General features: G+C 64.7%; 57 protein-coding genes and 1 tRNA gene (2 of these 58 only partly in view). 25 read left to right on the top strand and 33 right to left on the bottom strand.

Features of this window, described 5'->3' with window-relative positions; translation table 11 throughout:
- Positions 1–967: the 3' portion of a tryptophan halogenase family protein gene (locus KUV82_RS03165; RefSeq protein WP_219955456.1), read on the top strand. It extends 560 nt beyond the left edge of the window; only the last 967 of its 1,527 coding nucleotides appear in the window; its start codon lies beyond the left edge, outside the window; the stop codon is at positions 965–967.
- 135 nt (positions 968–1,102) lie between these two features.
- Positions 1,103–4,249 (top strand): TonB-dependent receptor, encoded by a 3,147-nt coding sequence (locus KUV82_RS03160; RefSeq protein ID WP_219955455.1) that lies wholly within the window; start codon positions 1,103–1,105, stop codon positions 4,247–4,249.
- 79 nt (positions 4,250–4,328) lie between these two features.
- On the opposite strand, the gene KUV82_RS03155 is transcribed toward KUV82_RS03160, so the two are convergent.
- The 5 genes from KUV82_RS03155 to KUV82_RS03135 all read right to left on the bottom strand — a co-directional run bounded on the left by KUV82_RS03155 (position 4,329) and on the right by KUV82_RS03135 (position 9,744).
- Positions 4,329–5,288 carry a winged helix-turn-helix transcriptional regulator gene (locus tag KUV82_RS03155; protein WP_219955454.1) on the bottom strand — a complete coding sequence of 320 codons (960 nt, stop codon included), beginning with the start codon at positions 5,286–5,288 and terminating at the stop codon, positions 4,329–4,331.
- 19 nt (positions 5,289–5,307) lie between these two features.
- Entirely contained in the window at positions 5,308–6,543 is a 1,236-nt protein-coding gene (locus tag KUV82_RS03150; protein ID WP_219955453.1) for an acetyl-CoA acetyltransferase, read from the bottom strand.
- Between the two features lie 31 nt (positions 6,544–6,574).
- A complete protein-coding gene (locus tag KUV82_RS03145; protein ID WP_219955452.1) occupies positions 6,575–8,029 on the bottom strand; it encodes a carotenoid oxygenase family protein in 1,455 nt (484 codons plus the stop codon).
- 150 nt (positions 8,030–8,179) lie between these two features.
- Positions 8,180–8,863, bottom strand: coding sequence for a hypothetical protein (locus KUV82_RS03140; RefSeq protein WP_219955451.1), 684 nt, complete (start codon positions 8,861–8,863; stop codon positions 8,180–8,182).
- Positions 8,860–9,744, bottom strand: a complete 885-nt coding sequence (locus KUV82_RS03135; RefSeq protein WP_219955450.1) for a hypothetical protein — start codon at positions 9,742–9,744, stop codon at positions 8,860–8,862. Before KUV82_RS03135 ends, KUV82_RS03140 begins: the two co-directional genes overlap by 4 nt.
- On the opposite strand from KUV82_RS03135, the gene KUV82_RS03130 reads away from it, so the two are divergent.
- A complete protein-coding gene (locus tag KUV82_RS03130) occupies positions 9,731–10,852 on the top strand; it encodes a helix-turn-helix transcriptional regulator (protein WP_219955449.1) in 1,122 nt (373 codons plus the stop codon). The genes KUV82_RS03135 and KUV82_RS03130 overlap by 14 nt on opposite strands.
- Positions 10,853–10,964: 112 nt before the next feature.
- Here the strand turns inward: KUV82_RS03130 and KUV82_RS03125 are convergent.
- Positions 10,965–11,055: transfer RNA gene (locus tag KUV82_RS03125), tRNA-Ser, on the bottom strand.
- A 311-nt stretch (positions 11,056–11,366) separates the two neighbouring features.
- Here KUV82_RS03125 and KUV82_RS03120 point away from each other — a divergent pair.
- A complete protein-coding gene (locus KUV82_RS03120; RefSeq protein ID WP_219955448.1) occupies positions 11,367–12,416 on the top strand; it encodes a peptidylprolyl isomerase in 1,050 nt (349 codons plus the stop codon).
- Positions 12,413–12,727, top strand: a complete 315-nt coding sequence (locus KUV82_RS03115; RefSeq protein WP_219955447.1) for a DUF1905 domain-containing protein — start codon at positions 12,413–12,415, stop codon at positions 12,725–12,727. Before KUV82_RS03120 ends, KUV82_RS03115 begins: the two co-directional genes overlap by 4 nt.
- Here the strand turns inward: KUV82_RS03115 and KUV82_RS03110 are convergent.
- From KUV82_RS03110 to KUV82_RS03100, 3 genes are read right to left on the bottom strand one after another with little or no spacing between them, the layout of a single operon-like run.
- On the bottom strand, positions 12,724–13,089 hold the full coding sequence (locus KUV82_RS03110) for a VOC family protein (protein ID WP_219955446.1): 366 nt from the start codon (positions 13,087–13,089) through the stop codon (positions 12,724–12,726). The genes KUV82_RS03115 and KUV82_RS03110 overlap by 4 nt on opposite strands.
- Positions 13,086–15,176, bottom strand: a complete 2,091-nt coding sequence (locus KUV82_RS03105) for a RelA/SpoT family protein (RefSeq protein WP_219955445.1) — start codon at positions 15,174–15,176, stop codon at positions 13,086–13,088. Before KUV82_RS03105 ends, KUV82_RS03110 begins: the two co-directional genes overlap by 4 nt.
- Positions 15,177–15,234: 58 nt before the next feature.
- On the bottom strand, positions 15,235–17,124 hold the full coding sequence (locus KUV82_RS03100) for a M1 family metallopeptidase (RefSeq protein WP_219955444.1): 1,890 nt from the start codon (positions 17,122–17,124) through the stop codon (positions 15,235–15,237).
- Between the two features lie 187 nt (positions 17,125–17,311).
- Between KUV82_RS03100 and KUV82_RS03095 the strand changes: the two genes are divergently transcribed.
- The 4 genes from KUV82_RS03095 (at position 17,312) to KUV82_RS03080 (ending at position 20,805) form a co-directional block, all read left to right on the top strand.
- Positions 17,312–18,178, top strand: coding sequence for a glycoside hydrolase family 16 protein (locus KUV82_RS03095; protein WP_258319822.1), 867 nt, complete (start codon positions 17,312–17,314; stop codon positions 18,176–18,178).
- 73 nt (positions 18,179–18,251) lie between these two features.
- Positions 18,252–19,694, top strand: coding sequence for a cytochrome ubiquinol oxidase subunit I (locus tag KUV82_RS03090; RefSeq protein WP_219955442.1), 1,443 nt, complete (start codon positions 18,252–18,254; stop codon positions 19,692–19,694).
- On the top strand, positions 19,694–20,689 hold the full coding sequence (gene cydB / locus KUV82_RS03085; protein ID WP_219955441.1) for a cytochrome d ubiquinol oxidase subunit II: 996 nt from the start codon (positions 19,694–19,696) through the stop codon (positions 20,687–20,689). The genes KUV82_RS03090 and cydB overlap by 1 nt, the downstream gene beginning before the upstream one ends.
- Positions 20,689–20,805: a DUF2474 domain-containing protein gene (locus KUV82_RS03080; RefSeq protein WP_219955440.1), complete on the top strand. Its 117-nt coding sequence runs from the start codon at positions 20,689–20,691 to the stop codon at positions 20,803–20,805. The genes cydB and KUV82_RS03080 overlap by 1 nt, the downstream gene beginning before the upstream one ends.
- On the opposite strand, the gene hemF is transcribed toward KUV82_RS03080, so the two are convergent.
- Positions 20,806–21,663 (bottom strand): oxygen-dependent coproporphyrinogen oxidase, encoded by an 858-nt coding sequence (gene hemF / locus KUV82_RS03075; protein ID WP_219955439.1) that lies wholly within the window; start codon positions 21,661–21,663, stop codon positions 20,806–20,808.
- Positions 21,664–21,708: 45 nt separating this feature from the next.
- Here hemF and pdeM point away from each other — a divergent pair, with 45 nt between their 5' ends.
- The 6 genes from pdeM to KUV82_RS03045 all read left to right on the top strand — a co-directional run bounded on the left by pdeM (position 21,709) and on the right by KUV82_RS03045 (position 27,423).
- A complete protein-coding gene (gene pdeM / locus KUV82_RS03070; RefSeq protein WP_219955438.1) occupies positions 21,709–22,425 on the top strand; it encodes a ligase-associated DNA damage response endonuclease PdeM in 717 nt (238 codons plus the stop codon).
- Positions 22,425–22,859, top strand: coding sequence for a hypothetical protein (locus tag KUV82_RS03065; RefSeq protein WP_219955437.1), 435 nt, complete (start codon positions 22,425–22,427; stop codon positions 22,857–22,859). Before pdeM ends, KUV82_RS03065 begins: the two co-directional genes overlap by 1 nt.
- A gap of 135 nt (positions 22,860–22,994) precedes the next feature.
- Positions 22,995–23,513 carry a translation initiation factor IF-3 gene (infC, locus tag KUV82_RS03060; protein ID WP_219955436.1) on the top strand — a complete coding sequence of 173 codons (519 nt, stop codon included), beginning with the start codon at positions 22,995–22,997 and terminating at the stop codon, positions 23,511–23,513.
- A 127-nt stretch (positions 23,514–23,640) separates the two neighbouring features.
- Positions 23,641–25,050: an SLC13 family permease gene (locus KUV82_RS03055; protein WP_219955435.1), complete on the top strand. Its 1,410-nt coding sequence runs from the start codon at positions 23,641–23,643 to the stop codon at positions 25,048–25,050.
- 175 nt (positions 25,051–25,225) lie between these two features.
- Positions 25,226–26,539, top strand: a complete 1,314-nt coding sequence (locus KUV82_RS03050; RefSeq protein ID WP_219955434.1) for a cystathionine gamma-synthase family protein — start codon at positions 25,226–25,228, stop codon at positions 26,537–26,539.
- 32 nt (positions 26,540–26,571) lie between these two features.
- Positions 26,572–27,423 carry an ATP-grasp domain-containing protein gene (locus tag KUV82_RS03045; RefSeq protein WP_258319821.1) on the top strand — a complete coding sequence of 284 codons (852 nt, stop codon included), beginning with the start codon at positions 26,572–26,574 and terminating at the stop codon, positions 27,421–27,423.
- Between the two features lie 7 nt (positions 27,424–27,430).
- Here the strand turns inward: KUV82_RS03045 and KUV82_RS03040 are convergent, their stop codons facing one another.
- Positions 27,431–27,820 (bottom strand): PilZ domain-containing protein, encoded by a 390-nt coding sequence (locus KUV82_RS03040; RefSeq protein WP_219955433.1) that lies wholly within the window; start codon positions 27,818–27,820, stop codon positions 27,431–27,433.
- 79 nt (positions 27,821–27,899) lie between these two features.
- Between KUV82_RS03040 and KUV82_RS03035 the strand changes: the two genes are divergently transcribed.
- Positions 27,900–28,697, top strand: coding sequence for an SDR family NAD(P)-dependent oxidoreductase (locus KUV82_RS03035; protein WP_219955432.1), 798 nt, complete (start codon positions 27,900–27,902; stop codon positions 28,695–28,697).
- Positions 28,698–28,704: 7 nt separating this feature from the next.
- On the opposite strand, the gene KUV82_RS03030 is transcribed toward KUV82_RS03035, so the two are convergent.
- Both KUV82_RS03030 and KUV82_RS03025 read right to left on the bottom strand, forming a co-directional pair.
- The gene (locus tag KUV82_RS03030) at positions 28,705–29,109 is read right to left on the bottom strand and encodes a PilZ domain-containing protein (protein WP_219955431.1); all 405 of its coding nucleotides are present in this window, start codon (positions 29,107–29,109) and stop codon (positions 28,705–28,707) included.
- Between the two features lie 47 nt (positions 29,110–29,156).
- Entirely contained in the window at positions 29,157–29,690 is a 534-nt protein-coding gene (locus KUV82_RS03025; RefSeq protein ID WP_219955430.1) for a J domain-containing protein, read from the bottom strand.
- Positions 29,691–29,845: 155 nt separating this feature from the next.
- Here KUV82_RS03025 and KUV82_RS03020 point away from each other — a divergent pair, with 155 nt between their 5' ends.
- On the top strand, positions 29,846–29,995 hold the full coding sequence (locus KUV82_RS03020) for a hypothetical protein (RefSeq protein ID WP_219955429.1): 150 nt from the start codon (positions 29,846–29,848) through the stop codon (positions 29,993–29,995).
- A gap of 75 nt (positions 29,996–30,070) precedes the next feature.
- Here the strand turns inward: KUV82_RS03020 and pal are convergent, their stop codons facing one another.
- The 7 genes from pal to galE form a co-directional block, all read right to left on the bottom strand.
- Positions 30,071–30,580: a peptidoglycan-associated lipoprotein Pal gene (pal, locus tag KUV82_RS03015; RefSeq protein ID WP_219955428.1), complete on the bottom strand. Its 510-nt coding sequence runs from the start codon at positions 30,578–30,580 to the stop codon at positions 30,071–30,073.
- Between the two features lie 76 nt (positions 30,581–30,656).
- Complete coding sequence (gene tolB / locus KUV82_RS03010; RefSeq protein ID WP_258319820.1) at positions 30,657–32,039, bottom strand: Tol-Pal system beta propeller repeat protein TolB; 1,383 nt, start codon at positions 32,037–32,039, stop codon at positions 30,657–30,659.
- The gene (locus KUV82_RS03005; protein ID WP_219955426.1) at positions 32,036–32,839 is read right to left on the bottom strand and encodes an energy transducer TonB; all 804 of its coding nucleotides are present in this window, start codon (positions 32,837–32,839) and stop codon (positions 32,036–32,038) included. The genes tolB and KUV82_RS03005 overlap by 4 nt, the downstream gene beginning before the upstream one ends.
- A gap of 10 nt (positions 32,840–32,849) precedes the next feature.
- Complete coding sequence (locus KUV82_RS03000; RefSeq protein WP_219955425.1) at positions 32,850–33,332, bottom strand: ExbD/TolR family protein; 483 nt, start codon at positions 33,330–33,332, stop codon at positions 32,850–32,852.
- Positions 33,332–34,030: a protein TolQ gene (tolQ, locus tag KUV82_RS02995; RefSeq protein WP_219955424.1), complete on the bottom strand. Its 699-nt coding sequence runs from the start codon at positions 34,028–34,030 to the stop codon at positions 33,332–33,334. The genes KUV82_RS03000 and tolQ overlap by 1 nt, the downstream gene beginning before the upstream one ends.
- Complete coding sequence (locus tag KUV82_RS02990) at positions 34,027–34,491, bottom strand: acyl-CoA thioesterase (protein WP_219955423.1); 465 nt, start codon at positions 34,489–34,491, stop codon at positions 34,027–34,029. The genes tolQ and KUV82_RS02990 overlap by 4 nt, the downstream gene beginning before the upstream one ends.
- A gap of 88 nt (positions 34,492–34,579) precedes the next feature.
- Positions 34,580–35,590 carry a UDP-glucose 4-epimerase GalE gene (gene galE, locus KUV82_RS02985; protein WP_219955422.1) on the bottom strand — a complete coding sequence of 337 codons (1,011 nt, stop codon included), beginning with the start codon at positions 35,588–35,590 and terminating at the stop codon, positions 34,580–34,582.
- Positions 35,591–35,726: 136 nt separating this feature from the next.
- On the opposite strand from galE, the gene KUV82_RS02980 reads away from it, so the two are divergent.
- Both KUV82_RS02980 and KUV82_RS02975 read left to right on the top strand, forming a co-directional pair.
- Positions 35,727–36,332, top strand: a complete 606-nt coding sequence (locus tag KUV82_RS02980) for a DUF4136 domain-containing protein (RefSeq protein ID WP_219955421.1) — start codon at positions 35,727–35,729, stop codon at positions 36,330–36,332.
- Complete coding sequence (locus tag KUV82_RS02975; RefSeq protein WP_219955420.1) at positions 36,329–37,468, top strand: M14 family metallopeptidase; 1,140 nt, start codon at positions 36,329–36,331, stop codon at positions 37,466–37,468. The genes KUV82_RS02980 and KUV82_RS02975 overlap by 4 nt, the downstream gene beginning before the upstream one ends.
- A gap of 10 nt (positions 37,469–37,478) precedes the next feature.
- Here KUV82_RS02975 and KUV82_RS02970 read toward each other — a convergent pair whose 3' ends face one another.
- The 7 genes from KUV82_RS02970 to KUV82_RS02940 form a co-directional block, all read right to left on the bottom strand.
- Positions 37,479–37,652 (bottom strand): hypothetical protein, encoded by a 174-nt coding sequence (locus tag KUV82_RS02970; protein WP_219955419.1) that lies wholly within the window; start codon positions 37,650–37,652, stop codon positions 37,479–37,481.
- A 72-nt stretch (positions 37,653–37,724) separates the two neighbouring features.
- The gene (locus KUV82_RS02965; protein ID WP_219955418.1) at positions 37,725–38,930 is read right to left on the bottom strand and encodes an amidohydrolase family protein; all 1,206 of its coding nucleotides are present in this window, start codon (positions 38,928–38,930) and stop codon (positions 37,725–37,727) included.
- Positions 38,927–40,231 carry an amidohydrolase family protein gene (locus KUV82_RS02960; protein WP_219955417.1) on the bottom strand — a complete coding sequence of 435 codons (1,305 nt, stop codon included), beginning with the start codon at positions 40,229–40,231 and terminating at the stop codon, positions 38,927–38,929. Before KUV82_RS02960 ends, KUV82_RS02965 begins: the two co-directional genes overlap by 4 nt.
- Positions 40,232–40,286: 55 nt before the next feature.
- Positions 40,287–41,309: a S66 peptidase family protein gene (locus tag KUV82_RS02955; protein ID WP_258319819.1), complete on the bottom strand. Its 1,023-nt coding sequence runs from the start codon at positions 41,307–41,309 to the stop codon at positions 40,287–40,289.
- Positions 41,306–41,710 (bottom strand): cytidine deaminase, encoded by a 405-nt coding sequence (locus KUV82_RS02950; protein WP_219955416.1) that lies wholly within the window; start codon positions 41,708–41,710, stop codon positions 41,306–41,308. The genes KUV82_RS02955 and KUV82_RS02950 overlap by 4 nt, the downstream gene beginning before the upstream one ends.
- Before the next feature lie 10 nt (positions 41,711–41,720).
- Positions 41,721–42,383, bottom strand: coding sequence for a glycoside hydrolase family 25 protein (locus KUV82_RS02945; RefSeq protein ID WP_258319818.1), 663 nt, complete (start codon positions 42,381–42,383; stop codon positions 41,721–41,723).
- Positions 42,384–42,458: 75 nt separating this feature from the next.
- Entirely contained in the window at positions 42,459–42,962 is a 504-nt protein-coding gene (locus KUV82_RS02940) for a UPF0262 family protein (RefSeq protein WP_219955414.1), read from the bottom strand.
- A 149-nt stretch (positions 42,963–43,111) separates the two neighbouring features.
- Between KUV82_RS02940 and KUV82_RS02935 the strand changes: the two genes are divergently transcribed.
- Positions 43,112–44,632, top strand: coding sequence for a replicative DNA helicase (locus KUV82_RS02935; protein ID WP_219955413.1), 1,521 nt, complete (start codon positions 43,112–43,114; stop codon positions 44,630–44,632).
- A 1-nt stretch (position 44,633) separates the two neighbouring features.
- On the opposite strand, the gene KUV82_RS02930 is transcribed toward KUV82_RS02935, so the two are convergent.
- Positions 44,634–45,821, bottom strand: coding sequence for a phospholipase D-like domain-containing protein (locus tag KUV82_RS02930; protein ID WP_219955412.1), 1,188 nt, complete (start codon positions 45,819–45,821; stop codon positions 44,634–44,636).
- A 110-nt stretch (positions 45,822–45,931) separates the two neighbouring features.
- On the opposite strand from KUV82_RS02930, the gene rpoZ reads away from it, so the two are divergent.
- Together rpoZ and KUV82_RS02920 are read left to right on the top strand one after the other, a co-directional pair.
- Complete coding sequence (gene rpoZ, locus KUV82_RS02925) at positions 45,932–46,276, top strand: DNA-directed RNA polymerase subunit omega (protein ID WP_219955411.1); 345 nt, start codon at positions 45,932–45,934, stop codon at positions 46,274–46,276.
- A gap of 105 nt (positions 46,277–46,381) precedes the next feature.
- The gene (locus KUV82_RS02920; RefSeq protein ID WP_219955410.1) at positions 46,382–47,515 is read left to right on the top strand and encodes a DUF3667 domain-containing protein; all 1,134 of its coding nucleotides are present in this window, start codon (positions 46,382–46,384) and stop codon (positions 47,513–47,515) included.
- Between the two features lie 7 nt (positions 47,516–47,522).
- On the opposite strand, the gene KUV82_RS02915 is transcribed toward KUV82_RS02920, so the two are convergent.
- Both KUV82_RS02915 and ftsH read right to left on the bottom strand, forming a co-directional pair.
- Entirely contained in the window at positions 47,523–47,909 is a 387-nt protein-coding gene (locus KUV82_RS02915; protein WP_219955409.1) for a hypothetical protein, read from the bottom strand.
- Positions 47,910–47,983: 74 nt separating this feature from the next.
- On the bottom strand, positions 47,984–49,942 hold the full coding sequence (gene ftsH / locus KUV82_RS02910) for an ATP-dependent zinc metalloprotease FtsH (protein ID WP_219955408.1): 1,959 nt from the start codon (positions 49,940–49,942) through the stop codon (positions 47,984–47,986).
- A 144-nt stretch (positions 49,943–50,086) separates the two neighbouring features.
- Between ftsH and KUV82_RS02905 the strand changes: the two genes are divergently transcribed.
- The 3 genes from KUV82_RS02905 to KUV82_RS02895 are packed head-to-tail and all read left to right on the top strand — an operon-like array spanning position 50,087 to position 51,655.
- Positions 50,087–50,686, top strand: a complete 600-nt coding sequence (locus KUV82_RS02905; RefSeq protein WP_219955407.1) for a TetR/AcrR family transcriptional regulator — start codon at positions 50,087–50,089, stop codon at positions 50,684–50,686.
- Positions 50,683–51,237, top strand: coding sequence for an SRPBCC family protein (locus KUV82_RS02900; protein WP_219955406.1), 555 nt, complete (start codon positions 50,683–50,685; stop codon positions 51,235–51,237). Before KUV82_RS02905 ends, KUV82_RS02900 begins: the two co-directional genes overlap by 4 nt.
- Before the next feature lie 25 nt (positions 51,238–51,262).
- Positions 51,263–51,655 (top strand): DUF1761 domain-containing protein, encoded by a 393-nt coding sequence (locus KUV82_RS02895; protein ID WP_219955405.1) that lies wholly within the window; start codon positions 51,263–51,265, stop codon positions 51,653–51,655.
- On the opposite strand, the gene KUV82_RS02890 is transcribed toward KUV82_RS02895, so the two are convergent.
- The 3 genes in view from KUV82_RS02890 to KUV82_RS02880 are tightly spaced (each overlapping or abutting the next) and all read right to left on the bottom strand, a layout consistent with a single transcriptional unit that may run on beyond the window.
- The gene (locus KUV82_RS02890; RefSeq protein WP_219955404.1) at positions 51,652–52,623 is read right to left on the bottom strand and encodes a HupE/UreJ family protein; all 972 of its coding nucleotides are present in this window, start codon (positions 52,621–52,623) and stop codon (positions 51,652–51,654) included. The two genes, KUV82_RS02895 and KUV82_RS02890, sit on opposite strands and share 4 nt — an antisense overlap.
- Positions 52,620–53,405 (bottom strand): peptidylprolyl isomerase, encoded by a 786-nt coding sequence (locus KUV82_RS02885; protein ID WP_219955403.1) that lies wholly within the window; start codon positions 53,403–53,405, stop codon positions 52,620–52,622. The genes KUV82_RS02890 and KUV82_RS02885 overlap by 4 nt, the downstream gene beginning before the upstream one ends.
- Positions 53,402–54,443: the 3' portion of a DUF3604 domain-containing protein gene (locus KUV82_RS02880; protein ID WP_219956185.1), read on the bottom strand. Its footprint extends 893 nt past the window's final position; the window shows 1,042 of its 1,935 coding nt (coding positions 894–1,935); the start codon falls outside the window, past its right edge — the gene reads right to left on this strand; the stop codon is at positions 53,402–53,404. The genes KUV82_RS02885 and KUV82_RS02880 overlap by 4 nt, the downstream gene beginning before the upstream one ends.

Raw genomic sequence — 54,443 nt, 5'->3', positions numbered from 1 at the left:
TAAGGTCGCGCGGGGCGAACAGGATGGCGAAAGCGGTCATGTCGCGGCCCTCATGCTCGAAGACGAACAGCGCATCGAAGGCGATTTCTTCATCGATTGCTCGGGCTTTCGCGGCCTCCTTATCGAGCAGGCGCTCGCCACGGGTTACGAAGACTGGCGTGAGCACCTGCCTTGCGACCGAGCGCTTGCCGTGCCCAGCGAAAGCAACGGGTTTCCCATCCCCTACACACGCGCCACCGCGCGCGAAGCGGGGTGGCAATGGCGCATCCCGCTGCAACATCGGACAGGCAACGGCTACGTCTATTGCAGCGAATACCTGGACGATGAGAAGGCCCGCGAAACGCTGCTCGGCAATCTCGACGGGAAAGCCCTGGCGGAGCCGCGCCTGCTGCGTTTCATGACAGGCAAGCGCAAACGCGTCTGGAACGGCAATGTGCTGGCGCTCGGCCTCGCGGCCGGGTTCATGGAGCCGCTGGAATCGACCAGTATCCATCTGATCCAGACGAGCCTTGCCCGCTTGCTCACCCATTTCCCGGACAAAAGGTTCAACCCCGCAGACATCGCCGCGTTCAACGCACGAACGGACCGTGAGTACGAGCGTGTGCGCGATTTCCTCGTCCTGCACTACACCGCCACGCGGCGCGACGACACGCCCTTCTGGCGGCATTGCCAGACCATTGCTCGCTCGCCCGATCTCGCGCGGCGCATCGCCCAGTTCGAAGCGTCGGGGCGGATCTACGAGGAAACGGGCGATGTCTTCGGAACCGCCAGCTGGCTGGCCGTCATGCATGGCCAGGGGATCGAAGCCAAAGGTGCGAATCCCCTGATCGCAAAATTGCCGATCGAGCGGATCGATTCGGTCATCGAGCAGATCGGCGGCACGATCCGGCATGCGGTTGAAAGCATGCCGACCCACGAAGACTTCATCCGCAAGAACTGCGCGGCAGAGGGCCTCCCGCCGCCTTAGGCTGTTGCAAAGGGGCACCAGTTTCGCGCCCGTTCGAGACCAGAGTTGACAACGTTGCCAATTTTAGGACAGAACATACTGGACGATCTGAATCACAACCCCTCATGAAGGGGTGATCGACGGGAGGGAAAATACATGACTTTGCGGAAAGGCACCGCGCGCGCCGTTTGGGGCCGCTCACTCATGGCCAGCGCATCGACGCTCGGCCTGCTGGCGGCCTCGCCGGCGCTGGCCCAGGAAACCGACGATCCGGAAGCGGATGACGAGAACACGATCATCGTCAGCGGCATTCGCGGCTCGCTTGCAACCTCGCAGGACCTGAAGCGCGATTCCGACACGGTGGTCGATGTCGTCACCGCACAGGACATCGGCGCCCTGCCCGACCGCAGCGTCTCCGAAGTCCTCCAGCGCGTGCCCGGCGTGAACGTCCTGCGCTTTGCCGGTCCCGACGATCCCGACCACTTCGCAGTCGAGGGCTCGGGCGTCACCATCCGCGGCTTCCCCTTCGTGCGTTCGGAACTCAACGGTCGCGATGTCTTCGGTGCGAACTCGGCCGGCGTGCTCGGTTTCGAGGATGTGTCGCCCGAGCTGCTCGGCAGCGTGGTGGTCTTCAAGAACCAGACCGCCGACCTCGTCGAAGGCGGCATTGCCGGCACGATCGACCTGCGCACCCGCGTGCCGTTCGACACCAACGGCCAGCTCATCGCCTTCTCGGCCGAAGCGAACTACGGCGACTTCTCCAAGGAACTCACCCCGACTTTCTCGGGCCTCTACTCCAATGTCTGGGACACCAGCGGCGGCCGGTTCGGCCTGCTTCTGAACGCCGCCTATAGCGAACTGAAGTCGCGCGCCGATGCCGTAAGCATCGCCGACTACCGTGAAGCCGATTACGGCGAGGGCACGGTCTACGTGCCGGGCGGCGGCGGCGTTCGCAGCCAGGAATTCGAGCGCGAGCGCCTCACGCTTGCCGGTGCTCTCCAGTACGAATCGGACGACGGTCGCTGGATTGCCACGGCCCAGTTCCTCCGCTCGGATTCCGAGCTCGTCTGGGGCGAGAACGTCACTGAGACAACGGTGGACAATTCGGGTTCGCGCGACGGCCTCGATCCCAGCGATTTCGTCTTCGACAGCGACGGTGTGTTCCAGAGCGGTACCATCACCGACAACAGCCATTGGCGAGGCCCCAACGGCACCGCCGCCTACTTCCCTTCGACCGGCGGCCAGCAGCTCGCCCTGTTCCGTGAACAGTATTCGAAGGATGTCACCAGCGACTTCGGCTTCAACCTGAAGTTCGCCCCGACCGATCGCCTGCGCTTCAACTTCGATGCGCAGTATGTCGATTCGAAGGCAGAGATCGTCGACCTCACGGTCCATGGCTCGTTCTTCGCCCCGATCTTCATCGATGCCAGCGGCAGCGGCGTTCCGGTCGTGCGCCACGTCATCCCGGCAGGCGAGCCCGACACCTATTACCAGGACCCGTCGAACTTCTTCCTGCGCTCTTCGATGGATCACATCACCGAGAACGAAGCCGACTCGCTCGCCTTCCGCGGCGATGTGGAATACGACTTTTCCGAAGATGGCTGGCTGCGCAGCATGCGCGCCGGCGTGCGCTGGTCCAAGCAGGATAGCCTGCTGCGCCAGACGGACTACAACTGGGGCAACATCTCCGAAGTCTGGACCGGCCGCGACATCCAGGGTCGCTCGGGCGGCGACTTCAACAGCTTCGAATCGGTTGTCCTGCTTGGTGGCAATCCCAATCCGGCAATCGAGAACGCGGTTGGCGGCCTGTTCAATCTCTACGACTTCGACGGGTTCTTCCGGCGCGGCAGCGGTTCGACCGGCCTGTCGGGCGGCATCCCCATCTACAACGGAGTGGCCACCTCGAACTACGGGTCCTGGGCGGACGCCATCGAGGCCATCCGCGCCGCTGCTGGCGGTGCCACGGGCAACGGGCCCTATGGCGGCCCCTACGCCACGCTGGGCAATCGTGAAGGCGCTTCCGAAAGCCTGATCCCGGGTTCGGTCTTCTTCCCGAGCGAAGTCGGCAATGTCGATCGCGAGACCTTCTCGGCCTACGCACGGCTGGACTGGGGCCACGATTTCGACAGCGGCGCGATCCTGAGCGGCAACTTCGGCCTGCGCTACGTCAACACCTCGCGTACGGTCGACACGGTGCTTAGCATCCCGGCGTTCGACGCGATCTTCTCCGAAGCGCGCCTGTGCGATCCGACAGCTCCCGAACGGTCGGATCCCGGCTTCACCGAACCCGGCATCTGCGGCGAAGACCTCGGAGCGCTGCGCAGCTTCTTCGGAAGCGGACGTGTGGCAACCGCGCCGGTCAAGACCGACTACGATTACTGGCTTCCGAGCTTCAACGCCAAGCTTGAATTGAACGGCGGCCATGTCCTGCGCTTCGCGGTCTCGAAGACGCTTTCGCGGCCCGGTGTCGACCAGGTGTTCCAGCGCGTTCGCTTCGATACGCTCCCGGACATCGTGGCGGCGGACGGTTCGCGCAGCTTTGGCGGGTTCACGGCTGCGGGTATCGGCGGATCGCCTTCGGGCAACGCGTCGCTGCTGCCGCAGACCTCGTGGAACCTCGATCTCGCCTGGGAATGGTATTTCGCCGATGCGGGCTCGATCACGCTGACCGGGTTCTACAAATCCGTGAACGACTACATCAACTTCGAACCGACGCTGCTTGAAGCGGAAGGGTTCCAGGTTGCCCGCAACACGCTGATCAACGCCGACGAGAACGCCTCGCTCAAGGGCTTCGAGATTGCCTACCAGCAATTCTACGACTTCCTGCCCGGTGTGCTCAGCGGTCTCGGCCTGCAGTTCAACTACACCTATATCGACGCAAACGGCGTTGAACCGGTCATCGACCCCGCGCTCCCGGCCGAGGACGATATCCCAGTGGCCCGCTTCGCCAACGACCGGGGCATCTTCCCGCGCGTTTCGAAGCATAACGTCAATCTCGTGGGCCTCTACGAGAAGGGCGACGTGCAGGCCCGCCTTGCCTACAACTGGCGGAGCGGTTTCCAGCTGACCCCGCGTGACGTGATCTTCCCGTTTGCCTCGATCTACCAGCCGGCAACCGGGCAGCTCGACGCATCGATCTTCTATTCGATCAACGAGAACTGGAAGCTGGGCGTGCAGGCGGTGAACCTGCTCGACGACATCACCGAGACCGAGCAGACGATCAACGAAGCCGGCCTGCGGGCGCCGCGGAACTACTTCCGCAACGACCGCCGCTTCAGCTTCATCATCCGCGCTAGCTACTAGCGCCAAGGTCGAACCTTCGGTTTCGCGAGAGGCCCCGGTTGGCAGTTGCCAGCCGGGGCTTTTCGTTGGCGGTGGAGGGCTATGGCTTCCCGGCGCTCACCAGCTTGACCGCCTGCGCCGCCAGTTCCTCTCCGCAGGCGCTGCAGCCAGCGATCAGGTCGAGCCGGGCCCCGCAGGCCTTGTGGCGCAGCAGGACGGGCGGGCCTTCCTCGGCCGCGTAGTGCCGGTCGCCCCAGCGCTGGAGCATCAGCAGGATGGGCAGGTAATCGAGCGCCTTGCGCGTCGGATAATAGGCAAAGCGGTCGGGCCGCGACTGGTAGAGCTTGGCCTTGAGGAAACCGCGCTCGACGAGCCAGCTCAACCGGTCCGAGAGGATGTTCGAGGCCATGGCGCTATCCGCCAACATTTCATCGAAGCGGTTGAGGCCGGTGAAGGCGGACCGCATCACGAGGTTGGACCAGCGATCGCCCAGCACTTCGGCGGCGTCGGTGAACAGCGTTGCCTGCCGCGAGATCGCCGTGCGGTTCCGCTGCTGGCGGCGGCGAGTGTAGGTCGGCTCCATCCAGCCAAGGCCGGGGCCTTCCTCCCACTCAATGTCCTCGGCCACGACCTCCTTGCCGCAGTGATCGCATTGCGGGACCGGCACGGTCTGGTGCCCACAGCCGGTATGAAACACTGCGATACCAAGCGCGTCCCGCCGCGCCGACCAGGTCTTTTCCCAGCGCAGCAGCATCATGGTAACCGGAAAGAGGTCGAGGCCCTTGGGCTCGAGCCGGAATTCATACCGCAGCGGCCGTTCGCTGTAGGGTACCCGCGCGAGAATGCCGTTTTCGACCAGCGTCTTGAGTCGGTCGGAAACGAGCGGCTTGGACAGGCAGGTGCGCGCCCGGATCGGCTCGAAGCGTCGCTCGCCAAGCCAGATTGCCTCGAGGATCAGCAGCGAGGGCGTATCGCCCAGCACTTCCAAGGCGCGCCAGATCGAACAGGTGCGCACCAGGCCTTCGGGCGGGCCATCGCGGTCAAGGGCGCCAAGCAGCATGCGGAGGTCGGCCCCTTTCCTAGGCCCCGCTTCCGACGACGAAGCTGCAATTGGTCGTGCCGGAACCGCCGACGTTGAAGGTCGCAACGGTCTTCGCACCGTCCACCTGGTAGTCGCCTGCCGCGCCGGTCGTCTGGCGCATGGCATCGAGCAGCATGCGCACACCGGTCGCGCCGACCGGGTGGCCGACGCCCATCAGGCCGCCCGATGCGTTGACCGGGATCGAACCGCCGGGTGCGATGCGCCCGTCTTCGACCGCCTTCCAGGCTTCGCCCGGAGCGGTGATGCCGAAATGCTCGATTGCGACGTATTCGTTGATCGTGAAGCAGTCGTGCGTTTCGACCGCATCGATCTGGGCAACATCGGCAATCCCGGCGCGCGCATAGGCGTCGGCGATGGCCTTGCGCGTCCAGGGCAGGATGTAGTCCGAACCCTTGCTGGCGGCGAGCTTGGTATCCATCAGCATCGGCGCCGTGGTGTGCCCCCAGCCCCGGATCCGGGCGAGGCTTTCGAGCGGGATCCCGCGCGCATCGGCATAGGCGCGCGCCTTGCGTTCCGATGCGAGCACCACGCCCGCCGCGCCGTCGGTGATCTGGCTGCAATCCTGGCGCCGCATCCAGCCTTCGACCACGGGGTTGAGTTCATCGTCCTCGGCGAAGTGTTCGTCGGTCAGCGTCCACTTGCGCGTCTGCGCGTTGGGATTGCGCTGCGCGTTGCCGAAGTTGATCTTGGCGATTTCCTTGAGGTGGTCGTGCTTCAACCCGTGGCGGGCGTGGTATTCCTCGGCGAGGTCGGAGAACATGGCGGGCCAGACATAGGTCGCCTCGGTCGCTTCCTCGCCCACCCATACCGCTGCGCCCAGATGGTCGCCCGCCGTCTGGCCGGAGACATTGCGCATAAATTCGACGCCCAGCACGAGCGCGCAGTCGTAGCGGCCCGCCTCGAGGTCCGCCATCGCTGCAAGCGCGGCGAGCGAGCCGGAGGCGCAAGCCCCCTCGTGGCGCGAGGCCGGGACACCGGCAAGGTCGGGATGCACATGGCCGAGAAAGCCGCCCAGCATGCCCTGTCCGGTGAAAAGCTCGCCCACGAAATTGCCGACATGGGCAACCTCGATCTCCTTCGGATCGATCGCGGCGGCTGCGAGCGTGCCTTCCACCCCGTCCTTGACGAGGTCGAAGATGGTCAGGTCCTCGCGCGCGTAGTTGCGGCCGAAATCGGTCTGGTGACCACCGAGGATGAAAATGGGTTCTGCCATGGTCGGGCCCTTTCGCTGCCTTGCGGCTTTCTTAAAGTTCGCTCGCCTGTGCCCAGGTCGCATGCGTGCCGCTGCAGATACGATGCGGCAGGACGATGCGGCACACCGGCCCCTGCTCCAAGTCTTTTGCATCGAAGACGACGCATTCGGACCGGTCGAGCATCAGGTCGGTGACGAAGCTGACGAGATAGCCATCGTCCTCGTCCACCGCTCCCTTTCGCGGAATGAACGGCGCTTCGGAGCCGAAGCGGCCCGCACCGAACATCACCTTCTGGGCGGTGCCTTCCTTGAGGTCGTGTTTCACCAGGCCGTTGAAGAGGAACCAGCCCTTCTCGCCATGCGCGCTGTACACATAGCGGTGCTCGCGGCCGTAGTATTCGGGATTGATGTTGCCGAATTCGACGTTGTCTTCCTGGCACACGCGCTGTTCGATCGTCTCGCCGGTCTTCAGATTGAAGCGGTAGCGGTGGAGGTGCGGGCGCAGCGAATGCAAATCGATGTTCGCCACCAGCACCTTGTAGCGATCGGGCATGTTGTCCAGCGGGGCCGGGAACGGGTTCTTCTGGTGGTATCCTTCGAGGATGAGCTCGTCGCCCTCCTCCCAGCAATTGGTCCAGTGGAGCACATAGGTCGGCTCGGCTTCGAACCACATGACATCCTCGGGCGAGCCATAGCGCGGGAGGACAGCAAAGCGCGTCTTCATCTCGGGCACGAATTGCGGGATGAAATAGCCGTTCTCCAGCGCCTCGGGGATGGGGAACATCGGGAAGTCGTTGAGGACCGAGTAATTGTCCGAAATCGCCATGTCGTGCGGCAGGCGCGTGCCGGGCAGCTCGATCGGGATGTAGTGCTTCAGCTCGTTGTCCGGGCCGACAACGCCGTAATGCATGTAGGGCGCCTTGTCGCCGTAGTTGAAGAACATCAGCTCGCCGGTCTTGTGATCGAGCTTGGGATGGGCGGACAGGCCATCGACCGGCACCCATTCTTCGATCCCCAGCGTGTCGAGGCTTTCCGCATCGAGCAAATAGCCATCGCCGCACTGCCAGAAGGTCGAAAGGATCTTGCCGTTGCGCACCAGCACGTCGGTGGAAGAGCTGTCGCGCATGTGCGAGCCGATCCCGCAGCCCGGGCGCTTCGATTTCTTCGGCGGTTCGGTAAAGCCCGCCCACAGGGCCTCGCCCGCCTCGGCTTCGGCCTCGAAGCCCTTGGTGCGCACGAAGCGGTTCTTGTACTGCGCCTTGCCGCCCGAAAAGCGCATCATGTGCAGCATGCCGTCGCCATCGAAGGGGTGGTAGCGACCGATCGGGTGATGCACCGGGTTCTCGGTGTTGCGCACATAGATCCCGTCGATGTCCTCGGGGATCGTGCCGATCACTTCCATGTCGTCCGCGTCGTATTCCTCGTAGTTCGGAGTCCACGCCCCGTTCAAATAGGGGTGGTCGTTCGGCCGCAGCGTCGAGGCAACGCGGTTGGTCATCTGGTTCATGGCAGGATCCCGAGTCGGTAATGTTATGCAAGTGATAACTTGCACAGCCTTACTGTCAATCGGCCTGGCGCCCATAGGCGCTTTGTTGGCGCGCGATGCGCTCCCACCAGCGTTCGCGCCGCAGCTCGCTAACGAGGGTGAGCAAGCATCCTAGGGTTTTCCTGCAGGACCTGAAGGGAGAGTGTTGAAGCGAACCATGATGGCGAAAAGGGCCGTCCACAGCACGACAGCAATCACGGGCGCCGACAAGAAGGCCGTCGTTCTCAGGGCTTCGGGCAGGACGTGATTGCTGCCGAAGAAAAATATGCCCGTTGCCAGGAAGAAGGCGAAGCCCATCCGCCAGAGATGCCGGCTGAGGCGGCGGCGGTCTGGGGGATCGGGAGTACGCGCATAGGCCACATCGTAAGCTGCGATGAGCAAGGCGACGCTTGTAAGAACGAGAAAGGATTCTGGTGGCAGGCCGTTGAGCTCTCCGCCTGCAGACCCCGCGGCAAGCCACGCGCCCCAGGTCGCCCCCACGCCAATCGCTCCAGAGCCGAAAGCCGCGTATTTCGTCATAACCCGCGCTGCCGGAGCCTGGCCCGCGACGCTGGCCCAGGCTGTCGCAACCAGATGCAGTGTGATGGCAGAAAGGAACACCGTGAACAGGATCGTACGCGCCAGGCTCAGCCACAGGCCGCTCAAGGCGAGCAGCACCATGCCGACAGCGAATGCTCTGCCGGCAAGGACATGAAAAGGCATTCCCTTCGGTGCCGCAAACGCCGTGAAGCCGGCAACGATCGCGATACAGCCAATCCAGAAATGGATCTGGCCAAGAGCTGCAGGCTCGATCACGAAGGCTCACCTGACGCTTGCGTGCGCTTGCCCATGAGCGTCCGGGCAAGCCAGTACAGCATCAATACGAAGATGATGAGTTCGGGCAGGCTCAAGAGCCCGCTCTCTTGCCAGGCGACCGGAAACGCGCTCGCGCCGGGGCCGGTGAAGGCGGAACCTGCCGCGATGAAGAACCCCAGGCACATGCGCCACAAATGGCGGGCAATCCGGTGCTTGTAGGGATAGGTCCGGCGCACCGCCATGCGGAGATCGCCAGCCGCAGCAAAACCGGCCATGCCCGCCAGGAAGAAATAGTCTGCGGCATGGAAGCCCGCGAGTCGCCCTTCGGGCATGCCCGAGGCATAACTGCCTGCCAGCAGCAGTGCGAGAAAGTTGAAGCCGTTGATCGCCGCGACCACCAGGGCCCATCCGGTCAGGCCCGCGCCTTTGGTCCGGAGGGTCAGGACACCGCTCGCGATAAGCGTCACACCCAGCACCCCGCCGTGAAACGTGATGTACAGATCTTCGAACCGGACAAGGCCAAGGATCGCCCCCAGCAAGGATGAAAGCCCCATGGCAATGGCAAAGAGCTGTCCGCTCTTGATGTGGTTCGGGCTGCCTTTCCGCATGGCCAGAGCCGCAGCGCCGGCAAGGACCGCAAGAGCTCCAAGGACGACATGGGCCCAAACGGAGGCCGCAATCGCATACTGCATCGTGTGAGGTATCCTGACGTTCTGATTGGTGTCAGGGCGGCCCTGCATCGCCGCGCACGGTGCTGTCGTCCGCGCGTGACGGCGCGGACACTTTTCAGGCCGTTTCGCTTGGCCATCGCAGGCAGACTTCCTACACGAAATCATGCTTGAAACGGGAACAGTCGCGCTCTCTTCGATGGCGATCGGCATTGCCCTGGCGGGATCGGTCTGGGTTGCACGCTCACCCACTTTGGAGCGGGAGCGCTGGCCGCTCATCGCGACCTTCGCGCTCCTGGCCTTTCTGGCCGCATTGCCGCTTGCCGTCGCCATTTCCGATGCACTCTACATCGCGCTTTTGCCGGCCGCGCTTCCCGTCATGTTGGCGCTGCCGCCAGTGTTCTACCGCTTCGTTCTCAGCCATTCGCACGCAGAGAAACGGCCTGGCCGGCATTGGCCGGACGCCGTCCTGCCCGGCCTCTCAGCCCTTGTGGCACTAGGATTCTGGTCGTTGCCGCACGAGGCACGGCACACCATGCTTGCTCAGGGCGATCTGCCACCCGGCGCCCTGGCTGCGGCGCTGGCCTTGCTCACCTTCGGCCTGGTCTTCTTCTGGATCGGATCTTCCGCCGTCTACCTGACGAGCATCCTTCGCCGCCTTCACGCCTTCCGCCGCGAGCTCAAGGATCTCTACTCGAACACCCATTCGCGCGAATTGCGATGGGTCGAATGGTTCATGGTGCTTCTGGCTCTTGTCTGGACCGCCGCGGCGCTAGCCTTGATCGGGGAAAACTCGCCGATCAGTGCCGCCCTCCCCGGCGAAATCGTGCTGGCCCTCATAGCCCTGTTGATGCTGTTCCTCATCGCCTTCGTGCCATCTGGCCAGGCCCCTGAGGAGACCGGCGCGGCAGAGGAGGTGTCGGAGCCTGCCGGGCCCGAGGCTGCAAAATACTCTCGCTCCGCTCTCTCCAGGGATCATGCAAAGCGGCTGGCTGCGCGGATCGAGGCGGCGATGGCAAATGATCGGCTCTATCTCGATCCGAACCTCTCCCTTCCAAAGCTGTCCAAGCACGTGGGAGCCTTGCCGAACCAGATATCGCAGGTTCTCAACGATGAGATCGGGGTTACCTTCTTCGACTACGTCGCGCGATGGCGGGTTGAAGCCGCCAAGCCGATGATTGCGGCGCGCGAGGCATCGATCGTGATGATCGCGCTGGATGTCGGGTTCAATTCGCGATCGACCTTCTACAAAGCCTTCAAGCGAGCAACCGGAATGACACCGAAGGCCTTCCGCGAGGCGGCTGGCGATCACGACAGCTGACGAGGGAGGAGTCGCCTCACCCACAAACGCCCCGTTCGGAATGCTCAGCCGAACAGGGTCTGCCTCCGCTATCGGGTTGGCCGATCAAAGCTTTGCGCAAACACTAAGGAAATGGCGGAGCAGGAGGGATTCGAACCCTCGATACGGGGTTACCGTATACACACTTTCCAGGCGTGCGCCTTCGACCACTCGGCCACTGCTCCGCGTTCTTCCTTGTCGCCCTACCGCTTCGCTACTTGAGGGCAATGGGCAAATCCCATTCGGCGCTCAAGTAACGCGCAGCGCGGTCGCGCCACAAAAGAGCCGCGCCTCTAGCGGCGGGCCGGTGATTCCGCAAGCCGAAGCGCAGGGCAGCAATTGGCGGCGCGAAGGATTCGGTGTACTGCTGAGCGCTAACGACGGTGCTGCGCGGATCAGGCATCCCCTGCGAACACCGTCTCGAAGCCCTCTCTCGCCCGTACAATGCGCGAGAGGGGGCTTTTGTTTTGGGCCGACCGGTGGCACCACTTGGCGCATGACGAAACCCCTGATTTCGCTCGCCGCGCTGCTCGCGCTTTCCGCTCCCGCCGCTGCGCAGGAGGAGGCTCCCGAATACCCTTCGCCCAACCAGATCGTGGCCGAGGCGCCGCTAGAGCAGTGGGTCGAGATTCCGCCTGAAGACCTGGTGGTCATGAGGCTGGCACCGGAAGCCGACGGGACCGAGCGCAAGGTGATCATCCAGCTGATGCCCGCGCCTTTCAGCCAGAGCTGGGTGCAGAACATCCGCACCTTTGCCCGTTCGGGCTGGTTCGACGACATCACCGTCAACCGCGTGCAGGACAATTACGTCGTCCAATGGGGCGATGCGAATTACGACAATCCGGAGAGCACGGGCGAGCCGAAGCAACTGCCCGAAGGTCTTATCCCGACCAAAGAGGACGACTACACGGTTTCGGGCGACGCGATTGGCCTTTCGACTCTGATGGCGGATTCTGTGCGCGACCTCGCCCTTGAGGCGGATTCCTTCATCGCTTCGGACGATCACACGGCGGCCGTGATCATCGCCAACGGGCTGGTCGATCCTTACGCGCAACTGTCCCTGTTCCATGCCGGATGGCCGCTCGCCTCCAACATGGGATCGGACGCGGAAGGCGAACCGGCCCATGTCTGGCCGATCCATTGCTACGGCATGGTGGGCGTCGGCCGCAACCTATCGCCCGATGCCGGGACGGGTGCCGAGCTCTACACCGTGTCGGGCCATGCACCCCGCCATCTCGACCGCAACATCGCGCTTGTCGGGCGGATCGTGGAAGGCATGGAGCACCTCACTAGCCTGCCGCGCGGTAAGGGGCAGCTTGGCTTCTACGAGGACCCGGCCAAGCGCGTGCCGATCCTGACCGTGCGCGTTGCGAGCGACCTGCCCGAGGGCGAGCGACCGGCGTTTGAATACCTCTCGACCGATGGGGAAGCCTTTGCGCGTTACGCCGATGCGCGCGCCAACCGCCGCGATCCGTTCTTCAACGTGCCCGCCGGCGGCGCTGATATCTGCAATATCCCCGTACCCGTCCGGCGCATCCTCGATTGAGCGAAACGCTCGCCTTCACCGGCCCCATCTCCCGTTGGCAGGGCGAGAAGGCGACCTATCACATGCTCACCATCGGCGGAGAGGTCGCGGAGGAAATCTCCATGCACGAGCGGCTCCGGCGGCTCGAGTTTGGCGGACGGCGCGGGTTCGGCTCGGTCAAGGTCATGGCCCGCATCGGGGAGACCGAATGGAAGACATCGGTCTTCCCGTCCAAGACCGGCGAATGGTGGCTGCTGGTGGGGAAGAAGGTCCTCAAGGCCGAAGATTTGGCTGCGGGCGATGACGCCAGCCTGACGCTCGACCTGATCTAGACCTTCTGCATCAATTCGATGCGGTTGCCGAAGGGGTCGGCGATATCGCCGCGCACGTACCCTTCGAGCTTCTTGCCCGGCTTGAAGCGGATGCCCGCCTTGCCAAGCGTTGCTACGAGAGCGGTCAGATCGGTCACAAGCAGCGCGGGATGCGCGCGGCGCGCGGGAAGGAACCCGTCTTCGACCCCGCAGTGGATCGCTATGCCCTCGCCTTCGAACCAGCAGCCGCCGTTGACCGCCAGGTGCGACGGCTTGGCCACTTCCGACAGGCCCATGAGGTCGACCCAGAAGCGCCGCGCATGCGGCTCGCCGCCATGGGGCATGGCAAGTTGTACATGGTCGATGCCGGTAACCGCGCTCATACGCGTTCCGCCTGCGCGACAGAGTCGCTGGCCCTTAGCGCGCTCAGAATACGCGTGAGGTGGGGCACGTCCTGCACTTCGAGATCGATCTCGTAGGTCGTGAACGGATGGTCCAGCTGCGTCTGGTCGAGGCTTTTCACGTTGACGTGGTTCTGGGCGAAAATGCCCGCCATTTCGGCCAACGTACCCGGCCGGTCATACAGCGTGACGCGCAATCGCCCGACAGCACCGCGCGAGCGCTTGCCCCAGGACAGGTCGAGCCAGTCGCTGTCGATCCCGCTGGCCAGCTGGTTGCAGTCGATCGTGTGGACCTCGACGCCTTCGTTCGGCTTGCGCAGGCCAACGATGCGGTCGCCGGGCACCGGATGGCAGCATTCGGCCAGCTGGAAGCCGACGCCCGGCGTCAGGCCGCGGATCGACAGCGCCTTGCCGCTCTTGGCCCAGTCGGGCTCGTCCTCGAGCTCTGCGGTGCAGCCGGGCACCAGCGCTTCCATGACGGTGCGGTCTTCGATCTTGGCCGAGCCGATGGCGTAGAAGAGGTCCTCGTCCTCTTCCATCTCGAGCCGCTTCAGCGCTTCGCGGATGGCCTTCTTGCCGATGCGGGCCGGTACGCGCAGCGCGATCTCGTCGAACAGCTTCTTGCCGATTTCCGCCACCTCGGCGCGCTCTTTCAGGCGCACCGCACGGCGGATCGAAGCGCGCGCCTTGCCGGTCACGACAAAGCCCAGCCAGCTCATCTGCGGATCGGCCTTGTCGCTCTTGATGATCTCGACCACATCGCCGTTATTGAGCTGGGTGCGCAGCGGCATGTGCCGCCCGTTGATCTTCGCGCCGACCGTCTGCGCGCCGAGATCGGTGTGCACCGCAAAAGCGAAATCGACAGGCGTCGCCCCCTTGGGAAGCTGGAACAGCGCGCCCTTGGGCGTGAAGGCGAAAATGCGGTCCTGGTAGATCGCCAGCCGCGTGTGTTCGAGCAGCTCGTCCGGATCATGGCTCGCATCGACGATCTCGATGAGGTCGCGCAGCCAGCCGACCTGGCCATCGGGCCGGTCCGATTGCTTGTAGGCCCAGTGCGCAGCGAGGCCGAATTCGTTGCGCCGGTGCATCTCGCGGGTGCGGATCTGCACTTCGACGCGCATCGACTTGCCGTAGATCAGCGAGGTGTGGAGCGAGCGGTAGCCGTTGTTCTTGGGCGTCGAGATGTAGTCCTTGAACTTGCCCGGAAGGAACTGCCAGGTCGTGTGCAGCACGCCCAAGGCACGGTAACAATCGGCCACGTCTTCGCAGATGATCCGGAAGGCCATGATGTCGGTGACCTGTTCGAAGGAGACGTGGCGTTCGGCCATCTTGCGCCAGATCGAATAGGGGTGCTTCTCGCGCCCCGAGACTTCGGTGGTGATCCCCGCCTCGGCCAGCGCGTGCTTCATGTCGAGCGCGATGGCGTCGACCTGGCCGCCATCGTCGCTGCGGATATCTTCCAACCGCTGGGTAATAGTGGCGAAGGCTTCCGGCTCCAGCTGCTCGAAGGCGAGCATCTGCATCTCGCGCATGTACTCATACATGCCGATGCGCTCTGCGAGCGGGGCGTAGATATCCATCGTCTCGCGCGCGATGCGCTGGCGCTTTTCGGGCTTCTTGATGAAGTGGAGCGTGCGCATGTTGTGCAGCCGGTCGCCCAGTTTCACCAGCAGGACGCGGATGTCCTCGCTCATGGCGAGCAGGAACTTGCGCAGGTTTTCGGCCGCGCGCTCGTTCTCGGGCATCTGCTCGATCTTCGAGAGCTTGGTCACCCCGTCGACCAGCCGGGCGACATCGGGGCCGAAATTGGCCTCGATATCGTCGATCGTCGCCAACGTGTCTTCCACCGTGTCGTGCAGCAGCGCTGTGGCGATGGTTTCCTGGTCGAGCTTCAGGTCGGTCATGAGGCCTGCGACCTCGACCGGATGCGAGAAATACGGGTCCCCGCTCGCGCGCGTCTGGGTGCCGTGCTTCTGCACGGTATAGACATAGGCGCGGTTGAGCATCGCCTCGTCGGCGTCGGGGTCGTATTCCTTGACCCGCTCTACGAGTTCGTACTGGCGCAGCATCGTCTGGCTACGATGTGAGGATTCACCGCCTCAATGCAACGGGAAAAGCGCAGCGACACTAATCGGATGCGTTGATGACCCGGTCGACACCCGCGCGTGTGACTGCGTGGTAGCTGCCGCGGGTCTTGGCGTAGATGCGTGTCGCGATGGGCCGCCCCCAGTCGCCCTCGTTCCACAATACCTGGAACAGGGGCCGTACGAATTTCGCCCGGCCGACCCGCGAGAGGAAGGCATCGACCTGCTCGACCGCCGGCTCGTAGCGGTTCTCCAGCGCCATCTCGAGCCAGAGGAAGAGGATCTCGTTATTGCCGGTGGTGGAAAGACCAAGCGCGCTGTCGAGCGCGGCAAGCTGCTCCGCCGACAGCTCGGCCGGCAGGTTGTCGAGGAAGCGCATCTGCTCTGCTGCGGTCCATTCCGCATAGGCGCCAGGGATGGAGCCCGAAGCGGCGTAGGCGGCAACGGCGGCGTCGACCTTGGCAAAGGCGTCCGGATCAGGTTTTGCGACGTTGGACGGCAGGCCCGGCTCGAATATCCATTCGCGCAGCATCAGCGCCTCAGCCTCGTCCTCGCTCTCGACGAGGTTCGCCATCATGTCTTCGAGGAACATCTCGCTGGTCGCGGGCTGGAAAGCGTGGTTGTCGAACCACTGCTGGAGCCAGGCGTCGAAGCGCTCGCGGCCGACCGTGCGCTCCACCGTGCGCAGGAAGAAGGCGCCCTTGTCGTAAGCAATCGCACTGCCGAGCTGGTAGCCGCCGTCGGTGCTGAGCGCCGTGCCGGGCGCATCCGCGCCGACCTCGGCCAGCGTTTCCTGGATATTGGCGTACATCAGCGCCGCTTCCTGTTCGGCGCGCTCCTTGCCGTAGACTTCTTCGACGATGCGGTTCTCGAAATAGGTCGTCACGCCTTCGTTCAGCCAGCTGTCGCGCCAGGCGGCGTTGGTGACGAGGTTCCCCGACCAGCTGTGCGCCAGTTCGTGCGCGACAAGGCCGTTGTTCGACCGGTCGCCGGCGATGAAGGTCGGCGTGAGGAAGGTCATCACCGGGTTTTCCATTCCGCCATAAGGGAAGGCGGGTGGCAGGATGATCATGTCGTAGCGGCCCCAGCGGTATTCGCCGTAGAGGCCCTCTGCCGCGATGACCATGTCCTCGGTATCGGCCACTTCCTCATAGGCGCGTTCGAGCACCGAAGGCTCCGCCCAGACGCCAGTGCGCGGGCCGATCGCCTTGAAGTCGATATCGCCCGCCGCAATCGCAATGAGATAGGGCGGCACGGGCTTGTCCATCACGAAGGTGAAGGCGCGGCGTCCGTCGCCGAGGTCTTCCGGTTCGCCCTCAAGAACGCCGCTCATCACCACGTCGAGCGGTTCGGGCGCGACGATGCGCGCTTCCCAGGTCTGGCGGATGCCGGGGCTGTCCTGCGTCGGGATCCAGGTGCGGTTGAGGATCGCCTGGCCCTGGCTGAACAGGAAGGGGTGTTCCCCGCCCGCAGTCTGTTCGGGGCTGAGCCACTGGAGCGCGGCCGCATCGCTCGGCGCGCGGTAGGCAATCACCAGCTGCGTCGCGCCATCCAGCTGGATGGTCAGCGGCGCACCCTTGCCGCCTTCCTCGACCATCTCGCCGATCTCGAATGCGAGCGCGCGCCCATCTGCATCGGTCACGCTGTCGATCTCAAGCCCGTTGGTGTCGAGCACGATCTCCTGCGCGCCGTCTGCCGCCAGCACGTCGAGCCGCGCCACGCCGCCCACGCGTTTCGCTTCGAAGTCGAGTTCGAGGTCGAGCGCGACATGCGTCACGCGGGCGACCTGCGGCTGCGCATAGGTCGAGGTGTCGAGCGCCTCTTCGCTGGTCAGGATGGGCGCGATCATGCGTTCGCCCGGTTCGGTCTCCCCTGCAAGCGAGCAGGCGCTGGTGGCGAGCAGGAAGGCGAGCGGGGCGAGGAAGCGGCGCATGAAAGTCTCTCCGAAACGCGGGCGACGCGGAAACCGCGGCGTGCCCGTGAAGTTCAATCCGTGTGCGCGCGCTCTTGCCCAATAGAGCCGCCGAGCGCCAGCCCTGCGCGCGAAAACGTATCCAAGGGTCTGGAAATCCCGCGGGGAGCGTGCAATGAGAACGTTAACAAGACTAGGGGAGAGCATCATGATCCGCACCGCCGTTACCGCGCTGGTTACCGCCGCAGGGCTGACTGCCACACCGCTCGCTGCGCAGGACACCGCTGAGCGCGAACTCATCTGGGCCGACGAATTTAACGCGCCCGAGCTGGACCGCGAGAAGTGGGGCGTCATCGGTCCCGATTTCTGGGTCAACAACGAACAGCAGGCCTATGTCGATGCGCCGGCTGTTCTCTCCATCATCGACGGGCTTTCGGGCGCCGATGGCGGCTCGCTCATGCTGCGCCCGATCTTCAAGCCAGACGTCGATCCGCATCCCGACCGCAAGGCCGATTTCCTGTCGGGCCGCGTCGAGAGCAAGGACAAGTTCGACTTCACCTATGGCCGCGCCGAAGCGCGCATCAAGATGCCCGACGCCGAAGGTGTCTGGCCGGCCTTCTGGCTGCTCGGCAACGACAAGTGGCCGGGCACAGGCGAAATCGACATCATGGAATATGTCGGCGAAAAGGACTGGATCGGCGTGGCCCTTCACGGCCCCGGCTATTCGGGCGAAACGCCGATCGTGAACAAGTTCTTCTTTCCTGAAGGCGAGGACGTGACCGACTGGCATGTCTACGCAGTCGAATGGAAGAAGGACGAGCTGCTCTTCCAGGTCGATGGCCACACGATCTACCGCGTGACGCGCCCGATGGTCGAGAATTACGGCAAGTGGCGCTTCGACAATCCGAAGTATCTGATCCTGAACTTCGCCATGGGCGGCGCCTATCCGTTCAAGACCAACGGCATCGAAAAGCCGTACAACGGCATCCCCGAGGAAACGGTCGAACAGGTGAAGACCGGCACGGTCGCCATGCTGGTCGACTGGGTACGGGTCTACGCTCCGCTGGAGGAGTAGGTTGCACCGCGCGCAACATTTGATGCGCACAGCAAGCTAGCGCGAAGCGCGAGCCAGGCGTAGGCACGCGGCCATGTTGGATGGCCTCGACGCGCTGCTGCTCGCCCGAATCCAGTTCGCCTTCACGGTGAGCTTCCACTTCTTCTTCCCGGCCTTCTCGATCGGCCTGGCGAGCTTCCTGATGGTGCTCGAAGGCCTGTGGCTGAAAACTGGCAAGCAGCTCTACCTCGACCTGTTCAAATACTGGCTCAAGATCTTTGCGATCGCCTTTGCCATGGGAGTCGTCTCGGGCATCGTCATGAGCTACCAGTTCGGCACCAACTGGTCGGTCTTCTCCGATGTGGCCGGACCGGTGATCGGCCCGCTGATGGCCTATGAAGTGCTGACGGCCTTCTTCCTCGAAGCCGGTTTCCTCGGCGTGATGCTCTTCGGGATGAACCGGGTCGGCAAGAAACTGCACTTCGCGGCCACCTGCATGGTGGCGCTGGGCACCTTCGTCTCGGCCTTCTGGATCCTGTCGGTGAACAGCTGGATGCAGACCCCGACCGGCTATGAAATAGCCGCCAATGGCCAGTTCCTGCCCGGCGACAGCTGGTGGGACATCGTCTTCAACCCAAGCTTCCCCTACCGCCTCGCCCATACGGTCATGGCGGCTTACCTCACCACGGCCTTCGTCGTTGGCGGCGTGGGCGCCTGGCACCTGCTGAAGGATCGCGCGAACCTGCACGCGCGCAAGATGTTCTCCATGGCCATGTGGATGGCCGCGATCGTCACGCCGCTGCAGATCTTCGCAGGCGACATGCACGGACTCAACACGCTCGAGCACCAGCCGGCCAAGGTCATGGCGATGGAAGGCCATTTCCAGAGCCATCCCGATGGCGCCCCGCTGATCCTGTTCGGCATCCCCGACAGCGAAGCCAAGACGGTGCGCTACGCGATCGAGATTCCCAAGCTCTCCTCGCTGATCCTCAAGCACGATCTCGACGCGCCGCTCGCCGGGCTCGACACGATCCCCGATGACGAGGAACCGCCGGTCGGCATGGTTTTCTGGTCCTTCCGCATCATGGTCGGCATCGGGTTTGCCATGCTTGGCGTGGGGCTGTGGAGCCTGTTCGCGCGCTGGCGCGGCAAGCTTTATGACTGGCCGCTGCTGCACCGGGCCGCGCTGGTGATGGCACCGTCCGGCTTTGTCGCGGTGCTCGCCGGGTGGATCACCACCGAGGTCGGCCGGCAACCCTATGTGATCTACGGCCTGCTGCGCACCGCCGATGCCGCGAGCCCGCTCGACGCGCCCGCCGTGGCAGCCTCGCTGCTGGCCTTCATCATCGTCTACTTCACCGTGTTCGGAATTGGCGTGTGGTACATCCTGCGCCTGATGAGCCACACCCCACATGTCGGGGAACTCGGCGTGAAGCGCGGCGATACCGGCCCGATCCGCACCGCCGGCATCACCCCCGGTCCGACCCAGAATCCGGGAAGCGACGAGCAATTGCCGACGAGCAAGGAGGACGTGTGATGGACCTGACGACCATCTGGGCCTTCATCATTGCCTTCGCCGTCTTCGCCTATGTCGTGATGGACGGGTTCGACCTTGGCATCGGCATCCTCTTCCCCAGCTTCGATCCGGGACGCGAGCGAGACCGTGCGATGAACTCCATTGCGCCCGTTTGGGACGGGAACGAGACCTGGCTGGTGCTGGGCGGCGGGGGTTTGTTCGCCGCCTTCCCGCTGGCCTATGCGGTGATCCTCCCGGCGACCTATCCGCTCATCATTGCCATGCTGCTGGGCCTCGTGTTTCGCGGCGTCGCGTTCGAATACCGCTGGCGCGATCCGAACCACCGGCGTTTCTGGGACGCGGCCTTCACTGGCGGATCCTTCGTCGCGGCGATGGCGCAGGGCATGACACTTGGCGCGCTGCTGCAGGGCGTCGAGGTGGTGGACCGCGCCTATGCCGGCAGCTGGTTCGACTGGCTTACCCCCTACACGCTGCTCTGCGGCGTCGGCGTGGTCTCGGGCTATGCGCTGCTCGGCAGCACCTGGCTGATCTGGAAGCTTGATGGCGAAGGCCAGGCCCATGCCCGCAAGCTGGCGCTGCGATCGGCGCTGGCGACCCTGGTGCTGATGGGCGCTGTCAGCCTCTACAACGTCTTCCTCAACGCCGAATACGCCGAACGCTGGCTGACCGCACCGGAGATCTACTACGCCGCGCCCGTGCCGATCCTGACCGCGCTGGTCGCCCTGTCGCTGGTGCGGTCCATCACGCGGGAGCGCAACTCCAAGCCCTTCTGGCTGGCCATTGCCCTGTTCTTCTTCGGCATGGCGGGTCTCGGCGTGACCATGTGGCCCTATGTCGTGCCGCCGGGCGTGACGATCTGGGATGCCGCCGCGCCTGAGAGCAGCCAGGTCTTCATGCTGATCGGCGTGGCGATTACCATGCCGCTTATCCTGGCCTACACGGCCTGGGCCTATTGGGTGTTCCGCGGCAAGGTCGGTGACGAGGGCTACCATTGATGGAAGAACCCACCGCCCCGCTCTGGAAGAGACTGGCGTGGATGGCCGGCATCTGGGCGGCGAGCGTGGCGGTGCTTGGCGCGGTGGCCTGGTTCATCCGGCTGTGGATCGCCTGATCAGCTCCACACCGCCTCGGGCGGCAGGCTCATAAGGATCGCGTCGATATTGCCGCCGGTCTTCAGCCCGAACAGCGTGCCGCGGTCGTAGACGAGGTTGAACTCGGCATAGCGGCCGCGCCATTCGAGCTGCTGGAGCTTCTCTTCCGGCGTGAATTCGCTCTCCATCCGGCGGCGGACCAGCTTGGGGAAGATGTCGAGGAAAGCTTCGCCCACGTCCTTCGTGAAAGCGAGGTTGCGCTCGAAGGCCGCCTCGTCCTCGCACTCCAGGTGATCGTAGAAAATCCCGCCGACCCCGCGATGCACGCCGCGGTGGGGGATGTAGAAATAGTCGTCCGCCCACTTCTTGAAACGCTCGTAGTAGGTCGGATTGTGCGCCGCGCAGGCGGCGCGGAAGCGGGCATGGAAGTCCTCGGTGTCTTCCTCATAGGGAAGCGGCGGATTGAGGTCCGCCCCGCCGCCGAACCAGGCTTTGCCCGTGGTGAGGAAACGCGTGTTCATGTGCACGGCGGGCACATGCGGGTTCGCCATGTGCGCGACCAGGCTGATGCCGGTCGCGGTGAAGCCCGGGTTCTCGGCACTCGCGCCGTTGATCGTACCAGCGAATTCGGGCGCGAAATTGCCGCGTACGGTCGAGACGTTGACGCCGACCTTCTCGAACACCTTGCCCTTCATAAGCCCGCGCGTGCCGCCGCCAGGGTCGGGATTGCCCTCTTCCTCGCGGTTCCAGCTGTCGTACTGGAAGCTGGCGTCGCTATCCGCCTCGCGCTCGATCGCCTCGAACTCGGCGCAGATGCGATCGCGCAGGGTCTCGAACCAGGTGCGGGCGGTGTCGGTTTGGCTAGTCCAGTCGGTCATGCGAAGGGCCTTGCCATCCCGATTTGGCTTCGGCAATAGCAACCCATGGTTCCCCTTTCGTTCGCAGGCGAGGAATGGCTCTTGACCGAGGGCCGAGCGCTGTACTGGCCGCGCGAGCGCGCGTTGCTGGTCGCCGACCTGCATCTTGAGAAAGGGAGCTTTTTCGCGCGCCACGGGCAAATGATCCCGCCCTACGACAGCCGCGAGACGCTGGAACGCGTGGCGCTCGCCATTCGCGAGACAGGCGCACGGCGGGTCATCACTCTGGGTGACAATTTCCACGATTCGGATGGCTCGACGCGGCTCGAGCCGCACGCCTCGGGCATGCTCGATGCGCTGGCGCGGGCGGTCGACTGGGTCTGGATCACCGGCAACCACGATGAGGGCCACGATCCCGAAGTTGCGGCCCGTTTCGGCGGCACCCTAGCCGAGGAAATGGAGCTTGGCGGCGTGGTCCTGCGCCATGAAGCCAAACCGGGCGAGATGCGGCCCGAGCTTTCCGGCCACTTCCACCCGCGCCTTCAGCTCAAGGTCCGCCAGCGCATGATCCGCCGCCCCTGCGCGGTGGTGAGCGCCAACGACGGGCCCGATGGCAAGCCCACCGGCCGCATGATCCTGCCTGCTTTCGGCGCCTTCACCGGCGGCATGAACGCGGCCGATCCGGCGATCCTCAAGGCCCTGCAACCGGCGAACCGGATCGATGCGGTGGTGCCGGCGAAAGGCAAGCTGGCGCGCTTCAACTTGTGGAGCAGCGCTGCCTAATGGAACTGCTGCCGCTTAAGTACGCGCTCGAAACCTTAACCTTCTGGCATCTGCTCATCTGGTTAGTGCTCACCGCTGCAATGATGTTTGCGGCTGCGAAGGAGTCGGTTCCAAAGAGGATCGTCACCTCAGCAAATGCTGCCCTGCTGCTGATCGTATTCTATTTCTGGATTGCTCCGATCGTCGGTCAGCTCTTCGGCGACAAATTCAGCTGGGCGCAGGTTTGGCCAAGTGGGTTCGTCCTCGGCGCTGTTTTCTCGCTCGCCGCGGCCGTCCACTTTTTCAAACGATCCATAAGAGCAAGTGTCGTGATCGTTCTGATCGGGATACCGTTCTATGGCCTCGGCATGTCGGCGGCCTATTGGGCAGTCCCGCGCTTTGCCGGCTTTGGGCTCGTCGAGCTTCCGAAAATGCCATGGGGCGTATCGCTCTAAAGCCACGCCCGCGCAGAATTCTGCGCCTCATTCGCTTAACACACTTCCGAATCTGCGGAACAATGCCTACATGCGCCCTTTCTGAGTACGGCTACCAAAGGAGATTGCCCCATAGCCCGTCCACCCCGGCGCAGCATGCAAATGCCCGTGAAAAGCGGCCCGCGCTACGATAACATGATCAATGTGCCGAAGGTCCGCGTGATCGATCACGAAGGCGAGAACCTCGGCGTTATGTTCACCCGCGAAGCTGTCGAGCAGGCCAACGAGCTTGGTCTGAACCTCGTCGAAGTGTCCCCCAATGCGGACCCGCCGGTGTGCAAGTTCCTCGATGTCGGCAAATATCGCTACGAGGCGCAGAAGAAGGCGAACCTCGCGCGCAAGACGCAGAAGACCCAGGAAATCAAAGAGGTCAAGATGCGCCCGAACATCGACACGCACGACTATGACGTGAAGATGCGCAATGTCGTCAAGTTCATCGAGAACGGCGACAAGGTAAAGTGCACCCTGCGCTTCCGCGGCCGCGAAATGGCCCACCAGCAGCTCGGCATGGACCTTCTGAACCGCGTCCGCGACGATGTGGAGGAAATCGCCAAGGTCGAAGCGTTCCCGCGCCTCGAAGGCCGCCAGATGATCATGGTGCTCGCGCCCAAGTAGGGACCGCGCGCGCCATTGGCAGGAAACCGAAAGGGCGGCCCACCAGCGGGCCGCCCTTTTCGTATCCGCGTTGCAGGCCGCCCCGCCCGCTGTTAGCACGCGGGGTGATGAGGGGGATCGCCGGACAGTGACAGCCAAGCGTATCGGACTGGTGGTGGGCGCGCTGGCGCTTGCCGCAACGGTGTTCCTTCCCCTTCCCGCCGGCATGACGCGCGAGGCGTTCATCGTCGCGGGCCTTGTCGTGCTGATGGCCAGCTGGTGGATGACCGAGGCGCTGCCGCTGACCGCGACCGCCTTGATGCCGTTCATCGTCCTGCCCTTTGCCGGCGTGCTGAATGCGCGCGATACGGCGAGCGCCTATTACTCACCGATCCTGTTCCTGCTCCTGGGCGGCGCCTTCATCGCCCTCGCCATCGAACGCACGGGGCTGCATCGAAGGCTCGCGCTCGCGATCCTGAGCGCGATTGGCGGGCGCGGCGGTCAGACCGGCCTGCTGCTCGCCTTCATGATTGCCGCAGCCATCCTCTCGATGCTCATCTCCAACACCTCGACCGCACTCATCATGATGCCGATGGCGCTCGCGGTGCTGGCCGGGGGCGGCGTCGTCGCCGGCGACCGCGAGGGGCTCGCCGGCGCGCTGCCGATGGGCATTGCCTTTGCCGCCAGCATCGGCGGGCTTGGCACGCTGGTCGGATCGCCCACCAACGCCATTGCCGTCGGCCTGCTCGACACCATGATCGGCACCCAGATCAGCTTTGCCGAATGGACGCTCTATGGCCTGCCCATCGTGATCGTTGGCGTGCCGCTCGCCGCCTTCCTCATCGCAAAAGTCCAGCAGGTGGCAACGCATCCTTTCGACGTCGGCGCAGCGCGCGAGGCAGTGGAAGACGAGGACCCGATGGGCCCGGCAGAAAAGCGCCTGATGGTGGTTGTCGCGATCACCTTCCTCGCCTGGATGACCCGCCTGATCGTTGCACCCTACCTGCCCGAGGGTTCCTGGACCGACGGGACGATCGCGATCATCGCCAGCCTCGCGCTGTTCCTTCTGCCCGATGGAACGGGCCGGCCGCTGCTCGTCTGGGAAGAGGCCGACCGCGCGCCATGGGGCGTGATCATGATGTTCGGCGGCGGGCTGGCGCTGGCCGCGGGCATGAGCGCAAGCGGCCTTGCCGAATGGCTCGGCAACGCGCTGCTTCCGCTGGAAGCCTGGCCGCTGGTGCTGGTTGCCCTCGCCGTTGTGGCGATGGTGGTGCTGATCACCGAGTTTGCGAGCAATGTCGCCACCGCAACCGGGATCATTCCGGTGGTCGCCGCGCTGGTCGTTGCGCTCGGGGTCGATCCGATCCTCCTCGCCATGCCTGCGGCGCTCGCGGCAAGCTGGGGCTTCATGCTGCCTGCGGGAACCGGGCCCAACGCCATCGCCTGGTCCACCGGCCACATCCGGATCGAGCGTATGGTCGGAGCCGGACTCCTGCTCGACATCGTCGGCATCTTCATGATCGTGGGCGTGGTGTGGGGGATTGCGGGCGTCGTTTGACCCGGCTTTCGGGCTCGTAACAGTTGAAACCAGTGCCGCCGCGCCATAAGGAACGGCCCGAGAAAGCACCGGCGGTGGAGAGGCGTTCCTGCGGAGGTTAGGAACGGGCGCCCCGACCGGCCCACCCTGGCTCCCGCCTTCCTGGGAGCGTGATGCAGGAAGGATGCTCTCAGCGATGAGCGACACCCCGATCGACCCGACCAGCCCGCGCATGGCGCCCAAGCGCAAGATCCCCGAAATCAACGGACAGCCCCTCAAGCCCAGCACGCTGATGATGGGTCACGGCTTCGACCCCACGCTGTCCGAAGGCAGCCTGAAGGCGCCGATCTTCCTCACCTCGACCTTCGCCTTCCCCAGCGCCGCCGATGGCAAGCGCCACTTCGAAGGCATCACCGGCAAGCGCCCGGGCGGCGCGGACGGTCTGGTCTATTCGCGCTTCAACGCGCCGAACCAGGAAATCCTCGAAGATCGCCTCGCGGTCTGGGACGGAGCGGAAGAGGCGCTGTCCTTCTCCAGCGGCATGACCGCAATTGCCGTGCTTCTGCTGGCGGCCTGCAAGGCGGGCGATGTCATCGTCCACTCCGGCCCGCTCTATGCAGCCTCGGAAGGCTTCATCGCCAAGACCATGGCGAAATACGGCGTGAGCTTCATCGACTTCCCGGCAGGTGCCACCCGCGAGCAGCTTGACGAAGTGATGGTGAAAGCCAAAGCGCTGGCCGAGGAGAAGGGCGGCGAAGTGCCGATGATCTACCTCGAAAGTCCGGGCAACCCGACCAACGCGCTGGTCGATATCGAGGCAGTCAAGGCTGCACGCGATGCCCATTTCGACCCCGACAAGTGCTCGATCGCGATCGACAACACCTTCCTCGGCCCCCTGTGGCAGCGCCCGCTCGACCATGGCGCGGACCTCGTGGTCTACTCGCTGACCAAGTATGTCGGCGGCCACTCCGACCTCGTCGCAGGCAGCGTTTCGGGCAAGAAGCGCTTCATCGATGCGATCCGCATGCTGCGCAACACCATGGGCGGCATCTGCGATCCCAACACCGCATGGATGCTGTGCCGCAGCCTCGAGACCGTCGAACTGCGCATGCAGCGCGCGGGCGAGAACGCTGAGAAGGTTTGCGAATTCCTCGCCCAGCATCCCAAGGTCGAAGGCCTCGGCTATCTTGGCATGATCAAGGACGCGCGCCAGCAGGACATTTACGACCGCCACTGCAAGGGCGCCGGTTCGACCTTCTCGCTGCTCCTGAAGGGCGGCGAGGCGGAGTGCTTCCGCTTCCTCGACGCGCTCAAGATCGCCAAGCTCGCGGTCAGCCTCGGCGGCACTGAGACGCTCGCCAGCCACCCCGCTTCGATGACCCACCTTTCGGTCGCCGAAGGCCGCCGCGCGGAGCTGGGCATTTCGGACAACCTCGTGCGCATTTCGATCGGCATCGAGGATCCGGACGACCTGATCGCCGATTTCGAACAGGCGCTGGAGGCGGTCTGACCCGCATAGGCTTCCTTGCCTGCGCGGACACCTTGCCGGGGGATGGCCCCCGGCGAGGCGACGCGTTCGAGCATGATCTCGAAGTTGCCGCCCTGCGGCCCGCATTCGCGAAATCCGGGCTGGAGCTGGTCGAGATCGACTGGCGCGCGCCGCTGGATGAGTTTGAGGGTATCGCGCTGGTCCTGCTCGGTACCGCCTGGGACTATCAGGATCACCTGGCGGAATTCCTCGAGAAGCTCGAAGCCCTGACGGCGCGCGGAATCCGGGTCTGCAACCCGCCCGAGGTCGTTCGCTGGAATGGCGACAAGCGCTACCTGAAGCAGCTCGCCAAAGCCGGCGTGCCGGCCATCCCGACCCTGTGGCTCGATGACGCGGGACGAAGCGACGTGGCCATCGCCCTCGACGCATTCGAGGCCACGCGGGTCGTCGTGAAGCGACAGGTGGGCGCAGGCGGCCTTGGCCAGCACAGCTTCGCTCACGACGCCCTGCCCGAAAGCACCTGGCGCATGGGTCAGCCCTGCATGATCCAGCCTTTCCTGCCGAGCGTGGTTGAGGAGGGCGAATACACCTTCGTTTTCATCGACGGGACCTTTAGCCACGGCGTCCTCAAGCGCGCTGGCGAGGGCGATTACCGTATCCAGTCGCTCTACGGCGGCTATGAGTGCGACTACGCGCCTGCGCCCAGCGATCTCGCTACGGCCGAGCGGGTCATCGCAGCCTTGCCTTTTGACGATCCGCTCTACGCCCGCATCGATATGGCGCGCCTGCCATCGGGCGAGCTGGCCGTCATGGAAGCGGAAATGATCGAGCCGTATCTCTATCCCCAGCAGGGCCCCGAGCTGGGCGACCGGCTGGCAGCAGGCATTCGCAGGAAACTCGCCTGAACGCGCTTCAGGCCGCGCTCCGGGATCGCCTCAGCCAATGCGCCGTACGAGGCTGAGGGGCAATGGGTTCGACATGCGCATCCGTCGGAACGCTGGATTCACTAAGCAGGCCGAGCGCGACCGCTTGGGCCTCGTCGAGTTCGCTTTCGAACCGCACACCGATCCGGGCGGATTCGTACCACACGGCCGTTCCGGCAACACTGCGACCGTCGGGCAAGTCGATGTGGACCGTAGCCCCCGGCTCGACCCGCATGCCGACGACCTTCAGCCGGCAGCCCGTTGCCGAAACATCGAGCAACTTGACCCGCGCCGGCCTTGCCGGAATTCTGCACGTGAGTTCCCTGTCCGTCGCGACACGCTTGCGCGCACGACGGTCATCGTTTTGCGACCCATCCATGACCAAGAGGTCTGCCGCAAAAATCCAAACGCAAGCTTAACGCCGGGCCACACCGTGGGCGGCACGGGAGGTGGTGGAAATGTCTGATAGCAAGAAAGTTTTCCTCGTAATCGGCGCAGGGGCGGGGATTGGCGGCCATGCAGCCAAGCGCTTCGCTGAAGGTGGGTACCACGCCGTTCTGGCGCGCCGTTCGGACGCGGAAGGCCTCGAGCGCCTTGTCGGCGAGATCCGCGATTCGGGCGGCGAGGCCTCCGGGAAGTTGCTCGATGCCTCGCTGCCCGATTCGATCGAGGACCTGGTCGATGACATCGAGCGCGGCATCGGACCGATCGAAAGCGTCCTCTACAATCTGGGCGCCCAGATCGGGAACCGCCCGCTGACCGACACCCCGCTGCGAACCTTCGAACTGGGCTGGCGACTGGGCTGCTTCGGTCTCTTTCGTCTGGCCCAATGCCTGTTGCCGCGTATGGCTGAGCGCGGGTCAGGCTCGCTGCTCGTGACCTCGGCAACCGCAGCCGTGCGCGGCAATGCGGGCCAGCACAGCCACGCCGCGGCCATGGGCGGCCGGCGCATGCTGTGCCAGACGCTCAATGCGGAATACGCGCCCAAGGGGGTCCACGTCGCACACATCGTTGTCGACGGGTCGGTTGATGCACCCGACACGCTCGGCAAGCTTCTGGGTGACCGGTTCGAGGCTTACAAGCAGGCCAAGGGTGAGGAAGGGGTCATCGATCCGGGCGTGCTGGCCGATACCTACTGGCACCTGGCCCATCAGCCGAGGAACTGCTGGACCCACGAAATCGACGTGCGGCCCTTTACCGATACGCCTTGGTGGAACGACAATCCGCCCGCGGCCATCGACACCAAGTCGCGCTAGAGGGGGCTTAGGCCCTGCTTTCCGAACGTTCGCGGTACCAGTGCCGCAAAAGGCTGCCGTCGGACTTCCGGCCCGGCTCTGACGCGGCGACAGGTGTTCTCACAGCATCGCAGTTGTCCTCAAGGCCGAGGCTGCGCGCTGTTGCGGGACGCAGGGCGTGGGAAAAGCGTACGCCGGCGTTCACGTCGTCCGACCAGCGGACCTCGCCGTTCATGCGCTCGCCGCTGGGCATCTCGAAAACGATGCTTGCGCCGGGTTCCGCGATGAAGCCCGGCAAATCGACCCTGCAGCCAAAGTGCGAAACGTCGAGGATGCGCGTCGGCGTTGGCCGCGCGGGCACGCGGCATGTCAGCCCGATGTCGGTCGGTACACGGTCCCTGCCGCGGCGATCCTGATCATGACTAGCGCTCATGAGCGCGAAGCCTAAGACGCAATCGCAAAAATTTGCCTAATGTGGGATCAACCCTTCCACTCGCGGCGTTCCTCTGCCGCCTTGAGGACCTCGTAGGCGAGCTGGAATTTCTGGAATTCGGCGGCCGCTTCCTTGTCGCCCGGTTTCACATCAGGGTGGACGGTTTTCGCCTTCTCGCGCCAGGCCTTCTTGATCGTGGCGAAATCGACGTCGGCTTCGAGCTCGAGGACATCGAGCGCGCGCATCTCGTCCGCGCTGCGCGATCCATCACCGCTGCCACTCCAGCCGTAATGCTGCGCTTCGGCATAGCCCGCGTTCTCGCTCTGCTCGGCCTTGGCGCGCGCTGCTTTCTCGGCCTTGTCGAGGCCTTCGAAATAGTCCCACTTCTGGTTGTATTCGGCCGCGTGCTTTTGGCAGAATATCCAGCGTTCCGGGCTGTTGGGTGCCTTGGGCGCCGGGCAATTGCCCGGTTCCTCGCAGCCATGCCGATCACACAGGCGCACGGTCGACGCCTCGCGCGAGGAGCCGTAGCCGCGCCAGCGCGGGAAACCCCAGTCGTTGGATCGTGTGGGCCTAGGCATGGAAAAGGAATGTCGTTTGTCGGCTGAGCATCGCGGTCAATCTAGGAGGGCTGGAAAAAGGTGCAAGCGTGTGGGAACCAGTTGCAATATGAAATGTTGCATTGCAACGTTAGCTTAAGATATTCGCCCTACCCGGCCAACCCATGAGACAGACCATGAGCCCCCAGCTTTCCTTCTCCGCATCGGCAGCCATCCTGACCATGGCCGCATTCGCGCTCGTCGCCAGCCTTGGCGGTCTTGCTCCGGGCGGTCTGGGAGCAGCGGCCAGCGCCTCGCCCTTCGCAGAATTCACCGCCATCCGCTAGGCGAAAAGCCTGTTGGGCCTGCAAAGGCAGGATGAAAGGGCCCCTTCCAAAGAGGAAGGAGCCCCTTTTCGTTTGTCAGTTGATGACGACTGTGGCCGCGCGGCGGTTCTGCGCCCAGGCCGCTTCGTTCGAGCCCAGCGCCACCGGGCGCTCCTTGCCGTAGCTGACGGTGCGGATGCGGTTGGCCGGAATGCCGATCGAGACGAGATAGTTCTTCGCCGCGTTCGCCCGGCGCTCGCCCAGCGCAAGGTTGTAGTCGCGCGTGCCGCGTTCGTCGGCATGACCTTCGATGGTGAAATTCACGCCCGGGTTCTGGCTGAAATACTGCGCCTGGACCTGCAGCTTGGTCGAATCCTCGGCATCGATATTGTAGCGATCGGTGTCGAAATAGACGACCGTGTTGGCCTGACCCACAGCGTTGACGAAGTGCGCCTGCGTGCCCACCGAAGGACCGGCAGGCGGCGTCGGGGTCGGGGTCGCGGTTTCGACCGGCGGCGGCGGAAGCTCTTCGGGCGCCTTCTTCTGGCACGCGGCAAGCGCGATGGTCGATGCGAGCATCAGGCCGGTAGCAATACGAGTATTCATAGGCTGTCCCCTTTCAAACAGCAGGTGAAGTCGGATTTGCCCCCCGAAGGTCGTTCCCCTGTTTTATTCAATGCAGTTACGGCAGGATCGGTCCCCATGCCGGGTCCGATGCGTCCACAGGCGTCGCCAGCCTGCGCAGATTCTCCCCTGTTAGATCGACCTGATAGAGCGCGGTCTTGCCGCTGTTCCGCTCGGTGCGGAAGAACTGGATGATGCGGCCATTGGGCGCCCAGGTGGGCGCTTCGTCCTGCCAGCCGTTGGTGAGCACACGCACGCTGCCGCCCGAAGGCGTCATCACCGAGATGTTGAACGAGCTTGCGTTGGTGAAGGCGATCTGGTCACCGCGCGGGCTCCATTCGGGCGTGGCGCAGCGGCCACCCGAGAAGCTGATGCGGCGCTGGTTAGTGCCATCGGCATTCATCACGTAGCACTGCTGCGAACCCGAACGGTCGCTCTCGAACACGATGCGGCTGCCATCGGGCGAGTAAGACCCGCCGATGTCAATGCCGGGCGTGTTGGTAAGCCGCACGCTTTCCCCGCCGCGCGCCGAGACGCGGTAGATGTCCGTATTGCCGTTGACCGCCATGGAATAGAGCAGCCAGCGCCCGTCCGGGCTCCAGCGCGGCGCGAAGGTCGGGTTGCTGCTCTGCGTCACCAGCGTCTGCCGGCCGGTGCCGATGTCGTAGACATAGATGCGCGGATTGCCGTCGACATAGCTGAGGTAGGACAGCTGGCGGTAGTCGGGCGAATAGCGCGGCGTCAGCGCGGTCGAGCGGCCGGTGGTGATAAAGCGGTGGTTCGCCCCGTCGCTGTCCATGATCGCCAGGCGCTTGGTGCGGTTATCCTTGGGGCCGGTTTCGGCGATGTAAGCGATGCGGCTGTCGAAGAACGGGCTTTCGCCGGTCAGGCGCGAATAGATGAGGTCGGCACATTTATGTGCTGCGCGGCGCCAGTCCGCCGGCTGGACCACCCAGCCTTCGCGGATGAGTTCGCTCTGCAGCGCCATGTCGTAGAGATAGCAGCCGACGGTCAGGCGTCCGTCGCCGCGCCCGCGTACATAGCCGTGGACGAGCATTTCCGCGCCGCGGTTGGACCAGGTCGGCCAGCTTGGCGCGGTGATGTCGGCAAAGCTCGGCTGCGGCAGGGCATCGGGGCCGGTCGGCTTGAACAGCCCGTTGTTGCGCAGGTCGGCCGTGATGACACGCGCCAGCTCCTTGCCGAGTGCGGCCGTACCCGAGGCGTTTGCCGGGGTCGCCACATCGCGGTCGGTGGCAAAGCCGGGAATGGCGATGCCGAGATCGTCGAGATTACCCTCGAAGCTGACGGAGCCCGACAAGCCCTCGCTTTCGTCGATTGTCTCGACCTCGCCGCCTTCGGGCAGGGGCTGGCCAAGATCCTGGTTCTGCGCGGCCAGCGGCGCGGCGAAGAGGGCGGCGGCGGCGATCAGGCAATATTTCACTGCGCCAGTCTCCAGTCGAAATCCACGGTGATCAGTTTCCATGCTTCGTAATACTCTTCCGGCAAATCGAGGGGGGCGGCAAGTTGGACGGCGCGAATGGCCTGTTCGCCATGACGGCCGGCCTGCGCGCTGTTGGTAGCGGTCACGCCGCGCTGGCCCACCACGCTGGGGGGCGAGGCGAGCGTGCCGTCGGGATTGAGGCGAAACCGGACCTTGGTGACGATCTTGTCGACGTCCGGACCGCTGGGCGGCTGCCAATGGGGGCGCAGCTGCCGTGCCACCGCCTGGAACAGCGACGCCTTGGTGCTGGCACCGATCTGCGACGCAGGGGTGCGTGTTTCACTCGTCGTGGTGCTGTCACCGGCACCAGAGAGGAAGTTGTCGCCAAGGCGCGAACCGCCGCGGCTTTCGCTGCGCTGGGGCTGGGCCTGGGTGCGCGGTGGATCGGGCCGGCGGCGCGGCCTGCTGTCGGTACGGGACGAAGGCGCCGACGATTGCGGCTGCGCCTGCGGGGTGGGACGCTCCGCCTCGGGAGGCACGGGCTGGTCCTGCTCGGGCGTCGGCGCGGTGGTGAGATCGAGCATCGGGGCGACCGAGGCACGGCTTTCGGCAACCGGATCGGGAGCGGTGGCCGCCATGCCGACATCCTCGGCAAGGCTCACCGTCATGCGCTGCGGCGGGTCGATGACGGGTGCGGGAAACAGACCCTGGACGATCAGCATCGCCAGCAGCGCAAGATGCAGCACGACCGCGACGATCAGTCCGGTCCGCTCCTCTGCCCTGATGCCTCTGCTCTCCATAGGTCTGCGGCTATTCCTCGTTCGATGAACCGGGGTTGACCGCTGCCGGCGCTGCGCTGTTCGTAATGAGCGAAATGCGGTTCAATCCGGCGCGGTTCAGCTCGCCCATGACCGCCATGACGCGGCCGTATTCGATCGCACGGTCGGCGCGCAGCGTGATGTCGGGCCCTTCCCCGCCGCCGCGCGGCAGGCTTTCAAGCGCCTGCGGCAGACCGCCGACCGGCACCTCCACATCGTCGATATAGACATAGCCTGCCCGGTCGATGGCGATGGTGACCTGCTGTTGCTGCTCGTTCGGCAGTTGCGAGGCACGGCTATCGGGAAGGTCGATCGGCACCCCTGCGGTCAGCAGCGGCGCGGTGACCATGAAGATGATCAGCAGCACAAGCATGACGTCGACGAAGGGCGTCACGTTGATCTCGGACATTGGCCGGCGGCGCGAACCGCGGCCGCGTCGTCGCCCTCCACCGCCAGAGGCGAGCCCCATCGCCATCAGCGCGCTTCCAACTGGCGGCTGAAGGTCGCGTTCAGCCTATCGGCGAAGCGCTGGAGGCGTGCCTCGTAGCGGTCAACACGGTGGCTGAAGCGATTGTAGGCGATCACGGCCGGGATTGCAGCGAACAGGCCGATCGCAGTGGCGAACAGCGCTTCGGAAATGCCGGGCGCGACCACGGCGAGCGAGGAGCTTTCCTGCGCACCGATCTGGAAAAAGCTGTTCATGATGCCCCAGACCGTGCCGAAGAGACCAACGAAGGGCGCGACCGAGCCCACGGTGGCGAGGAAGTTCAGCCGCTCGGCGATATCGTCCGCCTCCAGCGCGATCTGGCTGTCCATGGCCGTCACGATCCGGCCGCGCAGCGCCTCGGCATCGCGCACACCCGCCTTGGTCGAGCGGCGCCACTCGGCCACTGCGGCCTGTGCAACGCGCGAGGCAGGAATGTCCTTGTTGCCGCGTTCCGAGGTGAAGCGATCGAAACTTTCGGCCTGCCAGAATTCGGTCTCGTACTGGATGGACTGCTTGCGCAGCTTGCTCATCCGCAGGCTGAAGCTGACGATGATCGTCCACACCCAGATGCTGGCCAGCAGCAATCCGGCCATGACGAGCTGGACGACAATGTCGGCATCGAGGAACAATTGGATCGGATCGAGCCGGGTCGGTGCGGCGGCGGCGAGAAAAGTTAGCGAGCTCATTGGTCCCCTTGCTCGGCAAAACGCGCGAAGGCCGCGCGCCATTCTTCGGGCTGGCGCTTGGGCCGGCCTTCGGGTGAAACGAAGCCGACGCGCAAATGTGCCTCGGCGAGAAGTTCGCGCTCTCCGCCCGCCAACCTGAACGCACGCTGGTGCATCCGGCATGACGCGGCCTTAAGTTCGGTGCAGCGCGTCTCGATCAGCACATCGTCGTCCAGCTTTGCCGGGCGCAGATACTTCAGATTGACCTCGGCCACGGCATAGGCGCCCTCGCCCGCCTCGATCGCGGAACGCTGGTCGATCTCGAGCTGGCGCAGGAGATCGCTGCGCGCCCGTTCGAACCAGCGCAGGTAGTTGGCGTGATAGGTGATGCCCGAAAGATCGGTGTCTTCGTAATAGACGCGCACCGCATAGAAATGCGTGTCGCCGTCGAGCGTACCGTCGGGGAAAGATGGCAGGGTCATGCGCAAGGGCCGCCTTTAGACGAGCGCCCGGAAGGGCGGCAATGCAGAACGACGAAGTGAGTGTTTGAAGCGACCAACCGGAAGCCGGTCACCCGCCGCGCATTTCCGAGAGCTTGCGCTCCCACTGCAAGGCGTGGGCGATGATGGCGTCGAGATCGGCATGCCGGGGCTTCCACGGAAGCGTTTCGCGGATCCGCGAAGGATCGGACACCAGTTCGCCCGGATCGCCTGCGCGGCGTGGTTCCATCTTCCGCGTAATCGTCTGGTTGGTCACCCGGTCCACCGCGTCGAGCACGTCGAGTACCGAGAAGCCGCGTCCATAGCCGCAGTTCATCGTCAGCGAGCGGTCCGGCTCCGCGATGAGCGCCTCGAGCGCCAGAAGGTGCGCATTGGCAAGATCGCTCACGTGGATGTAATCGCGCACACCCGTGCCATCGGGCGTATCGTAATCGGTGCCGAACACCGCCACGCTTTCGCGCTTCCCGGTAGCCGCCTCGCAGGCGACCTTGATCAGGTGCGTTGCGCCGGCGGTCGACTGACCTGTACGGGCCTGCGGATCGGCGCCCGCGACATTGAAATAGCGCAGCGCGCAATGGTTGAAACCGTGCGCCGCGCTCGCATCGGAGAGCATCTGTTCGGTCATCAGCTTCGACCAGCCATAGGGGTTGATCGGCTGCTTCGGGCTGTCTTCGCTGACCGGCGAGGTTTCCGGCGTCCCATAGGTCGCCGCGGTCGAGCTGAAGATGAAGTGCTGCACGCCGCCCTCGACCGCCGCCTCGATCAGGGCGCGGCTCTTCACCGTGTTGTTGTCGTAATACTTGAGCGGGTTCTCGACCGATTCGGGCACGATGATCGATCCGGCGAAATGCATGATCGCCTTGATCCCCTGCTCGGCGAATATCTGTTCGAGCAGGATGGTGTCCGAAATGTCGCCTTCGTAAAGCGGCACATCGTCGGGTACGGCAAAGGCAAAGCCGGTCGACAGATTGTCGATCACGGCCACCGGCCAGCCCGCATCGCGCAGCGCCAGCACGGCATGGCTGCCGATGTACCCGGCTCCTCCGGTGACCAGCACCGGGACTTTCGTCGTGTCGCTCATGGCGCGTGAGGTAGCATACGATTTGGTAAGGGCAACGCCTCTAAGGGTCCCGCCGCTGGTCGGGGTGCGGTTTTGTCCGGCCATGCGTTAAGAAGACAGGCCAAGACGCCGACACACCGCAACGAGGATCGCACTGATGGATATCCGTAACCTAGCCATGGGGCTCGCCGCGGCGGCCGCTCTGACCGGCTGCGTAGCACCGCAAGGGCCGGTCGAAGTGACCCGCTTCGTCGCCGCAGAACGGGTTTCCAGCCTCGGCCAGGGCAACGTCTTCGTTGCCGGCGCCCCCGGTGACGCCGCGGACAGCCTGGAGCTTGCGCCCTACAAGGCGGCCGTGGCCGAAGAGCTCGCCCGCCTCGGCTACACCGAAACGGACCGAGATAGCGCCGGCCAGATTGCCGAAATCGCCATCGAACGCTTCGTTTCGGGCGGCGAAAATGCGCGTAGTCCCGTGAGCGTCGGCGTCGGCGGTTCGACCGGAAGCTACGGTTCCGGCCTTGGCGTCGGGATCGGCATCAACCTTGGCGGCGGGCCGAAAGAGCAGGTGAGCACCCGCCTGTCCGTGACGCTGCGCGACACCGCCAGCGGAGAGAACCTGTGGGAAGGCCGCGCCGATCTGCGCACGCCGGTCGATTCCCCCCTTGCGCGCGGCAGGGCGAACGCCCAGACCCTCGCCTCCGCGCTGTTCCGTGAATTTCCCGGCAATTCGGGCGAAACGATTGAAGTAGAGGTTTCCGAGTGAGCGATATCCGTATCGATTCCGCGTTTGATAGCGGCAATATCGAAGTCCTGTCGGTGAACGGCGCCAGCGCGACGCTGGCGATCCCGAAGGACACCAACAGCGAATTCAAGCAGTGGTACCATTTCCGCGTGTCCGGCGCAGCGGGGCGCGAGCTCGAGCTGAAGATCACGGGCCTTGAAGAAAGCGCCTATCCGGGCGGCTGGCCGGGCTACGACAGCTGTGTTTCGGAAGATCGCGACTACTGGGCCCGCGCCGCCTCGACCTATGACAAGAACGAAGCGGGCGGCACGCTGACCATCCGCTACACGCCGGCCAGCGACATTGCATGGTTCGCCTATTTCGCCCCCTATTCGATGGAACGCCACCACGATCTCGTCGCCGAAGCGGCAGCCTCGGAAGGCGTTACCCATGTGCACCTTGGCACCTCGCTCGACGGGCAGCCGATCGATTGCCTCGAAATGGGCGAAGGCGAATTCAGCGTGTGGCTCTACGCGCGCCAGCATCCCGGCGAAACACAGGCCGAATGGTGGATGGAAGGCGCGCTCGAAGTGCTGACCGATCCTGCCGACAGCGTTGGACGACTGCTGCGCGAGAAGTGCCGCCTGCACGTCGTACCGAACTGCAACCCGGACGGATCGAAGCGCGGCAACCTGCGCGTCAACGCCGCCGGTGCAAACCTCAACCGCGAATGGGCCGAACCCACCGCCGAACGCTCGCCCGAAGTGCTCGCAATCCGCAACCACATGGACAAGACCGGCGTCGATTTCGCCATGGACGTCCACGGGGACGAAGCGATCCCGGTGAGCTTCCTTGCCGGTTACGAAGGCATCCCGAGCTGGACCGAAGAGCACGGCGACCGCTTCTACAGCTACGAAGCGATCCTCGACCGCCGCACGCCCGATTTCCAGACGGAACTCGGCTACACCAAGGCAGCACCCGGCAAGGCGAACCTGTCGATGAGCACCAACCAGGTGGCCGAGCGTTTCGGAGCGACCGCGATGACGCTGGAAATGCCCTACAAGGACAATCCGGCGAGCCCCGAGCCCGACCAGGGCTGGAGCCCGGAGCGCTGCAAGATGCTGGCGCGCGATTGCCTTGCGAGCCTGCTGGAATGGCTTGAAACCCGCGAGGGCTGATCGCGAAAGTTCAGCCTTCGAGGATTTTCTGCGCGACCTGTTCGACTGTGCCGGTCACCAGCAATGGCTGACCGCCGACGATGCCGACAGTGGTCTGGCCGTTCTCCGCGGTGCGCAACCACGCAACGTTAGAGGCAACCACGAGGTAGTTTCCGCCGCGCGAATCGAGAGCTACGAATTTCATAAAGGGGGTGTCTCCTGACACCCCCAAAGTAGCGCTGCACCGCTCTCCAAGTGGTTAACGCCCGGGAGGGAGCTAGCGGACCTCGCGGCTCGCCACGCGCCCGTCGATCACCACGCCGGTCACATGGCTCGCGTATTCCAGCGGATCGCCGTCGAAAAGTGCGACATCCCCGTCCTTGCCGACCGTGAGCGAACCGACCCGGTCGCCAAGGCCGATGGCCGTGGCGGCATCGATCGTGATCGCGCTCAGCGCGTCGGCCGGAGCAAGGCCGTTCGCCGCGGCCCAGCCCGCTTCCCACAGGATGACACGGGTCTTGGGCACATAGCCTTCAAAGCCCGACTGAAGCGCAAAGGGAATGCCCGCTTCGCGCAGCTTGGCCGCCGTGGTGAAGCTGGCGTTCTCCATGTCGCCATAGTGGCGCGCCATGGTCGGATGCAGGAGCACGGTGACCCCCGCCTCGCGCAGCTCGTCGATCAGCAGGTAGCTCTCCGCCCCGCCATCGATCACCACGTCGATGCCGAATTCCTCCTTGAGACGCAGGGCCGACATGATGTCCTGCGCGCGGTTGGCCGTGATCATCAGCTTCACGCGGCGGGCGAGCACGTCTTTCCAGACCTGCATGTCGAGCTTCTGGGCAGCCGGCCCATCGCCCTTCGCCGGAGCGGGAGCCTGCGCTGCGGTGAGCGCGGCGCGCAGCAGGGCGATCTGCTTGGGACGCGTGCCCGGCCCCTTTTCGCGGTCGAGCGCGCTGGCGCCCAGATTGGCCGCGATCATGGCGCGCGGAACGATGGCCGCGCTGTCCGCCGTCTTGGCCCAGGTCTTGGCGACCATAGTCTGGCCCGACACCACCGCGCCCGGACCATGCCCGGTGTGGATCGTCGTCACCCCGAAGCTGCGCAGCCAGTCGACCAGCGCCTCGTCCGGATTGTAGCCATCGATCGCGCGAAGGTCGGGCTGGACCGGCTTGCTCGTATCGAGCTGGTCCTGGTCGTGCGGCTGGTTCATGAAGCCGGCAAGGCCGACCACCGTGCGCGCATCGACCAGGCCGGGTGTCGCGACCTTGGCAGTCAGGACTTCGACACCGTCGGGAATGGCCGTAGAGGCGGCCGGACCGACCGCCGTGATGCGGCCATCGCGGATCACCACGACGCCATCGCTGATCGCGGGGCCATCCATCGTGTGCAGCGTTTCGGCCCGCACGGCGATATCCTGCGCGGAAAGAGCGGCGGGTGCGACAGCCAGCGCCAGCGCGGCGAGTTTTGCAATACGCGCGATCATTGTGCAGCCTCCGCTTCAGCGACTTCCCAGTGGTGGTGGGCAAGCTCCATCGCGTTGCCCGCGCCGTAGCCGCCTTCGGCCATCAGCTTGCCCTCTTCGGTCGTCCGGTCGAACAGCTTCTTGCCCTCGACCCAGGTTTCCATGAGGTCGGTGTAGACCGACAGCGGATCGCCATCGAGCAGGAGGAAGTCCGCTTCCTTGCCCACTTCAAGGCTGCCGACGCGGTCGTCGAGACCGAGCTGGCGCGCGCCGTTGATGGTCAGCGCCCGCAGCGCACCTTCGCGGCTCATCCCGCCGCGCACCGCAATGCCCGCCTGGCGGAACATCAACCGGCTATCGATAATGCCGTCGTCCGAGTGGAGCGAGGTAAGGACACCTGCCTGTTCGAGGATCCCGGCGGTCTCCAGTCGCGATTCCATCGCTTCGAGCTTGCCGCCTGGGCTGTCGACCAGGATGTTCGAGACCGGGATGCCAGCCGCGGCCAGTTCTGCCGCCACTTTCCAGGCTTCCATGCCGTGCTGGATCAGCACCTTGAAGCCGAATTCGCGCTGCAGGCGCAGCACGGTCATGATGTCATCCGCGCGGTGCGTGTGGAAGTGGACCAGCCGCTTGCCGGAGAGGACCTCGCACAGGGTTTCCTTGCCGAGATCGACCTTCTTGCGGTCGCTCTTGCAATAGGCCTGCGCCTCGGTGAAAGCCGCCCGCGCCAGCGCCGCCGACTTCGCCCGCGTTCCGGGGAAACCAGGCGTCGATCCGATCGGGTTGGTGCCGTTGGCCATCTTGAGGCCGCCCATCACCGCCCCGTCGGGGAAGAACCAGGCGATATCCTCGATCGTGTCGCCTTCGCGAAGGCGCATGTAAAAGGTCTGGCCGCTCATCAGCCAGCCTGATCCGGGCATGACATTCGCCGTGGTCACCCCGCCCGCGCGGGCCTTGGCAATGCTCGAATCCTTGGGGTTGATCGCGTCCATCGCCCTCACGTCGGGCTGGATGGGCGAGGAGCGGTCCGCTCCGGCGACCGAGCCAATGTGCGAGTGGGTGTCGACGATGCCGGGCATGATGACCATGCCGCTCGCATCGCGCGTTTCGGCGTCCGCCGGCACGGCAACGCCTGCCCCGACAGCGGTGATCTTGCCGTCCTCGATGACCAGCGTGCCGTTCTCGATCGCGGGGCCGGCCATGGTGTGGATGGTCGCGCCGGTGAAGGCGATCGGGCGGTCCTGCGCCTGTGCCGTCGCACCAGCCAGCGCCAGCGCCGCACTCGCAAGGGCAAGCGTGCGGCGAACAATCGGTTTCGTCATGAGTATCTCCCTCGGCGAAGGGCTTAGCCCGCGTCGCAGGAAACGCAAGCGGGCTTCAGGCGACAGCAGGCTCGAGCATACGCAGCGTCCGCGCGCCGGCGTCGAGCTCCACCCGCGTCTTAACCGGCAGCACCAGCTGGTTGCGTACATGCCCGGTGTTGAAGCCGGTGATCACCGGCTTACCCAGTTCCCCCAGGTGCTGAGCAAGGACATCCTCGACCGAGAAGCCGCGGTACTCGGGATCGCGCGAGGCGCAGCGCGTGCACTGGCCAAAGACCACTCCGGAAACCATGTCGAAGACTCCCGCCAGCTTGAGCTGCTGGAGCATGCGATCGATCCGGTAGGGCTCTTCGTTGATATCCTCCAAAAACAGGATCGCCCCGTCCATGCTGGGCAGCCATGGCGTGCCCATGAGGGTGGAGAGGATGGTTAGGTTGCCGCCGATCAGACGCCCACGTGCGATGCCGGGAACCAGTGTCTGGCCGGGCCTGCCGACCTCCGCCTCCAGCTTGTCGCCGCCCAATGTGACCGCTTCGCCGGCAAAGGCGATGCGCCACAGGCTTTCCCAGCTTGCCGCTTCCCATCGGCTCGCCGCGTTCGGCGCGTGGAGCGAGGGATAGCCTGCCCGCGTGGCAATCGCGAAATGGAGAGCGGTCGTGTCGCTGTAGCCGATCACCAGCTTGGGATGGGCGCGAATTGCATCCCAATCGAGCCGCTCGAGCACGCGCGCCCCGCCCCAGCCGCCGCGAACCGCGAAGATGGCCCGCACGTCCGGATCGGCGAACATGGCGTTGATGTCTTCGGCGCGCTGGGCGTCCTGGCCCGCGAGATAGCCGAACTGTTCGCCAAGGTTCGCTCCTTGCCTGGGAACAAGACCCATACCGCGGACCCAGTGCAGGGCCCGGTCAAGCTCGTAGGGAAGCGTGACCGCGCTCGCCGGCGCAACAAGACCGACCGTATCGCCGGCGCGCAGCCGAGGAGGCTTCACCCGCGGTGGACTTGCTGCAAGCGCACCCGGAGCCATGGCCACTCCCGCTGCGCCGCCAAGGAGGCCGAGCGCGGAGCGGCGCGAGATCACGCGAGGCTCGCCGGGCCGAATGCGTGGGGCAGCAGGTCGGACAGCTTCAGGCGCCGGACGTCGTCGGGCCCCACGCACAAAATGTCCGGGTCGGTTCCGCCAAGCTGGGCGAGTTCGTTCAGGACCTGGCGGCAGCGTCCGCACGGGGTAATCGGATCAGCGCCCGGTCCGATCACGGCGACTGCTTCCAGACCGCCGCGCACGCCGTCGGCCATCGCTTTCGAGACGGCGATCGTTTCCGCACAGAGCGCGAGGCCGTAGCTCGCGTTCTCGATATTGGTGCCGGTCACCAAGCTGCCATCGGCAAAGCGCAGCGCCGCGCCGACGGCGAAGTTGGAATAGGGCGAATAGGAGTGCTTGGCAGCATCCCGGGCGGCGGCAATCAGCGCGTCATCGGTCATAATCGGTTCCTCAGGGTTGGACCACGACCCAGCGCAGCGGCTGCTGCGCCGCTTCGGTCTGGTACCAGCGGTTGGCCGTCCACATCAGCCAGGGGCGCGAGGCGTATTCGGGCTCGAACCAGCTCCGCGTAAGCCAGAGCTGGCGATCGATCCGCCGGGACGGGGCATAGGCTTCCTCGAAGCTTTCTTCAGGGGCGAGGATGGCGGGCTTCCCGCTGTGCGCCTCGATCTGGTTGACCAGCGTCATCAGCTCGCTCTGCACCGCGGCGTCCGAAACGCGCGCAGGACAGTCCTCCGCCGTTCCCTCGAGCAGGATGGCCGGCGGCAGCAATGTGCCATCGCGCGGCACCATGGTCACGAAATTCGCCGACTGGCCATCGGCCACGGCGCAGGGGTCGAACCGGTGTGCGGCACCGACCTGCAACCCTGCCGCCCGCGCGCGGGCGAAGTTCTGCGCGAAGGCCGGGTCCTTGCGTCCCGCCCCGTCGCTCGCTTCGAGATAGACGAACTGCGCCCCAAGACCCGCGACCGTGCCGAAATCCACCGCGCCATCGACCGCCCCGACAAGCGCGCCCTGGTCGGGCCAAAGCGCTTCGTCTGGTCGCCAGGAGCGCCCTTCGCTCCACGCATAGGCCCCGCCGATCCCGGCGATCAGAACCAGGAAGAGCGACACCTTCCCCGCCCGCGAAAGCAGGCGCGGAAACCTGAAACGGCGTTTCCTGCGCGGGCGTTTTGCCATGATCGCCCCTCACCCCTTGATGTGCAGCACGCAGATCAGCGTGAAGAGGCGGCGGGCGGTGGCGAAATCGGTTTCGACCTTGCCTTCGAGCCGTTCGACCAGCAGCTCCGCGGCGCGGTTGTGAACACCCCTTCTGGCCATGTCGATCGTCTCGATCTCCATCGGCGTCGCCTTGCGAATGGCCTGGTAGTAGCTGTCGCAGATGGCGAAGTATTCACGGATCGGGCGGCGGAAACGCGCCAGGCCCAGCAGCAGCTCTTCCAGCAGCTGTTCATCCTGGTCGGCGATCGTCATCAGCAGCCGCCCGTCGCGCACCGCAAGCTTCAGGCGGTAGGGGCCGGTAGCTCCGCGTTCGACCGCGCGCAGCGGCTTGAAGACATTCTCCTCAATGAGGTCGAAGATCGCGATCTTGCGTTCCTGTTCGATATCGGCGTTGCGCCAGATGATCGTCTCCTCGTCGAGCTCGATATGCGCGATGCGATGGTCGCCCGGAGAGGAAGTGGAATCGGTCATGCGTTGCAGGCTGCTTTGGCAGTATCGCATGGGTCGCGGCAAGGGGTTGCAGACGTGTCCCCACTATCCACAGGGCAAGAGCCGGCGATCGAAAAATTTCGTCCGCCTCGCGCCTTCCACTCGGCGGGCGCAAAAGGCATCTAGGAGCGATGGCCGATACCGATCTCCTTTTTCCCGCCGACGATTCGACGTCCGAGAAGCCCGCGAAGGGCCCGGTCCTGCCTGCAAACCTCGAGGCTGAGGCGGCGTTCCTGGGCGCGGTGCTGATCGACAACAAGGTTATCGAGGAGCTCACCACGCCGCTCATGGCGGAGCATTTCTTCGAGCCGGTGCACCAGCGCATCTACGAGCGCGTGCACAAGCTGCTGGAACGCAATTCGGTGGCGACGCCGGTGACGCTGAAGCCCTATTTCGAAAGCGACGAAGCGCTGAAGCAGCTGGGCGGTGTGACCTATCTCGCCCAGCTCACGGCCGACGGACAGGGCCTCCTGCACCCGCGCGAGCTGGCCGAGCAGATCTATGACCTCGCGCTGCTGCGCGAATTGGTCAGCGTCGGTCGCAATCTCGTCGAAGGCGCGCTCGACACTTCGGACGAGGTGGAACCGCTGCGCAAGATCGAGCAGGCCGAAGCCGATCTCTACCGCGTTGCCGAAGGGGCGAGCACCGGGAACGAGGCACAAAGCTTCCGCAAGGCGGCTTTCGGCGCGCTCGAAGTCGTGCAGGCGGCGATGAATTCGGGCGGGCGTTTTTCGGGCAAGACGACCGGCCTCGACACGATCAACGACAAGACGAGCGGCCTGCACAATTCCGACCTCGTGATCCTCGCGGGGCGCCCCGCCATGGGCAAGACCTCGCTCGCCACGAACATCGCCTTCAACGCCGCACGGCGGCGGATGGATGACGAGAAGGCCGGCATCGACCTCGACAAGTCGCCGGGAGCCGGCGTTGCCTTCTTCAGCCTGGAAATGAGCGCCGACCAGCTCGCCACGCGTATCCTTGCCGAAACGGCCGAGATTTCCTCGGAGAAGCTGCGTTCAGGCAAATTGAGCCGCGAGGAGTTCCAGCGCCTGTCCTTCGCCAGCCAGGAACTGACCGACCTTCCGCTCTACATCGACGACACCCCCGCGCTCACCATCGGCGCACTGCGCACCCGCGCGCGCCGGTTGAAGCGGCGGCACGATATCGGCCTGGTGATCGTCGACTACCTCCAGCTCCTGCAGGGCTCGGGCCGTGCGAGCGACAACCGCGTCAACGAAATCTCCGAGATCAGCCGCGGCCTCAAGACGCTGGCGAAGGAACTGCACGTGCCGGTGATCGCCCTCTCGCAGCTCTCGCGTCAGGTGGAGAGCCGCGACGACAAGCGCCCGCAGCTTTCGGACCTGCGCGAATCCGGCTCGATCGAGCAGGACGCCGACATGGTGTGGTTCATTTACCGCGGCGAATATTACCACAACGCCTTGAAGCCCGACACGCCCGACGAAACCTCGTCCGAAGAGGTGCGGATGAAATACGCCGAGTGGGAAGCGCGTCACCTCGAACTGGTCAATAAGGCGACGCTGATCGTCGCCAAGCAGCGCCACGGTTCAACCGGCAACGTCCCGCTGCTGTTCCACAGCGAGATCACCAAGTTCAGCAGTCCCGACGTGCGCTACACCGACGACTACGAATAGGTCAGATGCCGAGGTTCAGCCGCCGCGCGACGGTGTAGTCGATCACCGAGACCAGCACCCAGCCGGCCCACCAGCGCATGCGGTTCCACACGGTCGCACGCTCCTGGTGCGTTTCCGGGGTGATCGCTTCCGATGCCTCGATATGGCGCGAAACGAAGTCGCGCATCTGTTCGGCGAGGTCCGCATCCTCGATCCGCAGCACGATCTCGAGATTGAGGTAGAGGCTGCGCATGTCGAAGTTGGCGCTTCCCATATAGACCGCATCGTCGAGCACGAGCAGCTTGGTGTGCAGCTTGCAGGGGCTGAATTCCCAGATCTTCGCCCCCCGCTTGAGCAGGTAATTGTAGAGCGAACGGGTTGCGCCCAGCGTTGCGCCATTGTCGCTCTTGGCGGCCATCAGCAGGCGTGTTTGTCCCTTCTGTGCCACCCGCGCGATGCGCTTCAGCAGGGAGTAGGGCGGCGAAAAATAGGCCATGAAGATGTCGAGCTTCTCGCCCTCCTTCAAGTCGCGCGTCACGCATCGGGCCCAGGTCGACAGCCCGTGCGTCGGGCCGCCGACCAGCCAGCGCGAGCGGCCGCTGTCCGACGTCCAGGCCCATTGGGCAACCGTCTTGCGGATGGCCCGGAAGTGCGCGTGCTCGTCATCGGTCCAGTCGCGTAGCTTGGCGAACCAGTCGCAGAGCCCGTCGACCGCATCGCCTTCGATATGGATGGCAAGGTCGTTCCACCCGTTGCGCTCGGGCGGCGCGAAATAGTCGTCTTCGATGTTGAAACCGCCGAACATGGCACGCTTCTCGTCCGCGATGACCATCTTCTGGTGGTTGCGGATGAGATAGCGGAACCCGAAACGCGGGCTGAAGTAATAATACCGCCCACCGCAATCGATCAGCGGTTTGAGGAACTTGTCGGAGGCCGAGGCGCCGAAACGATCGATGATCAGGGTAACATCGACCCCGCGCCTGGCTGCCTCACACAGCTCGTCACGCAGCTGCGTCGAAACCTCGTCCTCGGCGAAGATATAGAAGCAGACGTCGAGCGTTTCCTTCGCCGAACGCACCAGCTCCATCAGCGCCTCGCGCCTGTCCTCGCCCGCAGGATAGAAGGTGAGCGACTGGCCTTGCGCTTCGGCTGAAAACGGCGGCGGATCGCGATAGGCGGGCCCGGTTTGTGTGTGCGTGTTATCGCCCATTGCGCGTGCAGCCTTAGCGCGACCTGCGCACGGCGCAAATCCTTGACTAGTCGCCCCTCGCCGCCTATCTGCCCGCCTTTCCCGGATTCTCTAGATTATCGGAGTGCCCCATGGCGCGCGTTACCGTCGAAGACTGCGTAGACAAGGTCCCCAACCGTTTCGATCTCGTCCTGCTGGCTGCCCAGCGGGCCCGCGAAATTTCGGGCGGTGCGGAGCTGACCCTTGAGCGCGACCGCGACAAGAACCCGGTCGTCGCCCTGCGCGAAATCGCCGAGCAGACGATCAAGCCCAAGGACCTCCAGGAGGCCGCTGTCACCAACCTGCAGAAGATCCTGCCGGACGATGACGACGAGATGGATGAAGTCAGCTCGCTCAGCCAGTCGGCCGAAGCGCTGCGCATCACCGCATCGGCGCCGACCCGTTCGACCTCGATTGGGGCCGACTACGAAGGCTAAATCCTTCGCATTGCTGGACAATCGTAGAAAGGCCGCCTTCCGGGCGGCCTTTTTGCGTTGCAGCATCCTGCACAGGGCCTATCCTGCAAGCCGACAGGAGGTGGCATGAGCGATATTATCGAGGGGCTCGGGACAGCAGCCGAAGGCGGCCTGTTCGCCAGGGCCGTTTCGGAAAAGCCGGGCGGCGGTCCCGCGCTCAGCAAGGGGCATTTCGACGAGGGCGCTTGCCTCAACTGCGGCACGGCGCTGGTGGGCGAGCATTGCCACCAGTGCGGGCAGAAGGCTCACCTTCACCGCACGCTGAGCGCCTTCATGCACGACGTCGCGCATGGCGCGGTCCATTTCGACAGCAAGACTTGGCGCACGCTGCCCATGCTTGCGGTCAAACCGGGCGAATTGACGCGGCGCTACATCGATGGCGAGCGGACACGCTTCGTCAGCCCGATGGCGCTGTTCCTGTTCTCGATCTTCCTGATGTTCGCGGTCTTCCAGTTTGCAGGGATTAGCGCGCCCACCGATTTCACCGGCAACACGGAAGGGCAGCTTGGCGAGCTGGCGGAAGAGCAGGTCGAGCGGCTCGAGGGACGCCGCGATGTCCTGAGCGCACGCATCGCGGACGAGGAGAGCAGCGAAACGCAGCGAAACCGCGCGCAGGAACAGCTCAAGGAGGTCGAGGACCAGCTGGCTGCCCTAACGGTCGCGCAGGAGGAATTGCCCTTCCTCAAGGCCGAGAGCGAGACGGAGGTGGCGACAGCCAATCTACCCGTGCGCGTGACCCCGGACGAGGACTGGAACGTCCGCCTGGAAGAGGCTGGCTGGATCAAGGCAGGCCTCGAAAAGTGGGAGAAGAACCCCGGCCTGATGCTCTACAAGCTGCAGACCAACTTCTACAAATTCAGCTGGCTGCTGATCCCGCTGTCGATCCCCTTTGTCTGGGCCATGTTCCTGTGGAAGCGGCGCTTCAAGGCCTATGACCACGCGATCTTCGTGACCTATTCGCTAAGCTTCATGACGATGCTGATCCTGGGCATCGTGCTGGCGGGCCTGGCCGGAGCGCCGACCCCCTTCGTCGTGTTCGCCTCGCTGCTGGTTCCGCCGATCCATATCTACAAGCACCTGCGCGGTGCCTATGGCCTGTCGCGCTTCTCGGCGTTCTGGCGTCTGTCGGTGCTCAGCGTGCTGATCGTGATCATCCTCGGGATGTTCACCTCGCTGCTAATGTTGCTCGGCCTCTTCTAGCCCGGCCTCAGCACGGATAGCGGCGCTTGAGCGCCTCGAGCCAGGCTGCCTCCAGCGTGAGCCGCGAGCGCGTGGACTGGCTCAGGCCGCCTAGAATGGCGATGACCTGCTCGGCGTCGAGGCCCTTCTTGCGCGCGGCATCGGGCACGCAGAACAGGGGGCTGCCGCTTTCGGTAGCCGCGAGATTAGCGGCGCGGGCGCTGAGACCGGCGTCCTTCATTTGCTTCTGCATGGTCTTGGTGCGCCCATCGAACATGGCGCGCATGCCCTTGCTCTTCAGCTCCACCGCCGTGGAATAGAAGGACTGGGCGTTCACATCCGCCGAGGGGCCCGCGTGCGATGGCACCGCCAGGGCCAGGCCCGCAACCGACAGAACCACAAGTGATACGCGCATGAAAAAGCCCTCCCGATGGTGACCGGGAGGGCTCTATTTCCTGCCCCCTGAACGGGGCCTGTCGGATGGTCAGGTCAGGCGCCCTGCGGGGCGGGGCCTCCGCCGAACTTCTTGCCGGCCTTGGGCACGGCAGCACCGGCGACCGGCTTGATTGCGACCGGGCCCTTGGGCTCGTCCGGACGGTCGATCTTGCCGTCCTTCATCAGCTGGTCGATTTCTTCGCCGGTCAGCGTCTCGTATTCGAGCAGCGCCTGGGCCAGCAGGTGGAGCTTGTCCTCCTGCTCGCGCAGAACATCGTTCGCTCGCTTGAGACCGCCTTCGACAAGCGCCTTGATCTCGGCGTCGATCAGCTTGTTGGTTTCCGCGCCGGCCATGGTGCGCTGGGTGCCCTGCATGCCAAGGTAGCCTTCCTGGCTCGCCTCGTACTGCAGCGGACCAAGCTTGTCGCTCATGCCCCATTTGGTGACCATGTTGCGCGCCAAATCGGTCGCATACTGGATATCGCCCGACGCGCCGCTCGAGACCTTGTCGTGACCGAAGATGATTTCTTCCGCCACACGGCCGCCCATGGCGACGGCAAGGTTCGCGTGCATCTTGTCGCGGTGGTAGGAGTAGTTGTCGCGTTCCGGCAGGCGCATCACCATGCCCAGCGCACGACCGCGCGGGATGATCGTCGCCTTGTGGATCGGGTCCGATGCCGGCTCGTTGATCGAGACGAGCGCGTGGCCTGCCTCGTGATAGGCGGTCATCTTCTTCTCGTCCTCGTCCATGACCATCGATTTGCGCTCGGCGCCCATCATGACCTTGTCCTTGGCGTCCTCGAATTCCTGCATCGCGACGAGGCGCTTGTTGCGGCGCGCGGCCAGCAGGGCCGCCTCGTTGACGAGGTTTGCAAGGTCCGCACCCGAGAAACCCGGCGTACCGCGCGCGATGGTGCGCGGGTTCACGTCAGGTGCCAGCGGCACCTTCTTCATGTGCACGGCGAGGATCTTCTCGCGGCCGTCGATATCGGGGATCGGCACCACGACCTGGCGGTCGAAACGGCCCGGGCGCAGCAGCGCGGGGTCCAGCACGTCGGGACGGTTGGTCGCCGCGATGATGATGATGCCTTCGTTGGCTTCGAAGCCGTCCATCTCGACCAGCAGCTGGTTCAGCGTCTGCTCGCGCTCGTCGTTCGAATTGCCGAGGCCGTGGCCACGGCTGCGGCCGACCGCGTCGATTTCGTCGATGAAGAGGATGCAGGGCGCGTTCTTCTTGGCCTGTTCGAACATGTCGCGCACTCGGCTTGCGCCGACGCCGACGAACATCTCGACAAAGTCCGAACCCGAGATGGTGAAGAAGGGCACGCCGGCTTCGCCCGCGATAGCGCGTGCGAGCAGCGTCTTACCGGTACCCGGCGAACCGACCAGCAGCGCGCCCTTGGGGATCGTGCCGCCGAGCTTGGAGAAGCGCTGCGGGTCCTTGAGGAATTCGACGATCTCTTCCAGTTCCTCGCGCGCTTCGTCGATGCCGGCGACATCGTCGAAGGTGACGCGGCCCTGCTTTTCGGTGAGCATCTTGGCCTTGGACTTGCCGAAGCCCATCGCGCCGCCCGCGCCGCCGCCCTTCTGGACCTGGCGCAGGGCAAAAAAGGCGATCCCCAGGATCAGCACGAAGGGCAGGATCTGGATCAGCGCGTAGAGCAATATGTTGCCGCTTTCCGCCTCGACGCCCGAATAGCGCACGCCGTTGTCTTCCAGCAGCTGCGGAAGCGAGGTGTCGTTCGAGACCGGTACGGTCGAGAACTGCTCGCCATTCTTGGTTTCGCCGACGATCTGCGTGTCGGAAATCTGCACGCTGGCGACCGAGCCTTCAGCGACCCGCTCGCGGAAATCGGAATAGGCAATCTGCGAGCCCGGAGTGCTCGACCCGCCGCCGAAAACCGAGACGACCATCAGCAGAGCAAGGAAAATCCCGCCCCAGATCATCAGGCTTTTAACCCACGGATTGGGCCCATTGCCCTCGGGCTCGGGCGGAGAATTCTGGTCGCTCATGCGCGGATTCCTTTCGTTCCCGATTATGTAGGGGCCAAGGCGTGAATGGCAAGTTGACCGGCGCCACAATCACTCTGAGCGCAATTTTCACTTGATTGAACGCTCAACTCATGCTTGGTTGAACGCTCAATCAAGAGGATGAGCATGAACGCCGACACCCGCAAGAAGATCGTGATGACCGCGCTCGAGCTGTTCTATGTGAAGGGCTACCAGTCGACCTCGATCTCCGACATCCTCAGTCGCAGCCAGGTTCATTCGGGCAGCCTCTACCACTTCTTCCCCGGCAAGCAGGACGTGCTGGTCGCGGTGCTCGAATTCTACCGCGACGGCATCCAGGAGAACCTGCTCGACTTCGCCTGGGTCGACGTGACCGATCCGATCGACAAGATCTTCGCGCTGCTGAACGGCTATCGCACCGGCCTGCTGATGAGCGACTACGCCCACGGCTGCCCCATCGGAAACCTCGCGCTGGAAATTTCCGAACCCGATCCGCGCATACGAGAGCTGCTGCAGGTGAATTTCGAGAACTGGATCGGCGCGGTCGAGCAATGCCTGGAGGAAGCCGGCGACCGCCTGCCTGCAAGCACCGACCGCCGCGCGCTGGCCGAGTTCATCCTCACCACCATGGAAGGGGCGATCATGCAGGCCCGCACTGCGCGCGACATCGGCGTATTCGACCGCAATGTTGCGGTGTTGCGCAGCCATATCGACCTGCTGCTCGACAAAGCGAAGGAAGCCGCATGAGACTTGCCGCTATAGCCACGGCGCTGTTCGCGCTCTCCGCACCGGCCCTTGCTGCGGACGATCCGGTCGAGGCGCGCGTCGTCGAAGAGAGTGACGGATCGCGCACGCTTGTCCACGAAGCCGTGATCGATGCCCCGCTCGCGGACGTCTGGGCGACGCTATCGACCGAGGACGGCTGGAAGGCCTGGGGCCCTACCTACGCCCGTTTCGACCTGCGCAACGGGGGCTCTATCGAAAGCGGCTACCACGAGGGCGCGAGCGCGGGCGATCCGCGCAACATCCGCCACCGCATCCTCGCCGTAGTGCCCGAAAGGCTCTTGGCGATCCGGGTCGAATACGCGCCCGCCGACGGCCCGGTCGACCCGGCGCTCTTCGCCGACATGTGGGGCGTATACGAGCTTGAACCGCTGGCCGACGGTCGCACCAGGCTGCGCATCACCGGCCTTGGCTACGGCGCCGACGAGGGATCGAGCCGGCTGCTCGAGTTCTTCAAGGCCGGCAATGTCTATTCGATCGGGATGCTGCGCCGAAATCTGGAAGCAGCGGACTGATTTCGTTCGAGGGGGAGAGAATACGATGGAACTGAACTGGATCGCGATTATCGCTGCCGCCGTTTCGGCCTTTGTGCTGGGGGGGCTGTGGTACGGGCCGCTGTTCGGCAAGAAATGGGCTGCGCTTGTGGGGATCACCGAGGAGGACCAGAAGAACGCCAGCATGGCCACGGTCTTCGGCGGCGCCTTTGTCCTTTCGCTGATCGCGGCTGCCGTGTTTGCCGCATTCCTCGGGCCGCAGCCGGGCGTCGAGTTTGCCACCGCCGCGGGCTTTGCCGCAGGCCTTGGCTGGGTCGCAGCGACCTTCGGGATCAACTACCTTTTCGCCCAGCGCCCCTTCGCGCTGTGGCTGATCGACGGCGGCTATGCGACGCTGCAGTTCACGCTCTACGGCCTCGTCATCGGCCTGCTTGGCTAGCCGACCAGCCGATCCACCAGCCAGTAGGCACCGATGATACCGATGGGGTAGGAAGCCAGCCGTAGCGTCTGGGCCTCCGCCTCTGGCCTGATGCGGCGCAATAGCGCCATCAGCGCAAGCACCGCTGCGACGACCAGCAACTGCCCCACCTCGACCCCGAGGTTGAAGCTGATGAGCGCAGCAGGGATATCGCCTTCGGGCAGGCCGATTTCGCGCAGGGCACCGGCAAAGCCGAAGCCGTGCAGGAGGCCGAAAGCGAAAGCCACCAGCCAGGGCAGGCGCCGGGTCACTGTTTCGGCCTTCCCGCGCGCGATCTCGACGGCGAGGAAGACGATCGACAGAGCGATTAGCGCCTCGACCGCGTCTTGCCGGATCCCGCCAAAGCCAAGGGTCACCGCGGCGAGCGTGATCGAATGCGCGATCGTGAAGGCCGTCGCCGCCTTGATGACCGGCCAGGGGCGGGCAACCAGCAGGACCAGCGCGATCACGAACAGGAGGTGATCCCAGCCGGCGAGGATGTGCTCCACGCCTATGAGGAAGTAGCTGCGCCAGACCTGAGCGGAAGACGGCTTGGCGGCGATCACTGCGCTCGGTTCTTCGGGCGTCAGGCGGTGCACCTGCAGGTTTCGTCCCAAAGGCGCGACCCGCAGGATGGCTTCGCCCTGGCCGAGGAACGCGGGCCACCCGATGGCTTTGCCCGCGACATCGCCCCTGCAGGAAACCTGCGCTTTTCCGACCGAAGACAGGGGCGCCATCCGCCAATCGACCGCGCCTTCTATACGGCAGGTTTCGGGCAGGACGGGCACCGCATCGCGGTCTGCCGAAGCGCTTGCAATCGGCTGCCGCCAGCCGAGCTCCCACCGGACCTCCGACAGCTGCTCGAACTGGATCGAGACAGGCCGCATTTCATCGGCAAGCGCGGGCGCGCCAAGGCACAGCAGCACCAGGGCAGCGAGCCAGCGGATCATTCCACCTCGACCGTGTAGGCCTCGCGCAGCAGCGCATAGGCCCGCTCCCGACGCTCGGAGATCGTCGCCCCGCGCCAGTCCGCCTCGACCCGCTCGCGAATGTCCTCAAGCGGCGGCAGCGCCCCGTCCTCTCGCTCGGTGACACGGACCAGGTGCCAGCCGAAACCGGACTCGACCGGGCCCTGCAACGCATCGCTTGGAGACAGGTCTGCCAGAGCATCAGCGAATTGCTGGCCAAAGCGTTCGGCTATCTCTCGTGATGACGCCTTGCTCATAGAGGCGGGCAGGCTGATGGCCTCGCCTTGCGGTCCCGTGGTACCCAGCGCAGCGCGGGCCGCGCCCTCGCTGGCGAAGTACACCTGTTCGAAGCTGGTCATCCCGCCCGTCCGGTAGGCCTCGGGCCGTGCGGCAAGCCATGTTTCGAGCGCTTCATCGCTCGGACGAGCGATCTCCGCCTCGGCTCCCGCGAGTTCGTCCATCTTGGTCGCCAGTCGCCGCCGGACCACGGCATCGCCATCGTCGAGGCCAAGGCGCAGCGCCTCGCGGTAGAGCACCTCCTCGCGCACCCAGCGCTCGACTGCGGCGTCCATTTCCGCATCGGTCGGCGGGCGGCCCATCATCCTCTCGAAGCCCAGCGCAATGCCCTCCTGCCGCTCGCGCGACAGCTCGATGGTGCGGCTGGCGGGGTCGACCGGTTCACCCAGCAGCGCAAGGCCGCCCCAGATGGCAGCTCCTGCGATGAGGAAGTGCGCGAGCGGATCGCGCAGCGCTCTTCTTATCATCCCTCGCCCATGGTGCGCGGCGCGTCGCTCGCCCGGCGCGGGCGCAGCCAGACAGGCGAGGAATAGGCGCGTTCCTGGATCACATTGGCCTCCACCACGTCCGCCGGCAGGTCGAAGCCGAAGCGCTTGGCGTCGAACAGCACCCACGTCGGTGTCGGGATTTCGAGCGCGCGCACATAATAGAAGGCGCGCTGTCCGGCGCGGTAATCGGGGTCCCGCCAGGTCGCGCGCAGCTCGGCGGTGCCGATGGTGTTCTCATAGGTCGCCTCGCGCCGGACGACCGTATCGCCCACCGGCGGAATTGCCCCGCCCACGCTGCGGCGCGAACCTTCCATGTCGGACCAGGCAACATCGTAGACCCGCTCCTGCGCCTCGCCATTGGCATCCACCCAGCCCTTGACCACCTGGATGCGGTCGAGGTTCGCGCCTTCGGGATCCTTGAGCGCGGAAATCAGGAAGACCGGCGCGCGGCCGCTGTCTTCAAGGTCGCCGCCCATGGGCACGCCGCGAGTGTAGCCCGCGCGCACCCAGTCGCCGTCCCAATCGTCTGCCGAGAAATCGAAACCTGCGAACAGGCGCAGCACCATGCGCGGACCCGTGGTGGCGTACACCTCGCGCCGCATGAAAGCGTCAAAGATTTCCGCACGCGTGTTTCCGCGCGCCCAGGCCGCTGCGTAGCCACCGGCCAGGTAGTGCCAGCCGAACCGCCCGACCCGGGTGCCGAGGTTTTGCCCGGCCATCGCGCGATCGGCGCGCGGTTCGTTGCCGGTGTGCTTGCCGAAGAAATTGTCTTCGTCCCCGGTCGCGAGCGCCGTGTGGCTGTCGGTCGAGCCGATCAGGCCGAAGGCGTAGGGATTGACCCCCATCTGCTGTTCGAGGGTCAGGCCGCGCAAGAGGCCGCTGCGAACATAGCTGCCCGCATACATGTCGGGTGTGGATTTCTGGGTCAGCGGCAGGTTGCCGAGCTCCCAGCCGGCCACACCGAAGGCGGCGAACTCGTCGTTCGGCGAGAGGAACGGGTGCGTTTCGCTGTCGCCC

Source organism: Qipengyuania flava (assembly GCF_019448255.1).
In the GTDB taxonomy this organism is placed as follows: Bacteria; Pseudomonadota; Alphaproteobacteria; order Sphingomonadales; family Sphingomonadaceae; genus Qipengyuania; species Qipengyuania flava_A.
The sequence above is the reverse complement of the archived record's forward strand: the minus strand, read 5'-3'. Positions and strand labels throughout refer to the sequence as shown.

Excerpts from the sequence above, each read along its gene's own strand:
- KUV82_RS03160 (WP_219955455.1), top strand. The coding sequence starts at position 1,103 with ATGACTTTGCGGAAAGGCACCGCGCGCGCCGTTTGGGGCCGCTCACTC.
- KUV82_RS03155 (WP_219955454.1), bottom strand. The coding sequence starts at position 5,288 with ATGCTGCTTGGCGCCCTTGACCGCGATGGCCCGCCCGAAGGCCTGGTG.
- KUV82_RS03150 (WP_219955453.1), bottom strand. The coding sequence starts at position 6,543 with ATGGCAGAACCCATTTTCATCCTCGGTGGTCACCAGACCGATTTCGGC.
- KUV82_RS03145 (WP_219955452.1), bottom strand. The coding sequence starts at position 8,029 with ATGAACCAGATGACCAACCGCGTTGCCTCGACGCTGCGGCCGAACGAC.
- KUV82_RS03130 (WP_219955449.1), top strand. The coding sequence starts at position 9,731 with ATGGCGATCGGCATTGCCCTGGCGGGATCGGTCTGGGTTGCACGCTCA.
- KUV82_RS03135 (WP_219955450.1), bottom strand. The coding sequence starts at position 9,744 with ATGCCGATCGCCATCGAAGAGAGCGCGACTGTTCCCGTTTCAAGCATG.
- KUV82_RS03120 (WP_219955448.1), top strand. The coding sequence starts at position 11,367 with ATGACGAAACCCCTGATTTCGCTCGCCGCGCTGCTCGCGCTTTCCGCT.
- KUV82_RS03110 (WP_219955446.1), bottom strand. The coding sequence starts at position 13,089 with ATGAGCGCGGTTACCGGCATCGACCATGTACAACTTGCCATGCCCCAT.
- KUV82_RS03105 (WP_219955445.1), bottom strand. The coding sequence starts at position 15,176 with ATGCTGCGCCAGTACGAACTCGTAGAGCGGGTCAAGGAATACGACCCC.
- KUV82_RS03100 (WP_219955444.1), bottom strand. The coding sequence starts at position 17,124 with ATGCGCCGCTTCCTCGCCCCGCTCGCCTTCCTGCTCGCCACCAGCGCC.
- KUV82_RS03095 (WP_258319822.1), top strand. The coding sequence starts at position 17,312 with ATGATCCGCACCGCCGTTACCGCGCTGGTTACCGCCGCAGGGCTGACT.
- KUV82_RS03090 (WP_219955442.1), top strand. The coding sequence starts at position 18,252 with ATGTTGGATGGCCTCGACGCGCTGCTGCTCGCCCGAATCCAGTTCGCC.
- cydB (WP_219955441.1), top strand. The coding sequence starts at position 19,694 with ATGGACCTGACGACCATCTGGGCCTTCATCATTGCCTTCGCCGTCTTC.
- KUV82_RS03080 (WP_219955440.1), top strand. The coding sequence starts at position 20,689 with ATGGAAGAACCCACCGCCCCGCTCTGGAAGAGACTGGCGTGGATGGCC.
- hemF (WP_219955439.1), bottom strand. The coding sequence starts at position 21,663 with ATGACCGACTGGACTAGCCAAACCGACACCGCCCGCACCTGGTTCGAG.
- pdeM (WP_219955438.1), top strand. The coding sequence starts at position 21,709 with ATGGTTCCCCTTTCGTTCGCAGGCGAGGAATGGCTCTTGACCGAGGGC.
- KUV82_RS03065 (WP_219955437.1), top strand. The coding sequence starts at position 22,425 with ATGGAACTGCTGCCGCTTAAGTACGCGCTCGAAACCTTAACCTTCTGG.
- infC (WP_219955436.1), top strand. The coding sequence starts at position 22,995 with ATGCAAATGCCCGTGAAAAGCGGCCCGCGCTACGATAACATGATCAAT.
- KUV82_RS03050 (WP_219955434.1), top strand. The coding sequence starts at position 25,226 with ATGAGCGACACCCCGATCGACCCGACCAGCCCGCGCATGGCGCCCAAG.
- KUV82_RS03040 (WP_219955433.1), bottom strand. The coding sequence starts at position 27,820 with ATGGATGGGTCGCAAAACGATGACCGTCGTGCGCGCAAGCGTGTCGCG.
- KUV82_RS03035 (WP_219955432.1), top strand. The coding sequence starts at position 27,900 with ATGTCTGATAGCAAGAAAGTTTTCCTCGTAATCGGCGCAGGGGCGGGG.
- KUV82_RS03030 (WP_219955431.1), bottom strand. The coding sequence starts at position 29,109 with ATGAGCGCTAGTCATGATCAGGATCGCCGCGGCAGGGACCGTGTACCG.
- KUV82_RS03025 (WP_219955430.1), bottom strand. The coding sequence starts at position 29,690 with ATGCCTAGGCCCACACGATCCAACGACTGGGGTTTCCCGCGCTGGCGC.
- KUV82_RS03020 (WP_219955429.1), top strand. The coding sequence starts at position 29,846 with ATGAGCCCCCAGCTTTCCTTCTCCGCATCGGCAGCCATCCTGACCATG.
- pal (WP_219955428.1), bottom strand. The coding sequence starts at position 30,580 with ATGAATACTCGTATTGCTACCGGCCTGATGCTCGCATCGACCATCGCG.
- KUV82_RS03005 (WP_219955426.1), bottom strand. The coding sequence starts at position 32,839 with ATGGAGAGCAGAGGCATCAGGGCAGAGGAGCGGACCGGACTGATCGTC.
- KUV82_RS03000 (WP_219955425.1), bottom strand. The coding sequence starts at position 33,332 with ATGGCGATGGGGCTCGCCTCTGGCGGTGGAGGGCGACGACGCGGCCGC.
- tolQ (WP_219955424.1), bottom strand. The coding sequence starts at position 34,030 with ATGAGCTCGCTAACTTTTCTCGCCGCCGCCGCACCGACCCGGCTCGAT.
- KUV82_RS02990 (WP_219955423.1), bottom strand. The coding sequence starts at position 34,491 with ATGACCCTGCCATCTTTCCCCGACGGTACGCTCGACGGCGACACGCAT.
- galE (WP_219955422.1), bottom strand. The coding sequence starts at position 35,590 with ATGAGCGACACGACGAAAGTCCCGGTGCTGGTCACCGGAGGAGCCGGG.
- KUV82_RS02980 (WP_219955421.1), top strand. The coding sequence starts at position 35,727 with ATGGATATCCGTAACCTAGCCATGGGGCTCGCCGCGGCGGCCGCTCTG.
- KUV82_RS02970 (WP_219955419.1), bottom strand. The coding sequence starts at position 37,652 with ATGAAATTCGTAGCTCTCGATTCGCGCGGCGGAAACTACCTCGTGGTT.
- KUV82_RS02965 (WP_219955418.1), bottom strand. The coding sequence starts at position 38,930 with ATGATCGCGCGTATTGCAAAACTCGCCGCGCTGGCGCTGGCTGTCGCA.
- KUV82_RS02960 (WP_219955417.1), bottom strand. The coding sequence starts at position 40,231 with ATGACGAAACCGATTGTTCGCCGCACGCTTGCCCTTGCGAGTGCGGCG.
- KUV82_RS02950 (WP_219955416.1), bottom strand. The coding sequence starts at position 41,710 with ATGACCGATGACGCGCTGATTGCCGCCGCCCGGGATGCTGCCAAGCAC.
- KUV82_RS02940 (WP_219955414.1), bottom strand. The coding sequence starts at position 42,962 with ATGACCGATTCCACTTCCTCTCCGGGCGACCATCGCATCGCGCATATC.
- KUV82_RS02935 (WP_219955413.1), top strand. The coding sequence starts at position 43,112 with ATGGCCGATACCGATCTCCTTTTTCCCGCCGACGATTCGACGTCCGAG.
- KUV82_RS02930 (WP_219955412.1), bottom strand. The coding sequence starts at position 45,821 with ATGGGCGATAACACGCACACACAAACCGGGCCCGCCTATCGCGATCCG.
- rpoZ (WP_219955411.1), top strand. The coding sequence starts at position 45,932 with ATGGCGCGCGTTACCGTCGAAGACTGCGTAGACAAGGTCCCCAACCGT.
- KUV82_RS02920 (WP_219955410.1), top strand. The coding sequence starts at position 46,382 with ATGAGCGATATTATCGAGGGGCTCGGGACAGCAGCCGAAGGCGGCCTG.
- KUV82_RS02915 (WP_219955409.1), bottom strand. The coding sequence starts at position 47,909 with ATGCGCGTATCACTTGTGGTTCTGTCGGTTGCGGGCCTGGCCCTGGCG.
- ftsH (WP_219955408.1), bottom strand. The coding sequence starts at position 49,942 with ATGAGCGACCAGAATTCTCCGCCCGAGCCCGAGGGCAATGGGCCCAAT.
- KUV82_RS02905 (WP_219955407.1), top strand. The coding sequence starts at position 50,087 with ATGAACGCCGACACCCGCAAGAAGATCGTGATGACCGCGCTCGAGCTG.
- KUV82_RS02900 (WP_219955406.1), top strand. The coding sequence starts at position 50,683 with ATGAGACTTGCCGCTATAGCCACGGCGCTGTTCGCGCTCTCCGCACCG.
- KUV82_RS02895 (WP_219955405.1), top strand. The coding sequence starts at position 51,263 with ATGGAACTGAACTGGATCGCGATTATCGCTGCCGCCGTTTCGGCCTTT.
- KUV82_RS02890 (WP_219955404.1), bottom strand. The coding sequence starts at position 52,623 with ATGATCCGCTGGCTCGCTGCCCTGGTGCTGCTGTGCCTTGGCGCGCCC.
- KUV82_RS02885 (WP_219955403.1), bottom strand. The coding sequence starts at position 53,405 with ATGATAAGAAGAGCGCTGCGCGATCCGCTCGCGCACTTCCTCATCGCA.